Genomic DNA, 57,671 nt, shown 5'->3' with positions numbered 1-57,671 from the left:
AGGCTCTCGAAACCGAAGGCGTCGGCGGCGAGGCCCAGCCACAACAGGTGCGAATGCACACGGGACAGCTCATGCAGAATCGCGCGCAGGTACTGCGCGCGCCTGGGAACTTCCACGCCCATGAGCGATTCGACGGTCTCGGCATAACCGAGCGAGTGGCCGAAGCTGCAAATGCCGCAAATGCGTTCTGCAACATAGATGAACTGGTGGATGTCGCGCGTCTCGACGAGCTTCTCCAATCCGCGATGCACGAAGCCGATCTGCGGAATAGCCTCAATAACGTGCTCGTCTTCAACCACGAGATCCAAATGCAAAGGCTCGGGCAACACAGGGTGCTGCGGGCCGAAAGGAATCACGGTCGCCTTGCCCATGCTACTCACCGCCTTTCGCAGACGCGTCGCCTTGAGCGGCGCACACCTTCGCTTCAAATGCTGCCATCACTTTCGCAGCTTTGTCTTCGGTCAGATTCGCGCACTTGGCCTCGACCTTCGCGCGCTCGGCCTCCCAATCAATAGCAGGTGCGGCCTGGACGCCCTCGCCCGCCGCAGCTTTGGCTTTTGAGGCGGCCTCTTGAGCGGCCTTTGCAGCCTTGGCGGCCTTTGCAGCGGCCAATTTCGCAGCCTTTTCACGCGCCGCCTTCTGAGCGGGAGAAATTACCGTCATGGGCTTATCCATGGCGACCTTGTAGAAGCCGCCCTTGAAGTCGATGGCGATATCGTCCACCTGCACGCCGAACAGGTCGTGCGCCTCATTTTCAAAGGGAAACGCGACAAGGTAGAACTTCGTAACCGAGGGAATATGCGTTTCGGGCTTCACGCCATGCACGCGATAGTTATGCATCGCATAGCCCTGATCGGCCGTTTTTTGATAGGAATACACCAGATCGATGCCTTCTTCGCCATTAATGCAAAGCACCTGCACGAAACGAGAATGCGCTTCATGCTCGCGCTCTGCGACGCTGAGGATATCGTCAATCGAAATATCTTCGAAATGCTGAGCCATTTGCATTGCCCTTAAGCCCCCTTTCGAGCTTCCGCAAGCTTCGCGCGCTTCTCTTCCAGCACGCCAATGCCCTCTACCACCGCGTCGATGATGGTCTCGGGGCGAATCGCGCACCCGGGAGCGTACACATCGACGGGAATCGCCTGGTCCACGCCGCCAATGACGTTGTAGCAATCGCGGAAAATGCCGCCCGAGCAGGCGCAAATGCCACATGCCACAACGACTTTCGGCTCAATCATCTGGTCGTAAATCTCGCGCAGCACTTCAGTATTCTGCGCATTCACAGCACCCGTGACCAAAAGAATGTCGGCGTGCTTCGGGTTGCCGGTGTTCACAACGCCAAAACGTTCGGCGTCGTAGAGCGGCGAGAGCGCGGCAAGCACCTCAATGTCGCAGCCGTTGCAGCTTGAGCCGTCGTAATGGATGACCCAGGGAGATTTCGAAACGTTACTCAAAGCGAGCCTCCTTTACGCGATAAGGGCGAACACGAGCCAGGCAGTGTTGGCAAGACCGCACACCAGCGCCACGATCCATGCCCACTTCAGGCACTTCTGCCACTTCACACGCGCGAAATTGTTGTCGATGAAGATCTCGAGGAAGAACGCGAGCGCAGCCACGGCGACAGCGAGCACGATAGATACCGGGTTGTCCCAGATGAAGAACATCGCGACCCAACCCAGGAACAACGTGGTCTCGCACCAGTGCATGACCTCGACTTTCGCCAACGTGCGACCGCTCATTTCGGTCGTGACGCCCTTCACAAGCTCTTGGTGCGCGTGGTGGCTGTATGACAGGTCGAACGGCGACTTACGCAGCTTAATGGTAAGCACGAACATGAGCGCCAGGAATGCGGGAATGCACACGACAATCATCGGAAGGCCGATGTTCGCGACGCCCGCCACATCGAAGGTGCCCAGAGCCAAGAACATGCACACGGCAACGAAGAGCACCGTGGGTTCATACGCCATGACCTGCAGCGTTTCGCGGTCGGCGCCAACCTCGGAATACGGGGAGCGCGAAGAATACGCAGCCACGATGAAGAACAGCGCCGAAAGCGTGATGAGGAAGACGCACATCAAGAAGTTGCCGCCCGCGACGAACACGCCGCCACCGATAACCGTGAGCACGAGCGCGAAGGTGATGTAGGTGCCTTCGACAGTGTTCACGCTCACGTCGTCTTTCTCGATGAGCTTGCGCACGTCGTAATAGGGCTGCAGCAACGGAGGTCCAACACGGCCCTGCATGCGAGCGGTGATTTTGCGGTCGAGGCCCGCGAGCAGGCAGCCAACCACGGGGCCGGCGATGGCGAACAGCACAATGCCGAGCAGCGTTTGCAGCAAGCCCTCGTTCATCGTGGCAAGCGGCATGTACATGGCAAGCGACGTGCCAACGAAGTTCTCGGCGCCCACCTGCGAACCCGCAAGGCTTGCAACCAGGCCCACGACCATGATCACGGCAGTCACGATAGTGGCAGGCTTATCGAGCACCTTCTCGCCGAAGAGCTCATTCATGTACCAGTTGCGCGAGGTGGCCTTCACTTCGCCGCCCAACGAACCGCGGAAGAGGCGTTCGTCGGAATCAACGGTAATACCGGCCATGTACACGGGCACGGTCTTCTTCTTCGACTTCGACATATCAAGCGTGCCGAAGAGCATAACCACGACCGCGAGCGCGATGATGGACATGATGTACATGTTGTCGACGCTGATGTTCGCGCCGAGCGCACCGTAGGTCACGACGAGGTACGGCTGGACAAACAGGTTGGACAGCGTGGGCATGCAGATGCAGGCGCCCGCCGTGAGCACTGCCATAAGCGCGAGGGCGAACCATTCGCTCTTATGGACCGAAAGCTCAACGTTCTGCTCGTGGGCAGCGATGCCTGCGAGCTTGCCGAACCATTTGCCCCAGAACATGAACGTCGCGGCACTGCCGAATGCAAGCAGCACGAGCAGTAGCACTTCGCCCGAAGACGCGAAGCTCGCGAGCGTCGCCCACTTCGAAACGAGCATACCGAACGGAGCCACGAACATAGCCATAATGCCGAGCATCATGAAGCGAGCCAGACGCGGCATGCGCTCGAACAAGCCGTCCATATCTTCGATGTCGCGGCTGCCGATATGATGTTCGGCGGTGCCGACGCAAAGGAACAGCAGCGACTTCGCCACAGCGTGGAAAATGACCAGGAAAATGGCCGCCCACACCGCTTCAGGCGTGCCGACACCAGCGCAGGCGACAATCAGGCCCAAGTTAGCGATGGTCGAGTACGCGAGCACGCGCTTAGCGTTGCTCTGCGAGATGGCCATGAAGGAAGCCAAGCAGAACGTGAGGCCGCCAATGAGCACGACCATGGCCGACGCCACGGGGAAAACCAGGAACAGCGGCGAGAGCTTGATAAGCAGGAAGCAGCCAGCTTTCACCATGGTGGAAGAATGCAGAAGCGCGCTGGTGGGCGTAGGCGCGACCATAGCGCCCAGAAGCCACGTGTGGAACGGCATCTGCGCCGCCTTCGTCATGCCGGCGAACGCGAGCAGGGCCACGGGCAAAACGAACACGCCGGCCGCAGCGGGGTCGGCGACGGCCACGTTCGCAGCAGTTTTCAAAAACTCGCTGAACAGGCGCGACTCGCCCTGAAGACCAAGCCAGAGAATCGCCGCTTGGAACGCGAGGCCGCCCAACATGTTCATGACGATCTGACGGAATGCGTTGTTGATGGCTTCTTCGGTCTTCGTGAAGCCGATGAGCAAGAACGAGCACAACGTGGTGACTTCCCAAGCCGTGTAAATCCAACACAGGTTGTCGGAAAGCACTACGTTGTACATGGCGGAAAGGAACGCGAACATGAGCGCGAAGAACCACGGACGACGGTCTTTCTGCTCGGGGTGATGCGCCTGGAAATCTTTCATGTAGCCAAGCGCGTACACGCAAATGCCCGTGCCAACGATGCCCAGGATGAGCACCATAATGATGCCGAGCGAATCGACATGCATTTGGCTTTCGAACTGCACCTCGCGCTGAATATTGTATTCAAACCACAGCGTGGTAAGAATTTGACCAATTGCCAGCACGAGCGGCAGCACGCGGCGATACTTCACCGAGTAGCACACGATGTACAGGCCAACCGTGATATCGATGACGATATTGACTACGGCAAGGAAGTGGCTGTACTCCATGGGGAGGTCGAAATACAGCGAACCCGCGCCCAAATTTTGGACGGCGAACGCGATGGAGAGCAGCGCGATAACGGCAGCGGACGCCACGCACAGCACGTCGCGAGCTTTATCGACACGCACGACGAGCATGAGCAGCGCCGCCACGCACGGCACCATGATCAACGAGACTATCAGTTCCATAAGCACTCCTGCCTAGCGATAAAACAAGCGGGAATTGCTACCCGCCGCATATCACTATAGTGAAATGGAGCGAAATGTAACTAGTGGGGTTCTATTTGTGCATAAGCTACACGGCGAGCGGTTGGGGCAAGAGCCGACTTGAGGCCTCGACGCGACGCGGCGTCCGAACCTGCTAAATGCTCGTAGCGTTTAACAGGTTCGATACGCTTCGAGATGAAATCGCTCAGAAACACCAACGCGAGCCATAAGCACATGCATGAACGAGTCCAATCGCACGCGATATGCCCCGCCGACTCGTCAGCACCATGCCGAAAGTTACTTAACCTTCTTCATATACATCGTCATTTGAGACGTGTTGAACATTTGGCCGTCCGACATGCGGAATTGCTCGACCTTCCATACGCGCACGCGACCGCCGTCGCGCACCGGCGTGGCCACAGTTTCGACGGTGTCGCCTTCATATACGGGCAACAGATGCGTGGTAGTGAGCTCCAGGCCCAATGCATGCGAAACCGCAGGGTCAGTATGCGCCGAAATGCATTCACTTGCAGCGTGCTCGGCCAAATAGGCGCTGATGCCGCCGTGAATCACGCCATGGCGCTGCAGCATATCTGCCGTCACAGGTGTATGCATGACGTACCGCTCAGGGGTATCTTCGACGATTTCAATATGCAGAATATCGGCCAAGCTCATGAAGCGCCCCTTTCAGGCAACAAACGAATCGCAATGCCGTCATACTACCGCAGCAGCAAACAAGGTGCGCCCCACAACTCGTCGTTTCCGACCAGATACGCCCTTCGCCGACCTCGCCCGCATTCGCTCGCTTTGCGAATTGAGCAAATCAACGAAGAAAATCGTCATCGACGGTCAAGGGTGCATTGGCGATACGACCGGGCCACAATACAGCCGAGCTTCAAAGCCCAAACCGCAACCCCGCGCGGCATCGTGGCAATTCCCGAACGCTCGTTATTCTTATTCGAGATTCTTATTGGCCTCTTGGGCGCGCACAGCATCGCCACGATTCATGGCGAGCGTAACGAACATACCTGTCACAATGGGAAAATAGAATGTAAGGAAACGCCAAATGAACGTTGAGAGCGCGACAAACGACGCGCTTGGGTAAATCGTGCTGAAGAAAAGCGCGTAGCTCGTTTCGGCAGCACCCATGGCACCTGGGGTGGGAACGAACGACGAAATCATGTACACGAACGCCTGGCACGAAATCACGGTAAGGAAATCGCCGTCGCAGCCCAAACCGCGCATAATCACGTAGCTAATGGCAAAGAACTCAAGCAGCTGGACGAACGTAACCGCGATGCTTCTCGCAAACAGACGCGGCTTTTTCATCATGTAGCGCATCTCGTTGTACGCGTCGTCGATAGTCTTGGTGGTATCGACAATCCGCTTTTCGGGGTCTTTCACGATATGCATCTTACCCGCAAGCTTAAACGCCCAGGTCATGAGTTTCACGATGCCATTACGCCAAAATGCGATGGCTAGCAGCATCAAAAGCAGTCCCAAGCCGCCAATAAAGCCGATAACGACAAGCGTGGTGAGCGCAGAGTTCTCTTCGACGAAATAATGCAGGCGGAACAACAGCACCAATGCACAAAAAGCGCTCGTCGCAACTTGATAGGTCACAAAGCGGCTCACGAGCATCGGCATGCTCTTGGAAAGCGGCATGCCGAAACGGTTGTAGTAATACGCCTGAAACGGCTGACCTCCGCTCGATAGCGGTGTGATGCAATTGAAATACTGGCCGATAATCGTGCACAAAAACGTATCGCGGAAACGGAATTTCGGAAACATGTCACGCGAAAAAATTTGCATGCAAACCGATTCGAAAAACCAGTAGCCCACAACCATGAGCACCGCAAGCACGAGCCACGGCCAGCGCATGCTCGAAAGGGCATTGGCCATGTCTTCGCCCTCGCCCGCAAAAAACAGGTAACCAACGAGCATACCGAACGCGAAAATGCACAGCACGACATTGAGCAAACGCCCCTTGATATGGGGTCGCTCCATAGCTGTTTCGGGGGCGATTTCGTTGAGCAAATTCGGCTCGAGAATCGCCTCTTCAAATGGCTCTTTTTTCTGATTGTCGTTTGCCATGGCCTCTTCTCACGTTGCGCTATGCGAATTTGAACAGGTTCGCCGCTATACCGTAGCCGCATTTCGCAGCCCAGCGACCGAGTGCCGTTTTACGATTAACCAGACCCGCCAACGTGAAGCGAAGCTTGCGGCACAACACAGGATCACTCTGGCGAAGGTAGCGCCAGAGCTTCTTATTATCCTCGATGGATTCGGGCGTATTGATCTGGAACAGATGGATAGACGAAACGGTGAGCATCGCGGAAAGATACCGCATCGAGCAACTCGCCAAACGAGGGCTAATCGCCTGCAGCTTTTCATAATCAAAACCGTCAATCGCCAGATGCGTCGCATGAATCTGGTCGGCGATGTGGCGCTTGAGCACCGAAGGGTCAATTGACTGGCCCTCGCGGCCAATGGTGTACCAATACAAGTCGCAATCGTGGTAATAGAGCTTCTTCACGAAACGCAGGGGCTTGAGCATGAGCAGGCTGTCCATATACGACATGCCTTCGGGCAACACCAAGCCGCTCTCGCGCACCACGCTCGTGCGATAAATCGCGCTGTGGATCATGATGTACTGATCGAGGCTCGGATTGCTCATCGCGTCCCAGCCAACGACCTTATCGCTCGGAAGGAGCTTCTCGTACGAAATAGTATGTCGGTCGCCGTTTTCTACGCGGTTGTACACGTAATTCACCATGTACAAATCAACGCCCGCCTGTTGTTCCTCCAACATGCGAAGGCGAGAAACGACCTCGGTGAGCTTCGCGGAATCGAGCCAATCATCGGAGTCGACGATATAGAAAAACGTCCCCGACGCCAGTTCGAGAGCATGGTTCACCGCACCGCCCCAGTTGCGATTCTCCTGGTCAACAGCCACAACAATGCCCGGATACCGCTCGGCGTAATCGCGTGCCACCTGAAGCGTGCCATCCTTCGAACCGTCGTTGACAACGAGCACTTCAACCTCGTCGCCCGACCGAACGAGCGAATCAAGGCACGTGTGCAAATAAGACGCAGCATTATATGCGGGAACGGCAATTGTCAGCAGTTTCGAATTCGGCATACCAATCATTTCAATATCGACTCGAAGCGGCCAAGCAGAAGCGTAGCCGTTTTTCGTAACTGCCAGAGTATAGCCTTTTAGAAAGAAGAAGCATCGACCGTGCCGTCAATAAGCAGAAAACCGTTGCGCGAACGTAAACCAAGCGTAAGGACGAAGAAGGCGAAATCGCGTCAACCCTCCCACTTGGCACGCAGATCGCACCAAGCAGGTCGTCCCAACTCACCATCGCGGCAACACGGCCTCGCCCGACTAGGCACGACCGAGTCGTATGAGCAACTTTGTCCAAAGACGCTCCCCCATGAAGCAATCGCAGTAGCCATCGATCCTCAAATGAAACACCGCGCGGCAAAGGCAACGTCACCCAGCAATATGCCCGCATAGCGCTCGAGGCATCGCACCATTCAACAACCGTGTAAGGACTCTTCGTGCCAATTCGTCCCATGGAAGGATAATTCGCCTTGAATGAGGTGCCTGGTTGGTTTATCTTAATCCCGTTACATAGGTTGGTTTAATAGGCTTGCACGCGTGGGCGCCTCAATCAAAAGACGAAGGCACCATGCAGCGTCGCCTGCCAACAACTCTTGTATTCAAAAGGGGTATATATAAGAGAAAGGCAATTGCCATGGCATTAGAAACCTCAACGGGAGAGCTGCTGCGCGTCAGCGGCCTCACCGCGTCGGTCGACGAAAAGGAGATTCTGCACGGCATCGACCTGAGCGTCGCTCAAGGCGAAACCCACGTGCTCATGGGCCCTAACGGCGCCGGCAAATCCACCCTTGGCCATGTCGTAATGGGCGATCCCACGTACAACGTGACCGCTGGCTCCATCGTGTTCAACGGCCAGGACGTTACTACGCTTTCGCCCGACAAGCGCAGCCATGCAGGCATGTTCTTGAGCTTCCAGGCGCCCGTCGAAATTCCCGGCGTTCCGCTGTCGAGCTTCCTGCGCGCAGCGGCCGCTGGCCGCGAGGGCCTGAACCTTAAGGGCAAGCAGTTCCGCAAGCACACCCAAGAACTGTGCGAAGAACTCGACTTCGACCCCGCCTACCTCGACCGCGAGCTGGGCGTTGGCTTCTCGGGCGGCGAAAAGAAGAAGCTCGAAATGCTGCAGCTGCTGCTGCTCAAGCCGAAGCTGGCCATTCTCGACGAAACCGACTCGGGCCTCGACGTCGACGCCCTTTCCGTCGTTTCGCGCGGCATCGATGCATACCGCCATACCTGTGACGGCACGCTCATCATCATCACGCACAACACGCGCATTCTTGAGCGCGTCGATGTCGACCGCGTGCATGTCATGGTGAAGGGCCGCATGGTGCACGAAGGCCCGGCCTCGCTCATAGAGAAAATCGACACGGAAGGCTTCGAGCAGTTCGAGCAAGCCGCCCAGGCCGCGCAAGCGTAAAGGCGGAGGCTCACTATGGCAAAGCAACATTCCGAAGTTGCGGACATCGACCGCAGCCTCTACGACTTCCGCTACGGCGAAGAGGGCTTCGAGCGCCTCGATGCAGGTCTCACGCCCGAAATCGTACGCGAGATTTCCGCGAAGAAAGACGAGCCCGAATGGATGCTCGAGTTTCGCCTGAAGTCGCTCGAAATTTACAAGAGCATGTCTGCCCCCGATTGGGGTCCGTCTATCGCGGGCTTGGACATGGACAACATCGTCACTTACGTCAAGCCCAATACCGACCAGAAAAGCGACTGGGAAAGCCTGCCCGACGACGTGAAGAACACGTTCGACCGTCTGGGCATTCCGCAAGCCGAGCGCGCGTATCTCGCAGGCGTCGGCGCCCAGTACGACTCCGAGCTCGTGTATCACAACATGCAAGACACCGCCTCGAAGATGGGCATCGTGTATTCGGGCATCGAAGAAGCGCTGCACGACCCCAAGTGGGAGCCGCTCATTCGCGAGAAATTCATGACGCTCATTCCGCCCACCGACCATAAATTCGCAGCGCTCCACGGCGCCGTGTGGTCGGGCGGCAGCTTCGTGTACGTGCCGAAAGACACCAAACTCGACTTCCCGCTGCAGAGTTACTTCCGCCTGAATGCGAAGGGCGCAGGCCAGTTCGAGCACACGCTCATCATTGTAGAAGATGGTGCCGATCTGCACTTCATCGAAGGCTGCTCGGCCCCGAAATACAACGTGGCGAACCTGCACGCAGGCGCCGTTGAGCTGTTCGTTGGCAAAAACGCGCACCTGCGCTATTCGACCATCGAGAACTGGTCGAAGAACATGTACAACCTGAACACGAAACGCTCGGTATGCGACGAGGGCGGATCGATCGAATGGGTTTCGGGCAGCTTCGGCAGCCATGTAGGCTACCTCTATCCCATGTCTATTCTTTCCGGACGCAAGTCGACCTGCACTTTCACGGGCATTACGTTCGCCGGCCAGGGCCAAAACCTCGATACCGGCTGCAAAGTCGTGCTCGCTGCACCCGACACGAGCGCTGCGATTGAAACAAAGTCGATTTCGAAGGGCGGCGGCGTGTCCACGTTCCGCTCGAGCGTCGTGGCAACCGAGAAGGCCGAGAACTCCGCCGCATCGGTAAGCTGCCAATCGCTCATGCTCGACGCCGACAGCCGCTCCGACACCATTCCTGCAATGGACATTCGCTGCAAGAACGTCGACGTGGGCCACGAGGCCACCATCGGCCGCATCTCCGACGACACCGTGTTCTATCTTATGAGCCGCGGTATTTCCGAAGAAGAAGCGCGCACCATGGTCGTCAACGGCTTTGCCGACCCCGTGAGCAAAGAACTGCCGCTCGAATACGCAGTCGAAATGAACAACCTCATCAAACTCGAAATGGAAGGGGCGATTGGATAATGGTCGAAACCACCACGACGACCCTGCGCGCCAACGCGCTCATCTCCCCCACCTGGCATCGCTTAGATATGAACGAAGCGGAAGTCGACGTTGTCGACTCCATTGCCGACGGTATCGAGATTCACGTGCCCGAAGGCGCGCAAGAAGCCGAGTTCGGCGCATTTGCCACCGCTGCGCTTGCCGCATGGGCTACGCGCCCCGATCAGGCGAAAACCCAGAATAACACCCAGCCCGACGACGAGATTCTCAACGGCAGCGAAGTGAACCTCGATTTGGCCGCAACGTCGCCCGTCACGCGCGACATGCCTCAGGCCTTCGAGCACGGCATGGGCCGCACCGCAGGCGAGTGGCTCGCCGCGCACGCAGCCAAAACGCGTGCCGTGCGTGTTCCCGCTGGTACCGCACTTGCCGAGCCCATCGTCGTGCATGCGCATGGCAAAAACGCCGCCGCAAGCGTCGCTTCCCTCGACGTTGTCGTCGAAGAAGGCGCGAGCGCCCAGGTGCTCGTGTGCTTCGACGCCCCCGAGGCGGGCGAAGGCGTCATCGGCTCCACGCTCGGCGTATTTGCCGATGCCGACGCGCACGTAGACATTCAAACCGTGCATGCCGCCAGCGACGGCTTTACCACCATGGACGACACTGCGCTGTTCCTCGACGACGACGCACGCATCACCGTGCGCCACACCGTACTCGGCGCAGGCAAATCGTTTGTGGGCCTGGCCGGCAACCTGTCGGGCAAGCGCTCCGACGTGCACGTGACCACGCGCTATGTGGGCCATGGCGAAGAAGCGCTCGACTTCAACTACCTGCTGCGCCACCGCGGTGAGAAAACCACGTGCCTCATGGACGCGCAAGGCGTGCTCACCGACGAGTGCACGAAAATTCTTCGCGGCACCATTGATTTGGCATGCGGTTGCGCAGGCGCGGAAGGCACCGAAACCGAATCGGTCATCCTCGCCGACGAGCGCGTGAAGAACAATTCGATTCCCATTATCCTGTGCAGCGAAGACGACGTCGCGGGCAACCACGGCGCTACTATTGGCCACATGCGCCCCGAACAACTCAACTACCTCATGAGCCGCGGCATTTCGCAAGAAGCCGCCGAGCGCCTGTTCGCCACCGCAACGTTTGAAGATGCCGCGATTACCACGCCCGACGCCTACACGCGCCAGGCAATTGCGAAACTCGCAGCCGAAATTGGCGTTCCCGCCCAATTCGACGAAGCCGAATAGATTCGAGGCTCACGCTTATGACTGAAACCACCAACACCGCCGCGAGCGCCTGCGCCATCGCCGATGCCGCCCATGCCGCGGCGACTTCGGCCACCGCTCCCGATATCGTGTGCGCGGCCAACATCGCCGAAAACCCCTACAAGCGCGACTTCCCGCTGCTCGCCAACCATCCCGACCTCGCGTTCCTCGACAGCGCCGCAACCGCGCAGCGCCCGAAAACCGTGCTCGACGCTCAGCGCCGCTTCTACGAGGAAATGAACGCGAACGCACTGCGCGGCCTTTACCGCCTATCCGTCGAAGCAACCGAGGCAATCGATGTGGCACGCAACCGCGTTGCGAGGTTCATCGGCGCTCCCAAGGCCCAAGATGTCGTAATGTGCCGCAACGCGAGCGAGGCGCTCAACATCGTCGCCAAAGCGTTCGCTCCGACGGTTCTCGAGCCGGGCGATGAAGTGTGCATCACCATCATGGAGCACCACTCGAACCTCATCCCGTGGCAGCAAGCCTGTCGCGCGGCGGGCGCGAAGCTCGTGTACCTCTACCCCGACGAGAACGGCATTATCACGCCCGAAGAAATGGATGCGAAAATCGGCCCGAAGACGAAGATTCTCTCGTGCGTGCACGTGTCCAATGTTTTGGGTATCGAAAACCCCGTCAAGGAACTCGGTCGCCGCGTGCATGAGCAGGGCGGCTACTTCGTGGTCGACGGCGCCCAGTCGGTGCCGCACGTGAAGGTCGACGTAACCGAAATCGGCTGCGACTTCCTGGCGTTCTCGGCGCACAAGCTCTTTGGCCCCTTCGGCATGGGCGTGCTGTGGGGCAAAGACGAACTGCTCAACGCCATGCCGCCCTTCCTTACCGGCGGCGAAATGATCGACAACGTGACCGAGCAAGACGCCACCTGGGCGCCTGTCCCCGAGAAGTTCGAGGCGGGCACGCAAGACGCGGCAGGCATCTACGCCACCGCCGCAGCCGTCGCCTACGTCGAATCGGTGGGCATCGATGTTATCGAAGCCCGCGAGAAAGCCCTTGTAGCCTATTGCATGGAAGAGCTCGGCAAGCTCGATTTCGTCACTATCATCGGCCACCCCGATGCAAACATGCATCATGGCGTCGTGAGCTTTAATGTGAACGGCATTCACCCGCACGACGTGGCGAGTATCCTCGACATGGACCAGGTCGCCATTCGCGCTGGCCATCATTGCGCCCAGCCGCTTCTCACCTGGCTTGGCGTTGAAAACCTCGCCTGCTGCCGCGCGTCGCTCGCCTTCTACAACGACAAGGGCGACGTCGACAAGCTGGTGGCTGGCCTGAATCGAGTTTGGAGCATGTTCCATGGCGAATAGCGGAATTTACACCACGGCGTTGATGGACCACAACGCACACCCCGATTACAAATACGAGATGGATGGCGCCACGCATACGCACGAAGGCATCAACCCGAGCTGCGGCGACGAACTCACGCTGTCGTTGCGCGTCGAGGACGGAGTGATTGAGGAAGCGGCCTTCACCGGTCACGGTTGCGCTGTGAGCCAGGCTTCTGCCGACATGATGGCCGACGTGATTACCGGCGAGACCGTCGAAGAGGCACTGCGTCTCTCGCAATTGTTCATTGACATGATTAAGGGCAAGGAACTCACCGAGCAAGACAAAATCGACCTCGATGAAGCTGCCCAGCTGCAAGACATTTCCCACATGCCTGCACGCGTGAAGTGCGCCGAACTCGCTTGGCGCACCCTCGACGGCATGCTGCGCGAAAATGCCGACGCAGCTCCTGCGACCACCGAATAGCTGCTTTTTTCGAAGTTCGTTCGACCTACCGAGGAGGTCTAATTCCCGTTCCTTCACAACGTTCCAGGCGTTCAGGAATGAGAATTAGGCCTCCTCTTGGTTTTTATCTTTTCGAACATCAATTCAAGCTATACCTCGCCTTCTACCCTGTCTACGCCGCAACGCCCGTCGCGAGCACGATTGCCGTTGCGACTACGATAGCCTCCACAATCGTGATGCCGTTTGAAAGTCCGGCAAGCTTTTCGTCGCCGCCGCACCATAACGTGAAGGTAGGCCCCATAGCACTTGCCGGCGCCCACAAAAGAATGCACACGACCAGCTTTGTCATGAAATCAAACGGCAAGAACGCGAAGGTCAACATGCAGAATGCGATTGAAAACAGCGCACGCGCCCCAAGAATAATTGCAACCTTCTTAAGCTTCGCGCCCGCCGACGTAAAGCCAATCATAAGACCGAGCATAAGCATGGCACAAAACGCATTCGCATTCGCAATGGGCTCGGTAAACGCGACAACCTGCTGCGGAATTTGGATATCGAAAACTGCAAGTACGATCAAAATGAGGTACGCATCGAATGGCAATGAGCTAAACAGCCGTTTCATGACGAATTTCAGGGGTTGTTCGATTGGCCCCTTGCCCGTTCCCGCAACAAGGCCGGTCAACGCATAGGCGCCACCTGTCATCATCATGGCATTTCCCGCATCGAACATGCATACCGCGACGGCCATTTCCGGTGAAAAAAGCGCTTGAACATACGGCAGCGCAAAACATCCAATGTTGAAACCGCATATGTTAAGCATGTAGAAGACTCGGTCGTCTCGCTCGCAGCGCCTGCTCACAATCGCGGCTACGACGTACGGAACGAACGCGCACGCAAGCCCAACGGGCACGAGCACAAGAAGCTGCGGCGTGAACTGGGCACTTCCGAACGCATGCACCACCGAGCACGGCAGCGTGAACATGAACACGATTTTCGATACAACCTCGCCGGGGCGCTTTCCGAACGAACCCGATCGCCCAGCGAAGTATCCAGCGAAGATTATCGCCACAAACGCCGCAACCTTTATGAGAACGCCTTCCACGGCGTCGCCTCCTCAATACAAAAGGAATGAATCGGTTTCCAAGACAAAGCGGATGAGGTCGTGCGCGCTCGCCGGCTGCCGCCGCGCCGTTCTTCGACCCACAGCCGCGTCCGCTCGCCGGCTGCCGCCGCGCCGTTCTTCGACCCACAGCCGCGTCCGCTCGCCGGCATGCCGACACGCCCGCCCGAACCCCAGACAACCAAAAAAGGCGCCGGCCGAAGCCAGCGCCTGATTTCATGCTCTGAAACGAGCCTTATTCCTGGGGCTCCTTCTTGCCGAAGCACTTCCAGCGAAGGAACTGAACAAACACCACGACCATGAAGACGATGCCAACATAACCCACGAATGGGTAGATGATGTTAATGAGCACCGAGAACTTGAACTGGCCACCAATGAGGAAGATCACAGCAAGCGCAATGAGCATCGCGCGGTACTTCACGGGATCCTTCTCGTCTTTTACAAACAGGTTCGCAACCGAAATCATCATAGGGACAATGGTGTTGTAAATCATGATGATGAGAATAGCCGCGTAAATTGCACCCATGACAGGGTTGAGCATCTTGGCGAACTCAAGGCCAGGAACCTCAAGCATGTAAACCTGATCGTAGGTGGTAAGCATGCCGAAGTTCAGCGCAAGCGCGCACAGGCCCAGCAGAATGCCGCCGAGCAGGCCACCCCACAGGGCCTCCTTGCCGTTTTTGGCCTGCGTGCCAACCTTGGAAATGAATGGAACGCCAGCGACGATGTTGTGGGCAACATAGTTCAAGGCAGTCACGATAATGACGATCCACAGGGGAGCCGCGAAATCAACAGCGCGCAGCACATTGCCCGAAGCGTCGGCAGCAGCGACCATCGCGTCGGCATTAGCGAGGTTGCCCCAGTTCATTGCGGCAGTCACAAGAGACACGCCAACAAGGAACACGATGCAGATAGGAGCCGTGGAGCCCAGAACCTTGGTCAGCTTTTCCAGGCCAAGCCATGCGCTACCCAAGGCAATAAGCGCCATAACCGTAGAACCGGCAACCGCAGGAATACCGAAGTACTGCTCGAACATCGCACCCGAGCCAGAGGTCATAACAATGCCGACAAGGAAGCAGAACAGCACCGAGAAAATATCCATGAACGCGCCGAAATACTTGCCGCAGTAATGGCGGAATGCGGAGAAGTGCTCCGATTTCGCGAACTTCCAGCCGTAATACGTAACGGCGGCGCACATAAGTGCGAACAGCACCATGGTAAGCACAGCGCCCCACACGCCCGGAATGCCGTATGCCGTAAAGTACTGCATGACCTCCTGGCCCGATGCAAAGCCAGAACCGACAAGCGTGCCAACGACGGCGCCGCCGATTTGCAGCACGCGTCCAACGCTGGACTTTTCTTTGGTTGACTCTTTGACTTCTTCAGCCATGGCCAAACCTCCTTGACTCGAGCGCGAAGTCCCTTCACCAGGCAGTGTGGCGACCTTTGACATTCGCTCGCGCATCCCAAACGAAACGCCCGCGAATGCCTCCTGGCATTCTTCACGTGCAGAGTGCTTCGCGCTATCGCCCTTGCACGCATTCTTAGGACAAACCGATATCATCCGTCCCAAGTTAAGTAGCTTTTATATCAAATGAAGATTTCCGATTTGTTACGGAGTTGTCACTGGCACGAATCTAGGAGGCTAGTTCCCTTTTGCCTACGCGTGCAATTGCCAGCTTGGATGTGGATGCGCCTATGAAATGGGCTCACTTATTTACTTGGTAATTGGGAGAGCTTCATCGCCTCATAATTGGACGCACCCATTGCACATACTCGATTAATCGAACATTTGTGCCTTTTTCGAAAGCACGCTTTCCCTTGCTGCCGAGGTGTTAGAATCAGACGCTGTTTCCAGAAGAAGAGGTTCACCCATGAAAATGCACAGCGGCGTACAACTGAGCGACGTTGAATACGAAGAACTGCTTACGCTCGCAGAAGCCGCCGACAACGGCGAAGATGTTATGCTCACAGCCTTTATGAGACTGTGCCCCACCGGTCAAGAAGGAGCGTTCGACGAATCAGTCGTGGCAGCGTATGCCGCGCTCGCCGATTTGGGCTTTATCGAAGGCGTGCAAGAAGGCGGCGAGTTCTTCTTCGAGGACATCACGCCGGCCGGCCGTTCGCTCACCAATCCCAGCTTCGCTAGAAATCGAGACGACAAATCCGCTTTGTTCGGCGAAGCCGCCTCTTTCGATGAATCTGCGGCATTCGACGAACCAATCGACGTTGCGGCGGAAGATGCGCAAAGCGATCACGAACGCGACGTTTTCTCGAAACACGACGAACATGCCGAGCCGCAGCCGCATTTCGAAACCGAAACGTCCGAAGCGTATGGCGAAGGCGAAAGTGACAACGAAGCGTTCGAAGAAGCTGGCGATCCAACCGAAGCTTCGGCCGATGAAGCATCTGGCAGCGAGGTCGCAGCGCTTTTCGAAAGCCCCGCAACCAAACAGGCCGTTATCGCGGGTGCCGTGGCAGGCTTTGTCGCAGGCGCCATCGCCGCGGCCATCGTGTGCTTCGTGCTGTAAATAAGCATTATGAAACCGACGATGCGCTAGAGCCAAAGCGTTCAGCGCATCGAACAATCATCCCGGAACAGAGAGGCACGGGAGACTGCCACATGTCCCCCGTGCCTCCTGGGCCGCCTAGTCCTTCTGCAGGAGGTTCAGTAGCTCCTGAACCTCCTGCGCCTTTAGACTTTCTGGGCTTCCTGAGCTTACCTCGCATCAGAGCGTTCGAACACAGCTATCCGACAATCCTCACTGCGTTATCGAGCATTCTTATGCACCCCTCGGCATCTTTGCCGCGCAATCGGACACTCGTGCCGTGCCACCTCGCCACCACGCATCAATGTCGCGCACTCGAGCGCCCATGCGCGCTACCTCGCACCCTCCTCGTGCTATCGAGCATCCTTGTCACACACGAGACGTCCCTGCGCATAGACCTTGCGCACGTTATCGGGCGTCGACAAATACAGGATGCGCGCCAAACGGTCAATGGGGGCGTCGAACACGCCAAAGCCCGTAAGATCGCAATCGGGCCGCTTGGTATCGACCACCTGCATATCGAACGCGCGACCCGGCTCGAACGTGCCCGTTGGCAAACCGAGCGCCTCGGCGCCACCCGTCGTGGCAAGCCAGAACGACTCAACAATCGACACGCGCGTGCCCTCGCCCAATCCACCGCGTTCATCAGGCGGCAGCATCGCATTCACGCCCGTTTCAAGAAGGCGCGAAACGAGTACCGCCTGGCGAATATTCTCATACATGCTCGGGCTATAGCCGCCCGAGATATCGGTACCAAGACCCACATGAATACCCTGCTTACGGAAGCGTTGGACCGGCGCCACCGCGCTCGAGAAATACGAATTCGCCATAGGGCAATGGGCAATCGCCACACCCAGCTCGGCGAACATCTCGCCCTCTTTCTCCGTGACGTAAGGGCAATGCGCCATAATCGTGCGCTCGTTCACCAAACCGAAATCGCGAAGCGCATATGGGTCGGTTTTTCCAAAACGCTCCAGCACCACATCGTGCTCCCATTGGCCCTCGTTGCAGTGGGTTTGCACGTAGGCGCCCGTCGAAGCCGCAAGGTCGCCAAGGCCGCGCAACACTTCATCGGTGCAACTTGGAATGAAGCGCGGCGTGATAACTGGCCAAATGCCCTGCTTGCTCGCGCGGCCAATGGCTTCGACTTCCTTAATAAGCGTCGCCGTGTCACCCACAGCCTGCGCAGGCGAGGCGTCGCGATAATATTCAGGGTTCGCGGCGGGGTCGTCCATGACCGTTTTGCCGACAAGTGCGCGCTGGCCCTTTTCGGCGCAAATCGCCGCAAGCTCGATGCTTGATTCCAAATGCGCGCTTCCCAAATACACCGTGGTCGTCGAGCCGCGCGCGAGCAAAGCATCCACAAGGTCGCCGTACACGCGGCGCGCGAATTCCATATCAGAGAACTTCGATTCCAAGGGGAACGTGCGCTGCTCGAGCCACAAATATAAAGGCTCATCGAGCGCAAGCGCGGCCTGGGGCCATTGCGGCGCGTGCACATGGATATCCACGAAGCCGGGCAGGCCAAAACGCCCCTCCCCCAGCTCTACGAGCATGCCGCGATTGCGATACGCTTCAAGAAGGTCAGACTTGCACGGGTCGTCGCCCGTCACAACGCGCACGATGACGCCATCGCCGTCAACTTCGATAAGCGCGTCTTCCAAATACTCGAATTCGCCATACACGGGAGCATGGAAAAACGAGCCGTAGTACGCGCTTTTCACTTCCTTCGACATGAAACCCCCTCGCGTTATTCCACGACGCCCTTGATGGGGTCTTCGATTTGCAGCGTCAGCACGTTGATGAACCCGTGGTCGGTAATGGCGCACGCGGGCAACGCCGCCAGGCAAATGAACGACAGGAACATAAACGGGATGGAAATGATGCAACCGCGCTCGGCGCATGCCGCATTCAACGCGCCCTTCTTCGCCGCAAGCTCCTCGCACGAAAGGTCGGAAAGCAAGCCGCACAAGGGATATTCGACGCATTGAATGATCTCGCCGCCGTCGACGAGGCACTGTCCGCCGCCAATTTCGACAAGATGGTTCACGGCAATCGACATGTCCTCGAAGTTCGTGCCCATAACAATGATGTTGTGGTTGTCGTGCCCCACCGACGAAGCAATGGCGCCGCTCGTCATATGGAAACCGCCCATGAACGCCTTGCCCACGTTACCGTTCTTGCCATAGCGCTCGACCTGCGCGATATAGAGCACGTCCTGATCGACATCGCATGCCACGTAGCCGTCGACGCAGGCTAGCTCCACCTCGCGCGGCTGGGTGATGGGAATCCACGGCAGCGTGTCCATACAGGTGGCCTTCACACGCGTGGCGCCTTCGGGAGCCGCGATCTTGAAGCTATCGGGCGTGATGGGATTCAAAAGTGTCATCGTGTTCAACAGGCACGGGTCATGCTGGGCGGTTTCGTAATGCACGAGCATTTTGCCATGGTCGACAATCTGCTTGCCACGCGACCATACGCTCACCACGCCGAAATCGTCTGCCGTATCGCCCGACACGATATTGATGTCGGCGCGCTTGCCCGGCGCCAGCGCGCCGATATCGGTCAGCTCGAACGCGCGCGCCGCATTGATGGTCACCATTTGGATGGCCTTCACGAACGGCAGGCCACAGCTAAGAGCGAGCTTCAAATGATGATCAAGGTGTCCCGTCTCATTCAAATCGCAACAGTGCAAGTCGTCGGTCACGATGCTCATCATAGAAGTGTCGATGTCTTTGCCCACGATACATTCGAGCTGCTGCGCGAGTGTGCGCGCAGCCGACGATTCGCGCAGCATCGCATGGACTCCCACGCGAGCGCGATCCATGATTTCGTCGGCGGAAAGCGCTTCGTGGCACGTTGAGATGCCCGCAGCCGCGCACTTGTTCAAATCGGCACCCTTCATGTCAACCAAATGGCCTTGGGCGGTCATGCCCTTCATGCCCGCAACGTCGTCAAGCGATTCCAGAAGATCGGGCAAATCAGCCAAGACGTAAGGGCCAACGCATTCAGAAATGCCCACAGCGTCGGGGCGTTTGAGCGCTTCGCGAATAATCGAGGGATTGAAGGAGCCGCCGCTCGTTTCAAGCGCGGGTGAGAAAGGAACATGGGAAGGCACGACGAAATACAAGTTCAAATCGGTCGCCTGGTTTTCTTCGATTACGGCCTCGATGCCCTCAAGGCCGCTTACCACGCCCACCTCGTGGAGGTCGGTCATAATCGATGTCGTGCCATGTTTGAGCACCGCTTCCGCGAAAGGCCGAATTGCCAAGTCGGAGCTTTCGGGATGAATATGGCCATCGATGAAGCCCGGCGTAATGAAGGCGCCCTCGGCATCGATGATTTTCGTGCCCTCGCCGACGCAGTAGTCCACATCGCCTACTGCGGCAATCGTTTGACCGCTTATAGCCACGCCGCCATCATAGATTTCGCCCGTATACACGTTCACAATGCGACCGTTCGAAATCACGACGTCCGCTGGCTTGCTGCCGCCTGCTACCGCAAGAAGTTCCTTGTCCATGTGCCATTCCTTTCAAAAAACCGCTCTTGCAACTGCATTGAGCAATGTAACACCCAGCGAGCGAGTTTTTTGTTCAAAAGAAAGAAATGCTTTCCCACTTGAAGCCTTGTTTTTTACAGATTGTTTCGAGCATATACAATGCCGAGAGGAAAACGCCCCGGAGAAAAGGGCGAGACAACGATGATGAATAAAAACGAAACAAAAAAGCAGGCCAGAAGTTTTACCTTCTGACCTGCTCTAATTAGCTGGTCGGGTTGACAGGATTTGAACCTGCGACCCCTTGACCCCCAGTCAAGTGCGCTACCAAACTGCGCCACAACCCGTTGCGATTTCGAGCTCTTCGCTCAAACGCAAGACGTTAGTATACGCATCTCTTCCATGCCGTGCAAGCGTTATTTTCAACTTTTCTGAAAAACTTTCGCTTGAACCAAAAAGGCACGCCAACGATTACCAACCCGCTTGGTTTACGAGCACGTCATCCGAAATCTCGCCCGCTTCATATTCCGAAATCGCCTGATTGGCAATCGCGAAGCCGCGGCGCAATTCTTCCTCGGTGATATTAAGCGGCGGCTGAATGCGCAAAATATTGTCGGCGACCGAAATCATGAGCAAACCCAACTCGTAAGAGCGATACACGATTTTAAACGTGCCCGTGGTGTCGGCCTCCATGGAGCCGTCTTCGCTCTTCTTCACCACAGCCAAGCCGCGAGACATGCCCACGCCGCGAATGAAGCCGATCGTGTTGGGATGGTCGGCCATCGTCTGCTCGAGCAGCTCGAGCATCACGCGTTCGTTTCGCTTCAAAATACCCTGGAATTCATCGGTTTGGTAATAGTCGAACGCCGCACAACCGGCCGCACACGCGATGGCGTTGCCGCCAAGCGTGAACAGGTGCGCCGGCGCAGGCAGGCTCTCCATAATGTCTTTGCGGGCCATAAACGCGCCCAAAGTAAGGCTCGCGCCCACCGATTTGCCCATGATGACGCCATCGGGCACGATGCCATCGAAGTATTCGATGCCAAACCAATGGCCGTCACGCCAAAACGCCTGCTGTACTTCTTCGGAAATAAACAGAATACCGTGCTTTTTGCATAGAGCATAGAGCGCATGCATGAACTTGTCGTTCGCCAAATTCAAGCCGCCGTCGCCCTGCACGGGCTCAATGATGACCGCAGCCACCTCTTCGGCGGGCAAATACGTGTCGAACGCCTCTTGAATTTCTTTCACATACCACTCGGCGGGCATGTCGGGCGCTTCGGAGCCGTAGAACGGGAAATGGTAGATATCGCCCATGAACGGGCCCATTTTCGACGCCATGCGAGTGGTAACGCACGAAAGCGCAATGGAGCCGTACGTAGAGCCATGATACGCGTTGATGAACGTGATAATCTTCCGGCGGCCGGTATAGGCGCGAGCAAATTTCACCGCAGCGTCGTTGCAGTCGGAACCGCAGTTGCCAAACGCGATGCGCACGTCTTCGGCGGGGCGACCGGGAAACACCGAGCACAGGCGCTCGGCATACTCAATCGTCGCAGGGCTGTACGTGTATGCCGCGGTGTACTGCGTACACTTCGCCAGCTGCTCCTGAATGCCCGCGGTAATGTGCTCGTTGCAGCTACCCAAGTTCAGCGAGGAAGCGCTCGTGAGAAAGTCGATGAACTCGTTGCCGTCGGTGTCGACTACTGTGGAATCTTTCGCACGGTCAACCGCCAGTGGAAAATATGACAGGTGCTGGCATGGTGCAATCACCTTCTTGTCACGCTCAACCCATTGCTTACACACGTCTTGTTTGATGAAATCGCCCATACTATCGCCTTCCGTCACAAACCGCCCCGCAGCAAAAAACCGCGCAGACGATGGCCTTTTGCGGCCCTTACGCTAAACGCTGCCGATTATAGAACCAAATCGGGTATCATGGCGAATAGTTTATAGCCCAGCCGTTGGGGCCGGGCGCGAATCGAAGGAGTTCAGCGGAATGGAAGATTACAAACGCGAATTCATCGAGTTCATGGTTGAAAGCGATGTGCTCAAATTCGGCGAGTTCACTCTAAAAAGCGGCCGCAAGTCACCGTTCTTCATGAATGCGGGCGCCTACGTAACGGGCGAGCAGCTCAAGCGCCTGGGCGAGTACTACGCCAAGGCCATTCATGACAACTTCGGCCTCGATTTCGACGTCGTGTTCGGCCCTGCCTACAAGGGCATTCCGCTGGCCGTCGTGACCGCCATCGCGCTGCAAGAACTCTATGGCAAAGAGGTGCGCTACTGCTGCAACCGCAAAGAGGCCAAAGACCACGGCGCTGACGCGGGCAACCTGTTGGGCGCGACCCTCAACGACGGCGACCGCGTGATCATGGTCGAAGACGTGACCACGTCGGGCAAGTCGATCGACGAGACCTACCCCATTGTGACGGGCGCTGCAAACGTCGAGGTCAAAGGCCTTATCGTGTCTCTTAATCGCATGGAAGTCGGCAAGGGCGGCGTAACCACCGCGCAGAAGGAAATCCAGACGAAGTACGGCTTCCCCGTAGCCAGCATCGTGAGCATGGCGGAAGTGACCGAAACTCTGTACAACCACGAAATCGACGGCAAGGTCGTCATCAACGACGATATCAAGGCCGCCATCGACAAGTACTACGAGCAGTACGGCGCAAAAGAATAGCACTCGGCGCAAAAACACAAAGGCGCAGCTTTGGCTGCGCCTTTTCTTTTGCTTCAATTCAATCGGGCGGCACGATTATGCTTCAACTCGTCCCGATAAAACGATGCGGGCAGCGCCCGAGGCGATCTAAATTTGCCCTAGGAATCATCCGTCTCATTCATTCCGCCATACGCACGCTGAATGTACCGAGGGGCTCATTCTTGCATCTTTTGGAACCGCCCCTCTTTCGCCGTCTTGCCTTAAACCGGCTTAATAGAACTCTGGCTTCAATTCGCGACCGAACAACTGCGCAGCAGCCAGCTCCAAATTAGAGCCTTCCCACACCACACGACGCACGGTTTCGGCAATAGGCAGCTCAACCCCCACCGATTCGGCGAGCGACATGAGCGTGCGACACGCAAGTGCGCCTTCGACCACCATATGGGTTTCGGCTTTATACCGCTCAAGCGTTGTGCCCTGGGCCAGACGATAGCCGAACGTGCGATTACGTGAATGCTCGCTCGTGCACGTAGCAATGAGGTCGCCCACACCCGCCAGGCCCAAGCACGTCATGGGCATACCGCCGCACGCGGCGACCAAGCGGCTCATTTCCGCCAGACCACGCGTCATCAAAAGCGACGCTGTATTGTCGCCATATCCCATGCCATACGACAGGCCGCATGCAATGGCGATCACATTTTTTGCCGCCGCGCACACCTCAACGCCAATCACGTCTTCGCTGATGTAGGTGCGAAATGCTTCAGTGGCGAAAAGCCCTTGGAAAAAGCGGGCAGTCTGCTCACTTTGTGAGGCAATCACCGTGCCGGCAGGAATGCCCAGAATCACTTCTTCGGCATGGTTGGGGCCAGCGAGCGCCGCCAGGCGGCTCGCATTGCCCAACTCGGCTTCGAGTACCTCGACCGGAACGAGGCCGCTCCCCTCTTCCACGCCCTTGCAGCACACCACGATAGGGGTGTCACCGTCGACGAACGGCGCAATGTTCGCGCACGTTTGGCGAATCACAGCCGAAGGGGTCACAATAACCACGGCGGATGCGCCGGAAAGCACTTCCTCGAAACTCGTCGATGCCTTCACGCGGGAATCAATCTTACAGCCAATGAGATAACGCGGATTTTCGTGACGTTCGTTTACGCCGTCACACACTTCCTGCTTGCGCGCCCACAGCGCAACGTCGTTGCCGCCAAGCCCCAGAACATGCGCAAGCGCCGTGCCCCACGAACCAGCGCCAATAACTGAAACCTTCATATCGACTCCCAACAAAAGAAAACTGCACAGCCGACCAAAAGTCGGTGATAGTGAACGAGCTGCTGCAGAATGGCCTGAAATCGAGAAGCCGCATAGCAGCGCTACGCGAGACGAAGATCGAAAGGCCAAGACGCAGTGCATCGCCCGCTTGCAGCGTCGGCAAAATTCGCCGTTCGTTAGAACGGCGAACCATTATTTTTTCGAACCCACGCGACGCTCATTGCCCGCGCGCAAACGCTCAATGTTGCCACGATGGGCCCACACAACAGTCATGCCCGTGACGAAATAGCACGCAATAGCGCCCCAATCGCCCCAGAACAGAAAGCATGCGATAACCGGACACAGCGCCGCGGATGCGATGGAACCCACCGAAACATAGCGCGTAAGCGCGACGAGCACGGCAAAAATGCCGAACAGCTCGATGCATGCCGCCGCAGGCCCCCAGCACACGAACAATGCGCCAATGGCCACAGCGATGCCCTTGCCGCCGTGAAAGCCCAGCCATGGGCTGAAAATATGGCCCAAGGTGCAACCCATCGTCGCTATGCCAAGCAGGGTTTCATAACTCACGAAGCTGCCCGTCAAAAACGACGTCGCACCCATGCCAATGAAGCCCGACGCGATGCCCTTGCCGAAATCGAGCAAGAATACCGCGGCGCCTCCCTTTTTGCCCATCGTGCGCATGGCGTTCGTGGTGCCAATGTTGCCGCTGCCATGCTCGCGAATATCGGTGTGGTAAAACACCTTGGAAATAATGAGACCCCAAGGAATTGAGCCGAGCAAAAACGCCGCGACAAACACGCCAAGCGCGACCAATGCATCTATCATGTTCCGCTAGTCCTTCTTCTTGAACTTCCAACGAATGGGCGTTCCCTCGAAATCGAACGTATCGCGGAAGCGGTTCTCGAGGAAGCGCTGGTAGTTATCATTTTCGCGCACCAGGTCGGGCTGGTTGCAGAACAGCGTGAACTCGGGCGGGCAAATATGCGTTTGCGTCATGTACTTCAGCTTCAGAACGGCCTTGCCCTTGCGCACGGTATGGCCGAATTCGCGCACGCCCTCGAGCCACGCATTGAGTTTGCTTGTGGATACCTGACGGCTGAAGGCATCGTATGCCTTGTCAATGGCATCCCAAATGCGCAGCACGCCTTTGCCGGTAAGCGCAGAAATGCTGATAACAGGAGCATATCCCACGTACATCATGCGGTCATGAATGCGGTCACGCAGATCTTCGAGCTGTTCGCCCGACTCAACGATGTCGCGCTTATTGAGCAGAATCACCATGGCGCAGCCGCGTTCCTGCGCGTAGCCGGCAACTTTTTGGTCCTGGTCGGTCAGTCCGAGCGTGGCATCGATCACGAGCAGGCACACGTCAGCGCGGTCGATGGCGCGCATCGCACGAACGAAGCTGTAGTATTCGACATCTTGGTCGATCTTGCTTTTGGCGCGCAAGCCTGCCGTGTCGACAATCTTGTACTTCTTGCCGTCGTGCTCAACCATGGTATCAATCGCGTCACGCGTCGTGCCAGCGACATCGCTCACGATAGAACGGTCAACGCCGATAAGGCGGTTCGTAAGAGAGCTTTTGCCCGCATTCGGACGGCCGATAATAGCGACGTTGATGATTTCTTCTTCCTCAACTTCCTCATGCGCGGGAAGTTTGGCGAGCTCTTCGACGACCTCGTCGAGCAAGTCGCCCGTGCCGTGGCCATGCGAAGCCGAAATAGGACGCGGGTCGCCCAGGCCCAGGCTATAGAATTCCCACAGGGCCTCGTCTTCCTTATCGGGGTTGTCGAGCTTGTTCACCGTGAGCAGCACGGGTTTACCGCTTTTGCGCAGCACGCGAGCCACTTCAATGTCGTCGGGCGTGGCGCCCGTACGACCGTCGACGAGGAAAATCACGACGTCAGCCTCGTTCGCGCCGGCAAACGCCTGTTCGCGAATGGATTTCTGGAACGCGTCCTCGTCACCCATCTCGATACCGCCGGTGTCGATGAGCATGAAGTGCACGCCATTCCAATCGGCCTCATGATAAGAGCGGTCGCGCGTGACGCCGCGCATCTCGTGAACGATAGCCTCGTTCTTACGGGCAATGCGGTTGACAAGCGTGGACTTGCCCACGTTGGGGCGACCCACAATAGCAACAACAGGTAAAGCCATGGTTGATCCTCAATCTATAGTTGGTTGCGACATAAGCGCCAACCGAGCGCCGGGCACGGACTGGCGCATGGCGCTTCGCGGCATGGCCGCATCGCGCCCAGCGCAACACACTTGCAATTTCGCCTAATAGCCAACGACCAGTTCTTCGATTTCGGCAAGGTATTCAGGCACGCTGCATGATACCACGGTCACAGGCACGCCCGACGTGTCGCGAATATCGTCCACGGTCATATCATCAAGCGTATAGCCGTTGGAGTTGAACATGATTTTCGGAAGCACCACGTAGTCGTGGGCGGAAATGCCGCGAATCGCCATGGCCACGTCAAAGCCGCACAGAAGGCCGGTGACGTCGACGTTGCCGCCGAAGTGGTTATTCTTCACTACGAGCGGTACCAGGCGACCCTTCGTAGGAGCCTCTTCCATCAAACGAGCCATGCAGGGTCGCTGCGCCTCGCCGAAGATGTAGTACACGCGAGCGTCTTCCTCTTCGAGCACTTCGGCCAAATGTTCGAGTTGTTCGGCGCACGATTCCCATTCATCAACCGACGTACGTACAATGCCAATGCCGTCTTCAAACATCTCAAAGTTGCCATAATGCTCGGTGGGCGGAAGATGCTCAAGCAGGCTGTCGGGATATGCATTGCAGTAAAACTCATCAGCCAAATACACCCACGGAAAGCCGCGCTCGGCCAAGGCATGCTTTTGCATAGGCTCCACGGTATCGATCACATCAAGTGCGGCATCGACGTCGTTGTAGCTCTTCTCGAACGAGCGCTGGTGCTTGGTATACCCAAGCGGCACAATACCGATATTCAGAATCCCAGGATGCATATAAGCCCAAGTGAGCGTTTTCTGCAGTTCGAGGCCATCGTTATAACCCGGAGTAAGCACGATTTGAGCATCGAATTCGATGCCTGCATCGAGCAGCCTCTCGAGCATCTCAATGCCATGCGGCGCATGCTTTCCGATCATTTTGCGGCGCACCTCGGGCGTGATGCAGTGCAGCGAAAGGCGCAAAGGCGAGATATGGCGCTCGACGATTTCCTCAAAATCGCCTTCGGTCAAATTCGTGAGCGTGACAAAATTGCCCTGCAGAAAGCTCAAGCGCCAATCGTCATCGCGCAGCACGAGCGAAGCGCGCGCGTCTTCGGGGAGCTGGCGCATGAAGCAGAACACGCAGGCATTGCGGCACGTTTTGATTTTATCGAATACGGCGCCGTCGAATTCGATGCCCCAATCTTCGCCCTCATCGCGGAAGAGGTCGACCTCGCCCGCCTCGCCTTCGGTGTCGACATACGCAACGGTGATTTCCTCGCCATCGGCATACCACCGCCAATCAAGCACATCACGCAGGGAGTTTCCGTCGACGGAAAGAATACGACAGCCCGGCGTGAAGCCCGCGTCGTCGAACGGCGAGCCTTCGGCAACGCTGATGATTTCACCGCCGCCTTCGGGAGCGCCCGGATATTCGTGCACATAGCGACTCTCTGCCATGCACACTCCTTTCCTCAATACGAAAGCGGGCGGCCGCACGCCGCCCGCAAAATGACACATTCGAGAGTTTCTACCAGCCGAAATAGGCCGCCGGGTTCACGGCCGTGCCCGTTACACCATTGCTGCACCCCGTATTGATTTGGAAGTGCAGGTGGGGACCCGTCGAAAAGCCCGTACTGCCGGAAACCGAGATTTGCTGGCCAGCGGAAACGTGCTGACCAACCGATACGAGCACCTGGGAGTTATGCAGGTACCACGTTACCAAACCGCCGCCATGGTCGACCGTAACAGCGATGCCGCCCGTGCCAAACCAGCCAGCCGTGGTAACGGTACCGTCGGCCATGCAGTAGACGGGCTCGTAAGAATTCGAGAGGTCGACACCTTGGTGGAAATCGCCAATGGAGGGTCGCCAGCCAAAACCACTCGTGACGTATTTGCCAGGAGCCGGGTTCACCCAGCCCGAAACGCTGCCGGAATAGCTCGCGGAAGAGCCGTTCAACGAGCTGGAGCTTGACGAGCTCTGCTGAATGGCCCTTTGGGCGGCCGCCGCAGCTTCCTCTTCCTTCTTTTTGGCCTCCTCGGCGCTCATGCGCGTTTGCTCGGCCTCGGCAAGAATGGCGGAAATGTCGCTGTTCATGTCGTCATACTGCTTCTGCAGGGCAGCCTGAGCGGTTTCCAGCTCTTCTTTGGCGGCCTTGGCGTTGGCGAGCTCTTCCGCCGCGACCTTCTCCTGCTTGGAGTATTCGGCATGGGCCGCCTCGGCTTCAGCCTTGGCGTCTTTGTTCTGCTGAACCAATGCGGCATCTTGCTGGCTGATGCGCTCAACAGAATCCCAGTTGGTAACGAAGTCGTCGAACGACTGGGAGCCGAAGATGACGTCGATCATGCTCATGCTGCCTTCGCGATAAATCGAATTCGCACGTTTGGCCAGCTGATTGCGCGTGCTTTCGATGAGCGATTGGGCCTCGTCGATGCGCTGCTGCGCAGCATCCATGGCGGCAACGGCAGCCTCATGGGCATCGTTTGCGGTGTTATAGCGCTCGAGCGCTTCGTTGTATTGCGTTTGAAGAGAATCGAGCTTGGCCTTCATTTCGTCGGCTTCGGCCTGCTTCGAGGCGGCAGAGGCGGCGAGTTCGTCGGCTTTCGCGTTCAACTCATCAGATTCGGCGGCGTATGCCAGCCAGGGGAAAAGCATCGCGCATCCCGCGATGCCGGCAGCTTTCAAGAAATTGCGGCGCGTCCAGCCGCGAAGTTCAGAGCCAGTTTCGTTCATAGCGTGGTTGCTCCTTAATCTGTCGTTGCGCACCCCGCAATGCGAGAATGCGCAGACCAACAGACTAATTCTAGCAGGAAATACACGCGACGAGAAGCATTACATCGCTTCCAAACATTCCACCACTTCTTGGATTTGATCGGCAGGGGTCGAAGCGCCAGCGGTCACACCCACAGTTTTGCAGCCCTCGAACCACGAAGCTTGCAGTTCATCGGAACCTTCCACGAAATGGGACTTCGGGCAATGCGCCTTGCAAATCTCGTAGAGATGCGTGGTGTTCGACGAATTCTTGCCGCCCACGATAACGATTGCGTCGACTTCCCCGGCAAGGCGCGCGGCCGATTCCTGACGCTGACGCGTCGCAAAGCAGATGGTGTTTTTCACAGTAGGCTCAATGCCGCGCGCGCGAATCGCCTCGACCACCGATTCGAGCTTTTCGGTGCTTTGGGTCGTTTGCACCACAACACCTACGGGCTCAATAAGCTCGTCAGGCAACTCGTTGGCATTGGCAACCACGACGGCACGCTCGCCCGCATGGCCGCACAACCCGAGCACCTCGGGATGGTCGGCGCGGCCCACAACCACCACGGTACCGCCCATATCACGAAGCTGCGCAGCGGAGCGCTGGGCCTTGGCCACGTGGGGGCACGTCGCGTCAATGACGGTAAGCCCTCGTTCACGCAACGTCGCGAGCACGTCAGGCTCCACGCCATGGCTGCGAATAATCACGATGCCTTCCTGCACGTCGTCGGGCGATGCGGCAACATGCACGCCGTTGGCGTCGAGCTCTTCGACGACCTTGGGGTTGTGAATCAAAGGTCCAAGCGTATAGGTGTCTTCATCGTCGAGCATGGCGGCGTTTGCCATATCGAGTGCACGCTCGACTCCATAGCAAACGCCAGCATGTTTGGCGCGAATCACTTCCACGGGCACATCCTCCTTGGTTGGCAGGGCAAAATGCCCCAGCATTGTCATTGGGCCATAGAGCGAAACAGGCAGCTCTCCGTTTGGCAGCATGCCATGTTCGCAATTCAGCGCATTATCGTCCAGGCGAACGAATGCTAAGCAATCGGGCGCGAGAGCATTTTCCCCGCAAGCTCGGTGGAAAAATCGCGCGCCTCAGGGAACAGGGATTTCATGTCCACCTCTTCGCGGTTCACATTGTCACGAAGCGCATAGCACTCGCGCATGGCGTACCACGAAACAGCATCGAGACGGTCTTCCTTGGGAAGGAAGTCGAAGTCTTCCAGATAAATGGGGGCACCAAACACTACCGTGACCTTCGGGAAATGCATGCGCTCGCCCTTACGCTTAATGGCATCCACGTTGCGAATAGACGACGGAACGATGGGCGCTTTGCCCATGCGGGCGATAAACGCCGCGCCACCGTGCAATTCCGGCGCGGCCGTGCCACGGTCGCGACGCGTGCCTTCGGGAAAAATGCCCACGCTTTCACCGCGCTTCAACATGGCAGATGCGCGCTTGATTGCCGTGCGATCAGCTGATCCGCGTTTAATGGGAAACGCCCCGACGCGCGAAATCACCTGGCCCGCAAGGCCGCCGGCGTTGGCGAACATGTTGTCGCGCGCCATGAACCGAACCCACTGCTTCGGACGCGCGGCGATCCACAGGAAAGCCGGATCGAGGTAGGAAGCATGATTGCCAATAACCACCGCGCCACGCTTGCCATCGAACTGGCGCAGGTTTTCGATGCCCTCGACCTTGTAGCGGAAGGCGATTTTGAACGCGATGAAAATGATCGCGTACACGATATTGCCAACGAAGTGCCCAACGCGCTTCGGAGCGCTCTCGCCTTCTTTTACCTTTTCGAGGCCATCAACAGGGTCAATGGGCATATCCCACATGTCTTTGTATGCGAGAAACACGCGTTCCTCCTATGCGTTCGCGCCGGCGGCGCGCGCCATAGCGCAGATTTGTTCGATGATTTCGTCAATCGTAAAACCGGTGGAATCGATGCATTTCGCATCGACGGCGGCAACGAGCGGAGAGGTCTCGCGGGCGGAATCGAGCTCATCGCGCCTCACGATGTCGGCGAGCACCTCATCGAAATCAACGGACCCAACGCCACGGGTTTCGTTTTGCGCCACACGACGGCGCGCGCGTTCTTCGTTGCTTGCGGTGAGGAACACCTTCACTTCGGCCTGAGGGAATACGACCGTGCCAATATCGCGACCCTCGACCACGTAATCGCCCTGCGAGCCAATGCGGCGCTGCTGTTCGACGAGCGCCTCGCGCACCTCGGGGTGCTTGGAGGCGGAACTCACCGACCTGTCGATGCGCGCCGTGCGAATGTCGCCCGTCACATCAACGCCGTCGATGAATACCTGCTTAGGCGCCGGATTGCCCGGCTCATGAGAAAACGAAATCGCACGCTCGCGCGCGATTTCGCCCAAAGCGGCAGAATCCTCGAGCGAGACACCATGCTCGAGCGCATACCACGCAATGCTTCGGTACATCGCGCCCGTGTCGAGGCAGTTGAAGCCAAGCGCCTTCGCGACCGATTTGGACACGGTCGACTTGCCAGCTCCAGAAGGGCCGTCAATAGCAATAATCATGAATAGTTTGCCTTTCTAGCGCTCACGAACAAGCGAGCGAATATCGGAAAGAAACGCGGGGTAGCTTACCGCACACGACTCGAAATCAGCAACCTGAACGGGACAATTGCCCGAAAGACCCGCAAGTGCCCATGTCATGGCGAGACGATGGTCTTTGCCGGTTTCGAACTTCACGCCTTCAGGAATCACCAAATCGGGATTGCCCTCAATGAACAGGTCGCTGCCATCGGCCCAGGCGTCGACGCCGATCTTCGCAAGGCCGTCGATAACGGCGGCCACACGGTCGGTTTCCTTCACGCGCAGTTCATCGACGCCACGGAATACCGTGATGCCCTTCGCATGAGCCGCGACGAGCGCGAGCACGGGAACTTCGTCGACGAGTGACGGAATTTTATCGGCGGGAACCTCGCAACCATGGAGCTTGTCGCAGTATTGCACCGAAATGATGCCCGAGAGTTCTTTACCCGAAGACGACACGCTGCGGCGCGATGCATCGACGCCCATTTGTTCGAGCGTGCGCAAAAAGCCGATGCGAGCAGGATTGAGCGACACGCCTTCGATTTGAATGGCGCTGCCCGGAATAAGAGCGGCAGCGCACGCGATGAATGCCGCCGAAGACGGGTCGCCAGGAACCACGACCTCGGACGCCTTAAGCGTCGTGGGGCCGACAACTTCGGCGACACCCGATGCAGCCGTGGTGTGGGCGCCAAATTCAGGCAACATGAGCTCGGTATGGTTGCGGCTCGGAGAGGGCTCCGTGACGCGCGTAGTGCCATCAGCGGAAAGGCCAGCGAGCAGGATTGCGGTTTTCACCTGAGCCGATGCAACAGGCGCATCGTAATCGAGCGCTTTGAGGTTGCGCGTGCCATGAATCGTAAGCGGCAGCGTGTCTTGGTCTTCGGGCAAAAACTTCGCGCCCATCCTCGAAAGCGGGCCCGAAACGCGGCGCATGGGGCGGCGGCGGAGCGAATCGTCGCCGGTGAGCTCCACCTCAATATCCCACGGGGCCAAAATTCCCATGAGCAAGCGCGTCGTGGTGCCGGAATTGCCGCAATCGATTGGCTCGCTCGGCGCGCTGGGACCCTTCACGCCCCAACCCGTAATGCCGCCATACAGGCTTCCATCAGGAGCTTTTTCCAGGTTCACCTTGGCGCCGAGCTTGCTTACCGCGCCAAGAGAGCTGCGCACATCTTCGGAATCAAGCACGCCCGAAAGGCGCGAGGTGCCTTCGGCCATCGCCGCGAAAAGCACCGCGCGATGCGAAATGGATTTGTCGCCCGGCACCGAGATGCTGCCGACAAGCGGGCCGTTAACCGGCTCGATAGTCGTAAGGTTTTCCTGGGCAGTCATATCGCCCCTCCTCATTCTTGCGAATCCACCAATCCTGTCGTTTGCGCTCGCTCCCCTTGATCCGCTTCGGTCAAGTCCTGCTCGCGACGAACAGCACATGAGGTGCTGTTCTGCTCGTGCGGAATCTATCGGCCCAAGGGAAGCGAACGCAAACAAGTGATTCTGCGCCTTGCCGTTAGCCTCGAACCTCGCGATACGCAAGATTCCGCACGAGCCGGAAGCCACGTAATGTGGCTTTCGAGCGAGCCAGGACCTGCCCGAAGCAGAGCGTGAGGTCCGAGGCGAACGGCAACGGCTGGTTGCCTATCGAAATTCTAGCACGCCTTGTACTACATGCCAGCGGCTTGGCGAAGGGCTTTCACCTCGGCATCGCTGAGCTCGCGCCATTGCCCTTCCGTCAAGCCATCCAAGGCAAGCGGTCCGAAGTTGGAGCGGTGCAGTTGCAGCACCTCGTGGCCGACTGCCGAACACATACGTTTCACCTGGCGTTTCCTGCCTTCATGAATGGTGATTTCCACATCGGTTTTACCTTTGGCTATGCGTTCGATGCACACCTGAGCAGGCAACGTGGGACCGTCCTCGAGCTCGATTCCGCGCTCGAGGACTTGCGCCTGCTCTTGCGACATAATGCCCGCGACGCGCGCATGGTACGTTTTATCGACATGGTGGCGCGGGTGCAGCAAGCTGTTGCCAAGTTCGCCATCGGTCGAGAAGAGCAGAAGGCCGGTGGTGTCCATATCGAGGCGCCCTACAGGGAAAAGCCCAGGGAAGCGATCGGTAGGCACAAGGCTTGCCACGCAAGGACGCCCGTGGGGGTCGGACATGGTGGTCAAATATCCAGCAGGCTTATTGAGCATGATGGTGACCGACGAATCGAACAGGCGCACGACTACGCCGTCGACCTCGACCACATCGCGCAGCGGGTCCACTTTGCTGCCGAGCTCGGTTACCACTTCCCCGTTCACGCGCACGCGACCCGCGGTCATGAGGTTTTCGCTTCCACGACGGCTCGCAGCACCCGCTCGCGCGAGAAACTTCTGCAGGCGCATGGGAACAATGGCCTCGCCATTCGGGCCAAACTGGGTGGGCTTAGGATCGCTCATCGGCTAGGCCTCACTTTCGTCGTTGGTTGCGGCGCCTTCGGCGCTATAAGCGTCATCCTCAGTACCAATCAAATTGCTTTCGCGGCGACGCGCGTCGCCCTCGACGTCGCGAGCGTCGGCTTCCGCGCCGCGAGCATCGCTTTCAACACCTCGCGTGTCTTCTTCGCCGTCTTCATCGACCGACCACACCGTTTCGGGCATGCCGAAAGCCTGAGCGATTGCATCGCCCATGCCCGATGTCGCGGCGAGCTCGTCGCCTTCTCCGCCTTCAATCGCGGGCGCGAAATCGCCTACGATGCGCTCACTTTCGTCAAGGCCCAAATCGAGCGTCAAGTCGTCATCGAAAAGCGTCGCCACCTGCTCTTCGTGAGCTTTGCGCGTCGCGCCCAAACGCTCGCGAACCAGCTCGCGGCTCTGCTCATCGGGCGCGAAATCTTCCAAATTCGGCAAGTCGCGCGTTGACGCAAGGCCGAATTTCTCCAAGAACGTACGCGATGTGGCATAGAGAATCGGCTGGCCAGGCGCATTTTTATCGCGTCCCGCCTCGCGCACGAGGCCCTTTTCGACAAGGGAATTAATCGGGCTGTCGGAATTCACGCCGCGCACCGATGTCACGCCCGCGCGCGTAATAGGCTGGTTGTAGGCGATGACGGCAAGCGTTTCTAGGGCCGCCTGCGTAAGCTTGCGCGTGTCCCACGACAGCACGTATTTCTCAATAAGCCCATGGTGGCGCGGGTGCGTATAAAAACGCCAACCGCCCGCAACCTCGCGCAGCTGGATGCCGCGATCTTCCGCCTCAAGGCGCGCGCGAATCGCATCGAGAGCCGCTTCGACGGACTTCAAATCGACTTCTAGCATCTCGGCTATCGTAAGCGCGCCCACAGGCTCATCACTCACGAACAGCAACGCCTCAATAGCCCCAGAGATATCGGGCGATTGCATTTCCCCGTGCTCTTCCATTACGTCCACTGCTCCTCATCAGATTCTGTGAAGACAAGCTCGCCGCTGCCTTCGATATAGTCGATGCGAATGTCGGCGAACGAGCCCGATTGCTCAAGCGAAACCATACCGCGCTTGTACAGCTCGAGTATCGCCAGGAAATTGACCACGCGCAGCTGCAAGGTGGGCGCCGCTTCCAAAAGCTCGCTGAACATCATGCGCTTGCGCGTTCTGATACGCCTATGAATCGCACGCACATGCGTTTCCACGGGAATGGGTTTCGCTGCGATATGCTCGCTTTCAAGCAGGAATACCTCGCGCCGAGCCATGGCCTCGGCGCACAAAAACGCAAGCGAATCGAGCGTGGTCGACTCCAGGTAATCGGGCATAATTCCCAAAAATTCCTGGTCGGGGCCACAAAGACGCGGATGCATGCGCCCTTCGAGCTCGAAGCGTTTTTTCAGGGCCCAAGCCGCATTCTTGTATTGCTTATAGGCGATGAGCTTTTCGATGAGAATTTCTCGCGCCTCGTTCGGAGAAAGTTCCTCAAGCTCATCTTCGACCTCAGTTTTCTCGCTGGGAATAAGCGATGCGGCTTTAATGTCAAGCAATGTCGATGCCACAAGCAGAAAGTCGCTCGCGACTTCCAAATCGAGCTTTTGCATGCGGTCGATATAGGCCACGTATTGGTCGACGATTTCGGTGATTGAGATGGACCCGATATCGACCTTTTGACGGCTCACCAAGTAAAGCAGCAGGTCAAAAGGTCCTTCGAAGCTCTCTATGCGTACGCGATACGACACGCTGCACCGCTAGTAGATTTTGAACGGGAAGCAGAAATTCGCCAAATTGCCCGCCGTGGCATCGAGATACATGCCAATGGGATTCACGTTGAAAAGGTATGGCACCAAAATAATCACGATCATGAACACGGGCAACGCGTACTGCTGAATGCGGTAATACGAATGCAGTTGCTTATCGTTAAGGAACAGCGCAATGATGCTCGAACCATCGAGCGGCGGAATCGGAATGAGGTTGAAGAACATCAAATACAGGTTGATGAGCGTGAACATGGGCAAAAACATGAGATAGAAGTACTGAAACACCTCATTTGAACCCACGAGGCCCGGCGCATACGGGTAAAGAATCCAGGCGATAAACGCCGAGGCAAGCGCCATAAGCAGATTCGCCGCAGGGCCGGCCAAGCCGACAATGGCTTCGCCTTTGCGCAGGTTCTTGAAATACATGGGATTGTAAGGCACGGGCTTCGCGTAGCCGAACACCGGACCGCCCATGGCCATGAGCAGCAGCGGCATGAGCACCGTGCCGAACGGGTCGACGTGCTTGAGCGGGTTCAAGCTTAAACGGCCCTGGCTTTTCGCAGTTGGGTCGCCGAGTTTGTGCGCGGCAAAACCGTGCGCGACTTCATGCAACACAATGGCGGGCACGAAGCACAGAACGCTAATGATGATGTAGATGATGTATGACTGGCTAAACATAGTAATTTGATAGTGTATATCAGAACTCTCGCTTTAGCCAGACTGCCACACTATTGTAAATAAGGGTAACCGTTTTGCCGCAAAGCCTCGAACGCCGCGATGGCCACAGCGTTGCTCAAATTCAAGCTGCGCATGCCATCGCGCATGGGAATGCGCACACAGGCCGACGCGAAACGCTCCATCCAGCGTTCGTCGAGCCCACGACTCTCACGACCGAACACCAAATAGCAATCGTCGGAATACGCCACTTCGCCAAACGTCGTGTTCACATGGCCCGTGAAAAGATGCAGCTCGTCGGCGGCGTGTGCCTCGAAGAATTCCTCGGCGCAAGCCCAGCGCACGATCTCGACGTCGTTCCAGTAATCGCAGCCCGCACGGCGCAGGTTGCGCTCGGTGATGCGAAAGCCCGCCGGCTCCACCACATGCAACCGCGCCCCGATGCATGCGCACGTGCGCGCGATATTACCCGTATTTTGGGGAATTTCGGGTTCAACGAGAACGATATTCAGCATAGTTACGCCTGCTCCTGCTGCTTGCGCATTTCTTCCTCGAGCTCTTCGTTGAGCAAGAACCACTCCTCTTCCGCGGCGGCGATACGCGCCTTGAGTTTGCCGTGCTCGGCGATGGCATCGGAGCTTTCGGCTTCATTGATATAGAAATCGGGGTCGGCCATAAGCTCAAGCAGCTCTTTCATGCGTGCGTTGTCGCGCTCGAGCTGGCGGTCGAGCTCGGCGATGCGCTTGCGATGATTCTTGAGCGCCGCATATGCGCGATTGCGGGCTTCGGCCTCGCGACGCTTCTGTTCTTTCGTTTTCGGGGCGCTCGCACGCGGAGCCGTAAGCGGCTCACCAGGCTTTGCGGTCGCGCCCTTCCGGCGATTGTTCACCGAAACGGTGGTTTTCGCCTTTTTCGATTTCGCCTTGGAGCGCGACGCGGAATCGTGCACCTCGCCTTCGGGCTGATTCAAGAAATCGTCGAGCGAGCTTGCCGAAAGGTCGCTTCCGCCTTCGAGCTGGCCCGATTTGAACAGGTAATAGTCGTAATCGCCGTCATACACGGTCACCTTGCCCGGCACGACCTCAATAATGCGGTTCGCGACGTTGCGAATGAGGTGGCGATCGTGCGTAATGAGCAGCACGGTGCCCTCGAAACGATTGAGCGCCTGCTCGAGAATGTCGGCACTCGCGATATCGAGATGGTTCGTGGGCTCGTCGAGACACAGAAGCGGAGCGGGCGCCACGAGCATTTTCGCAAGCGCCAAACGACACTTCTCGCCACCGGAAAGCACGCTTACGCGCTTGTCGACGGCGTCATCGGTAAACAAGAACGCACCGAGAAGGCTCCGAACCTGGCTCATAGTCCAACCAGGAGCAGCACGATCAAGCTCCTCGAATACGGTGTTGCCCGGGTAGAGCTCTTCGAGCTGGTGTTGGGCAAAGTAGGTCTTCGACACGTGCACGCCATATTCGATAGTGCCCGCATCGGGCGCGAGCACGCCCGCGATCATTTTCAGAAGCGTCGATTTGCCGGCGCCGTTCGGGCCGACGAGCGCAACCTTCTCGCCGCGATACAGCGACAAATCGAGGCCATCGTAGACATGTTTCTCGCCGAAGTGCTTGACCACACCGCTGCAGCGCACCACCATATCGCCCGTGCGCGGCGGCTGCACGAAGTTGAAATGCACAGTCTTCTTTTCCTGCGGTACCACGATGCGCTCGATTTTCTCGAGCTTCTTCACGCGATCTTGCACCTGCTTGGCCTTCGTGGGCTTGTAGCGGAACTTCTCGATGAACGCTTCCATATGCGCGATTTCTTCAGCCTGGCGTTCGGCCTGCTGGCGAAGGCGTTCGATACGCTCATCGCGCTGCTTCAGGTATGCGGAATAGTTGCCCTTGTACAGCTCAAGGCGGCCGGCATCAATCTCGGCGACGCGATCGACCATGTTGTCCATAAAAGCACGGTCGTGGCTTACCACGACAACCGCGCCGTCGTAGCCGCGCAAAAAGCCCTCGAGCCACTTCACGCTTTCAAGGTCGAGGTGGTTGGTGGGCTCGTCGAGCAGGAGCAAGTCGGGTTTACGAATAAGCAGCTTGGCGAGCGCGATGCGCATTTGCCAGCCTCCCGAGAAATCGCCGGTATGGCGGGCCATGTCATCTTCCTTGAAGCCCAAGCCGAACAACACGCTGCGCACCTGTGATTCAAGGCGGTACCCGCCGAGCGCCTCATAGCGCTCGCGCGCACGGCCGCACGCGGCAAGCTTCTCGGGAGTGGAATTTTCGTTCAAGCTTGCCTCGAGCTCATGGAGGCGCTGTTCGGCCTCGAGAATTTCTTGCTGGCTCGAGATAACCTCATCGAAAATGGAGCGGTCTTCCATCTCGATGGCTTCCTGCTCCAAATAGCCCACAACGGCACCCTTGGCGAACACCACATTGCCCGAATCGGCGTCTTCATGCCCAGTAATGACCTTCAACATGGTAGTTTTGCCCGCGCCATTCGGACCTACCAGCGCCAATCGATCATGGGCCTCAAGGCGAAAGCACGCGTCGGAGAACAGCGTTCTGCCGCCAAAGCTTTTCGTGAGATGCTCTACCTGCATAATCATGTGCGTTGCCTCTTCCTCTATCGCGCCTTGCGTCTTGGCGCAAGCAAGCCGCCCCGAAAGGCGGCCTGCGATAATTGCATTACATAGTGGCGCTTACCAGTGCACGATAACCGGATCGCCGTTTTGAATGATGCCGTAAATCTCGGCCGCCTTATCGGTGGGCAGGTTCACGCAGCCATGGCTGCCGTACGTCTTGTAAGCATCGGGATTGCTGAATACCGAAGAAGGCTGCCAGCTGGCATCGTGAAGGCCGACCAGATTGCCTACAAACGGCATCCAGTATTGCACCTCGGATTCCCATTCGTACTTGCCGTCCTCTTTCTTCGGACCGCGCAGCATCGAGGGACTCTGGTGGGTTTTGAGATAATAGGTGCCCGTAGGGGTCGCATCCTCGCCGCCAGGTTTGCCTGAAACAATGCCCGACTCCCAAAGCAGGTTACCCTTCGCGTCGTAATAGCGCGCGTACTGCTCAGTAAGGTCAACATCACAATAGGCGCCCCAATCCATGCCTGGCGCCGTAAACCCGTTGCCCGTTTGCGAACACGGTACAGAGATTTCGCCTTGGCTTGCATTGGTAACGGCGTCTTCAATGGTCGACACGAGCGACGAAGTATCGACGGCCCAACCGTAATCGCCGCCGCTCACGCTCACCTGCTTGCCATCGCCACGCGTGTAGGTACGCGTGGAACCCACCGTATTCAGCGAGGCAACAAGGGCGCTCGCCCACTCGCTCATAACGGCCTCGTTGAAGGTAGGAGCGTAATTTTCGTCGAAGGTCACCCATTGGGAAATCACGTCGCCATTAATCTGCGTGATGTCTTCCGTCGTATTGGCAAGCTGGGCCACGAGCGTTACGTCGCATGCGACAAGCTTGTTCGCGGCTTCGGTTCCCTGAATCAGACGAGAATCGGTCGAGAGCACCTGGGGTTCGATAACCACATCATCGTCGAGCTTGAGCGTATCTTGCATGCTGAGCATGGCGGTAATCGCCTGCTGCACGACTTCTTCCGCATCGAGCTGAGTGCCGTTGACCTCGGGCTTGATCTTGTAGCTGTGCGATTCAGCATCGTAGACGATTGCGGCATCTTCGGAAGCGGTTTGACCCGCGTTGAATTCTTCGATTTCCTCGGTAAGCAAATTGCGGAGCGCCGTCGAATCGGCCGAGGCGGTTAGATTCTCGGTGGCATCATGCGCATCCCACATGTTCACGAACCACAGCGCGGGATTCATGCCGCCCTTCGCAGCGGCAATCACCTTGTCGGAATCGAGCTGAATGCCACCCTCCTTTGCGGTGATGTTCATGGAAAAGCCCTCGCCCGAAATCGAAAGCGCATAGGATTTCTCGGCCGATTCGAGTTCGTCGACAGCTTGATCGAACGGCTTCATGGACAAATCGAAATTGCCCAGCGTGGTATTCGGGTAGAAGCGGCCCATGAATATAACGGCGCCCGCGACATATACGACAAGTAGAAGCGTCACAAAGACCAGCGCAGCAATTGCAACAGGGTTGCGCCTGCGCCCATCAGCGAACTTCCGGGAACCAGCAGTTCCACCCGGAACCTTGCCGCCCGGATAAGCCGCATTGGGAGCCGCGCTAAAACGATGAGGACCGCGGCCGTTCATCTGAACCGGATTAACGCTGCCCCCCGTTGAGCCCAAATCGAAATCGGACGGCATAGAAGGCTTCGTCGCATGCGCGACGGTTTCTGCCTTATCAAGCTGAGGGAATGCTTCCGAGCGATGCGGTTTTTGTTGCTTATTTTGAGATGCGTGCTTGCCTTCCACGGCAGTCACCCTTCTTTGAATCGAACACAGTACGACTGTTATGAAGTCGTGAATCAAAAGTATAGCAGCGAAAATGTTCCAAGCGATTCTTTGCGGGAGGCTTCGACGAATGCGCCATATGTTGCACACGATAGACTAGGCGAAAATGTTGCAAAACTGAGTAAGATATAAAAAGAGCTCGCATGTGCGAGCCCGAAGTTCTGGATGGCTCCCCGGGTAGGATTCGAACCTACAACCTATCGGTTAACAGCCGAGTGCTCTGCCGTTGAGCTACCGAGGAATATGTGAAATCAAAAGCCGCCCTAAGGCGGCTCTAAATTTTGAATGGCTCCCCGGGTAGGATTCGAACCTACAACCTATCGGTTAACAGCCGAGTGCTCTGCCGTTGAGCTACCGAGGAATGAAATGGTGGGCGTTATAAGATTTGAACTTATGACCTCTTCCGTGTGAAGGAAGCGCTCTCCCCCTGAGCCAAACGCCCATTTCTTTCGTGCGCCGCAGCGCGAGAATGTATATTACGCACTTTCCCCCTTCGGCGCAAGCGTTATTTTCAACTTTTTTCGATGATGCATGGCAAATGCGCCTTCTTTTCCCTATGACCTGGAAAAACGGGAGAGAGATATTTTGTACCAGAAAAACGTGCGACAATGCATGTGATGCATTCGTTACCGAAGCCAAGGGGGAATCATGGCCGAACCTCGCAAAGACACCTTTGCCACCACGTCGAAAACGATTATCAAAAATCTTGAGCGAGCTGGAATGGAGGGCTACTTCTGTGAAACGTCCGCCGACGCGCGCGAACTAGTAAAGTCCCTTGTGCCTGAGGGCTCGAGCATCGCGTGGGGCGGCACCGAGACTTTCAAGGAAACCGGCGTAAAGGAAATGCTCGAAGCGGGCTCCTACACCATGCTCGACCGCGCGAAAGCGACCACGCCCGAAGAGCAGCGAGCCGTCTATCTGCAGCACTTCGATTCCGATTTCTTCTTCATGAGTGCCAATGCGCTTACGCTCAAAGGCGAGCTCGTGAACATCGACGGCAACTCCAACCGCGTGGCATGCCTCTCGTTTGGCCCGAAGCACGTTATTGTGCTCGTTGGCATGAATAAGATCGTCAAAGACGTTGATGAGGGCCTCAAACGCGTACGCACCATGGCGTGCCCGCCCAATGCCGCCCGCCTGCACACAGGCACGCCCTGCGAAACGGTGGGAATATGCGGCATGTGCCACGAGCCGGGCTGCATGTGCTGCAACACCGTCATCACGCGCCATAACCGCCACGCCGGCCGCATTAAAGTCATTCTCATCGCAGAAAACTTGGGCTTCTAAACGAAAAAGCCGGGGGCATACGCTCCCGGCAATTGTCAACAAATCTGGAGCAGATTCACGCCGAGAAACATGAACGCAGCGGAATCGACCTCAACCCCCTTCGTCGACAGCCCCTTGAGCACCTCGGCCAGCCCTTCGGCCATCTGGTGCGCATAGCCGGCGTCGTTCCGCGCCGCGACCACGGCTTCCCTCGCCTCGTGCGATATCTTCTTAGCAGGTCCTCTCAACTCGCGCAGGCCACCCCTATGGCCGCCCGCATGTCCCCGTGAATTAGCGAGCATCGTCTTGAACGGGCAGTAGAGCGCAAACCTCAAATACTATCAGCTATGTTACCGCTGACGACATATCCCCTCCTTACGCGACCAGTTCCAACAACGCTTGGGTTAGCTGCAACAGAGGTGCGTAAAAACCGTTGGGGGATTCACGTTCTACCGCTTCGCGCAAGGCTGGCATCCAGGAAAGCGGGCGGGTGCGCACGAAGTCGACAGCATGCTGCGCCGCGCTCAGGGCGTTTTGCGTATTCGCATCCGCGCCTTCGCTCGCAGCAGAGGGAACGCACCCTGCATCTGCGCCCCAATCCTCGCCTTCACCTGCTCGGCGGCATAATTCGCTTGCCAGCAGAAGCTCGATGCCCATATGGTCCTCGTACTGCCTACCCGCCTGCGCCAACTCCAAACCGTTGTCGCGCAAGGCCGTGCGCATCTGATGAGTCGCCTCGCCGAACCCGACGGCACAACCCTGCTGGCGGTAAAACGTCTCCCACGGGGCAACAGCCGGTTTCGGCGGCCCCACGAACAGATGCGCGAACTCCACCGATGCGCGTTGCACTCGATCATCAAGATTACTCGCGCCATCCCTGGCGTCTAAAATACAAACACCGGTTTGCGCTTCCCGCGATGCGGCCTGCGCCTCTTCGCGCCCGTCAAGATACTTCACCAGCTTATCTACCGCATTCGCCACCTCGGCGTCTTCGCACGCCGCAAGCTCTTCCCATAGGCGAGCGTCAAATATAGCCGCACTCTGCGCACCTGCCTGCAAGGGCGGCGTTAAAAGCGCGTTGCCGGCAATCGCCAGCCAGGGCGCCACCTGCGCGAACGTTTCCCTATCCACCATCAGCAATCCGCTACCTCTCACGAAAAAGGGAGCCGGTCACCGATCGCAACCGACTCCTACACGCCATAGCTATTGTTCACCACCGCATTTTGGCAGCACGCACTTCGATAGGATCATGTACGCCAGCGCACCCGCGCACACCACGCCCGCAAACACTACGACCTCCGGCAGCGTAGGCGCATACACGCCCAGCGTAGTCCACACGTCGCCGGCATCGCCTACCTGAGCGGCAGCCGTACCCAACGTAATGCCGTTGCCGCCATAGACGTTCGGCACGGTGAAGCTGGTGAGCAACAGCCACGCACGCTTGCAGAACACACCAAGCACTATCAGCGCACTCGCCAGCACCACACACGCCGGTTTTTCGCGATTCCGAGCGAACACGAGTACCAAAAACGGCACAGCCAAGCCACCGATAATCTCAAACCAGAAGAACGGCGCCGTCTTGCCGGTGGCCATGATAGCCAGCGCCTCGGCCTCGCCCGCACCCGGGTAGCCCATGGTCAAACACTCGCAGGCGATGAAGAACGCGTCCACCGCCACGAACACCGCAAGCAGCCCCGCCAGCGACTTCATCAAATCGCGGTCGAACTTGAACAACTTCGCACGGTCAAGCGCCAAAAGGCAGATAAGCAGCAATGCCAGACCCGAATCGCAGGCCGATGCCACAAAAATCGGAGCCATAATCGCCGAGTACCACGCCTTGGCAATCTGCAGGCCGAAAATCCATGCCGTCACGCTGTGCACCAGGATAGCAACCGGCAGCGCCACACGAGAGAGCACTGCCACCTTGCGCTCGTCGCCGCGCACCAACCACACCAGGTCAAGCACGTTGATGACCAGGTAGCACGTGATAACGATCATGTCCCACGCAAGCGGACTGATGAAGTTCAACCCCACGAACATGCGCCACACACGCGCCACGCCGCCAAGGTCGATGAGCACGAACGCGCCAGCACAGCAGATGCATACGATGGACGTGATGACCGCCGGCACCGACACGCGCTTAAACGACTCTATGCCGAACACGTGCGCCGAGCTTGCCACAATCAGACCGCCAGCCGACAGGCCGACGAAGAACATGAACGCCATGATGTACAGGCCCCATGAGTTGGAGTTGTTCATGCCCGTGATACCCAGGCCGTACATCTGCTGGGCAACCCAGCAGCCCACCGCGGCTAAAACCACCGCCGCCAACACGACAACAACCACCATAGTTCGCCCGCTGAACAGGGCTTTTCGCTTATCCATCAATCAACCCCCTAGTTCACGTAAAACACTTGCGGACGCGTGCCCTTTTCCTCGAGCAGCACATGACCGCCACGACGCCAAAGCCTCGACACTGCCGAATCCGGATCATCCAGGTCGCCGAACACGCGAGCATCACCCGGGCAGCAATGCACGCACATAGGCTCGTCGCCGCGATCGGTACGCTCCTTGCACAGGCTGCATTTCTCGGCCACGCCGCGTGGGCGAACCGGCACGCCGGCATCGCCATAGTGGAAACCTGTCGCGCGCACAGGCTCGTTCCAGTTGAACACGCGGGCGTTATACGGACAGGCGCCCATGCACATACGACAGCCGATGCAGCGGTCGTAATCAATCTCCACGCGACCCTGCTCATCTTTGTATGTGGCGCCGGTCGGGCACACCTTCATGCATGCAGGATTCTCACAGTGCTGGCAAGCAACCGGCAGATACGTACGCGAAAGGTTGGGGTACACGCCAACAGCGTCGTCGAACATCTCCACGCCCTCGGTAAGCACGCGGTTCCACAGCATGCCGTCAGGGACGTTGTTCTGCATCTTGCAAGCGATCGAGCACGTGTTGCACCCGATACAGCGGTGCAGGTCTATTCCGATAGCCAGTTTCGTCATGGGCTATTCACCTGCCTTTTTAATCTCAATGAGCGTGTCGTTGTACGGAATCATGGGACCGAACATCATGTCGTAACCGCGCGGGTTCATCGTATCGTTGGATACGCTTTGCATCAGCGTCCCCTCAAGATACTGACGGTACGTGCTTTCGGCCATAAACGCGCTTTCAGGCTGCACGGCGTTGTTCAGGCGCAGCTTCGTGCGGAACGAACCGCGATCGTTGTACACCTCAACCTCGTCGCCATCGACAAGGCCACGCGCAGCGGCATCGGACGGGTTCAGCTCGATATGCGGCTCGAACAGCTGCTGGATCCACTTCGCACCCGAATAGGCAGAATGCACGCGGAAGCGCGAACGAGCTTGGCTGAACTGCAGCGGGTATTTTTCGCGCAGCGGGTTTTCCGGGTACGCCTCGTTAGGACGCTCCCACTGCGGGAACGCCTGGCCCCACGCCAGCATGTTCTCGTAGTACGGCTCCTGCTTGGTCGAAGGCGTTGCGTAGGTCATGCCCACTTCCTCGCCGACGGTATCGTCCCAATCCAGCACCAGCTTACAGGCACCGTTTTCCCTGTTCAGCGCTTCAAGTGTGATACCTTCACACGACGGGTCGTCCGTGGTCAAGATAGCACGAGCATATTCTTCACCATTCTCCGGATATAAATCGCCCAGCCCCATGGCTTCGGCAATGCCCTTCTCAATGTAGAAGTCGGATTTGGAATCGAACAACGGGTCAAGCACCTTCTGGTTCTCCAGAATGTAGCCGTTGGCGTTCTTCACGCCGCCCACGCTGTCGGCGCACTCGAACTTGCTGCACACGGGAAGCACCAGGTCAACGTAGTCAACAACCGAGCTGTGATAAATGTCTGCCACGCACACGAAGTCAAGCGAATCCAACCAACGCTGCGTGTTTGCCCAGTTCGCCGCCTTCTGCGTGGGAATATCGCCGAAGAACATGGCCGCGTGCACGTCGTCGGTGTTCACAATGTCGTAGAAGCCTTTTTTGCTAGGCGTGGGCTTGCTGTTCTCAGGCAGCTTCCAGGCGCCCAACTTGGCCCCGGACAGGACAGTATGGTAGTGGTAGATACCACAACCGGTACCGCGCTTGCCATAGTTGCCGGTTAGCGAGGCGATAAGCGCATAGCAGTGGCCGGCGATGTCGTTGTTGGAGAATTTATCGATACCGCCCACGCCATTGCAGATGATAGACGGACCCTTTGCATACTCGCGCGCCACCTGGGCGATAGTATCGGCCGGCACACCGGTAACGCCCTCGGCCCAGTCGAGCGTGTAGTCGGCCATCTGCTGCTTGAGCAAGTCATACTCGGTGATATATTGCACACCGTCCACCGTGAAGGTGCCTTCGAGCGCAGGCTGCGCGCCCGGCGTATCATGCAGCACAGCCGCACCCGTTGCGCTGTCCCACACATACGGGGCTTTCACCTGCTTCGGCTCGCCAGTTTCCTTATCCACTGTATCGTGCATCTCGCCGAGCACCTCACCGGTGTTCGCGTTCACAAGGAAGGGGAACGACGTGTGCGCCAGCATGTGCTCGCGATCGCACAAGTCGTTGTCCAGCAGGTACTTCACCATTCCCAGGAAAAACGCCGGGTCGGTACCCGCGCGCAGCCCAACCCACTGGTCTGCCTTGCTTGCCGTTGCCGTGAAACGCGGGTCGAGTACGATGATCTTCGTGCCAGCAGCCTGAGCATCAAGGAAAGCGCGCGACCACATCATGCCCGTTTCCAGCATGTTGCAGTTGGTCATAAGCACCACGTTAGCCTGCTTCCACTCCCATATGGTGTTGAGCGCGAACATGCCCGACCAGCCGAACGCTTGACCCTGACCGTTACCCTGGCCCATGTCGTAGCCGTTCAAACCGCCAGCTTGCGCGCCCAAAATGGAAGCTAGTAGCGGACTGAAACGCTGCGAAGCCTCCGTGGAGTATTGAATCCACAACGCCTGCGAACCGTACTTGTCGATGGTGGCCTGGAATTTCTCGGCGATGATTTTAAACGCCTCGTCCCAGCTGATTACCTCGAACTGACCGCTGCCGCGTTCTCCCACGCGACGCATAGGCGATTGAATGCGCGCTTCCCCATAGATGTGCTCGATCTCGGAAATGCCCTTAAGACACACGTTTTGGAAACGCTTGTCACTATTCGGGCGCGGTTGTACCATGACCAGGCGTCCGTCACGCACCGTGCACTGCAACATGCAGTTACACAGGCAATGCTCGTTGTGGTACGTGAACGCCGTGCGCTCTTCAGGCGCCGCTGTTGCCTGCGCAGGTGTCAGCCAGCCCTGCGTGGTGGCCATACCGCCCACAGCAGCAAGTGCGCCGCTGGCAGCACCTAGCCTGAGGAAGCTACGACGATCAAGCACCGCACGCATCCTTTTGCTACCTTCCATATCCTCTCCTTCGTTCCGTATATCCCGTTTTCCCAAGTAAAGGGGATATAATTACGATGACCGATTTATACCGGACCCGTTTCGCACCTGCATTATGGAGGGTATGGAAACCTCGTTCACTGCCCAGCTTCGCGATATGGTGCTTAGGCAACGAACGCAAGAAATCGGGGTATAATCGACACATTTCGAACGAAGGGGATTTCGCCACACGTGCATTTTTCCGTGGCGAAACGCATAGGCGCAGCCAAGGTACGGGGGGGATCATGGCCGAAAGCAAAACAGATTTGCGCGTCATGCGCACGCGCAAACTCATACGCGATGCGTTCATGGATATGGTGGGCGAAGTGGGCGTGGCGAGAATCACGGTGAAGGATTTAACCGAGCGCGCCGGCATCAACCGCAAGACGTTCTATCTGCATTTCGAATCTATCGAAACGCTGTACGACAGCGTGATGAATGAAGTCATGAACGACTTTTTCGATAATTACGAAACCACTGCCGACCAGCCAAAAGACCTTGACGGCCATGCGCAGCGTTTCTTTTTGTTCCTTGTCGAGCAAACTCCTACCATTGAGAAGCTTATCTGTTCGCCCGGACCCTACGACTTTGGCAACCATATCTATCGTGAGCAGATGATGCGCTATAAGTCCGCTGGGCAGGACCCTTTTGCATGGATGGACGCCGACGCTGAGGAGCTGGTGTTGAACTTTATCCGCACCACGGCGCTGGACTTTTACCGCGAATGGGTGCGTCGCGGCAAACGCGTCGACCCGCAAGAAGCGGCGGCGCTGCTCGGCGCCATCACCTGCCATGGCGCCGCCCCGCTCATGCGCTAGCGTGGGGCCTCGGGTCTAGGCCCTACACCATAGCCCGATTCTTGGGTCTGAAAACAAAAAAGTCGGAAGCAAAATGGCTTCCGACCAGATGTTTTGTGGTGGGCCCGCCCGGATTCGAACCGAGAACCAAAGGATTATGAGTCCCCTGCTCCACCGTTGAGCTACAGGCCCTTCTGTATATGCCGCACATGCAGCCCGCTTATTGTAGCGTAAAACACTCTTGAGCGGCGTAGCATTCTAACGGCACATTGAAAGCATCACACCCAATGACGAAAAGGCATTGGGCGCGACGCAATATGCAACGACTAATCTTCCAGATAATCCTTCAACTTGGAAGAGCGGCTCGGATGGCGCAGCTTTGCAAGCGTTTTGCTCTCGATTTGGCGAATACGCTCACGGGTAACGCCAAATTCGCGGCCCACTTCCTCGAGCGTATGCGGGTGGCCATCTTCCAAGCCGAAGCGCAGGCTAATAACCTTGCGCTCACGTTCGGCCAAACCGTCAAGCACCTTGGAAAGCTGCTCTTGGAGCATCGAGAAGCTCGCAGCGTCAGGAGGCACGATAGCCGCGTCGTCTTCAATGAAGTCGCCCAGCTGAGAGTCTTCCTCTTCGCCGATAGGCGTCTCGAGAGAAACCGGCTCCTGGCTGATTTTCTGGATTTCGCGCACGCGTTCGGCGGTCAGTCCCATTTTCTCGCCAATTTCTTCCGGCGAAGGGTCGCGCCCGAGCTCTTGGAGCAGCTGGCGCTGAATGCGCACGAGCTTGTTGATGGTTTCGACCATGTGCACGGGAATACGAATGGTACGCGCCTGGTCGGCGATAGCGCGCGTAATAGCCTGGCGAATCCACCACGTGGCATACGTGGAGAACTTGAAGCCCTTCGTGTAGTCAAACTTCTCGACGGCGCGAATAAGGCCCAGGTTGCCTTCCTGGATAAGATCGAGGAACAGCATGCCGCGGCCCACGTAACGCTTCGCAATAGAAACGACGAGACGCAGGTTAGCTTCAATAAGCTGCTGCTTGGCATTGAGGCCTACCTGCTCAACGCGGGACAGGCGGCGCTTCTCGCGACGCTCAAGCTCAATGCCCTCTTCTTCAGCCTTCTCGAGCTCGGCAGTGGCGGCAACGCCGGCCTCGATTTTCATGGCGAGGTCGATTTCTTCCGCGGCAGTCAGCAGCGGAACCTTGCCGATTTCTTTAAGGTACATACGCACCGGGTCGCCCGTGAGCATGGTAACCGAGGCATCGGTGGAACGACGGCGAGCGCGTGCACGAGCGCGGGTGGAGTTCACCTTGGGCAGAGCGGCAACAGCGCTCGACTCAACGGCTTTCAGCTCTTCCTCGGGGATGCCTTCAAGCAAATCTTCGTCTTCGAGCGATTCGTCTTTTTCATCTTCGATGACATCGTCAGCGGGAAGCGCGACGTCGTCGACGGGTTTCTTGGTTTTATTCTTCTCTACGGTCGCATTAGTTTTGGCAGCAGACACAGATGCTATCCTTTCGCCGTGAAAAGGGCATAGGAGCCCTAAAGATACAGCTCATTAGCTTATCACTTTTCCCTATGTTTGTGCGGGATTCACCGCATGATTTCCGCAAAATGAGACTCTTCGGGTCGCTATTCGATTCCGAACGGCTTATGCGCGAGCTTCGCCGCAGCAAGCTCCTTCTGCATAGCCACCACGCTCTCGAACACGAGATTGTAGTCGTCAGCCGACATATCTTGCGGGCGCTTGAGTTGCGCGTTCATCTCGCGAATGAGGTCTTCCATATCGCGAATCGTGAGCTCTTCGGAGAAAAAGCGCGCGAGCTCGCCCGGCTCGCGATCGTCGTGCGTGCTTGAACCGGAAATAACCGATGCCGCCCCAGGAATAGACTCCTCGAGTCGACGCACGATTTCCGCCGCAGGCGCCGCAGCGTCTTCAGCAAGCACGTCGAGCAGTTGCGTAGCGATTTGACCGTGAATGTCGCGATGCCACACCGTTTGCGCCAACGCGCCCGCATATGCCAAACCGATCGAAGGCTCGCTTGCGCACAGCGACAGAAAATCGCGCTCGATGCGCAGGCGCTCCTTCTCGCGCGGAGGCAATGCGACTTTGGGCGTGCGAGGCGCGGGCGCCGCTGCACCAGCCGATGCCTGCGAAGGCTCGAATTGGCGGGTCTCGCGCGTCGCGGCAAGCTTTTCGACCACCGCATTCACATCGAGCTGCAAGCAATCGGCGATATAGCCCGCGTACTCCTGCGCGAGCACCGAATGTTTGATGGGCGCCAAAAGTTCGAGCACTTCGGTGAGTGCCCTGCCTTTTTCGCCGAAATCAACGAGATTACGGCCGCGAAGCTTGCGATCGATCGCGTAACGAAGAAGCGGCACCGCGTTATCGATGAGCTCCTGAATGGCTTCGCCCCCACGTTGCACCACGAAATCGGCCGGGTCGAGGTTATCGGGAAGCGTGACGGCGCACAAGTCAACCTGCTTGCGGCCCGCTTCGGGGAGCATGCTTTCATCAATGAATCGCGCCGCGCGATCGGCTGCGCGCTGGCCAGCCTCGTCGCCGTCAAACAAATACACGATCTTGTGCTTGGCATGCCGCGACAGCACACGAATATGCTGCACGGTAAGCGCGGTACCCAACGTAGCGACCACGTTGGTCACGCCGGCCTCATGCATCATGATGACATCGGTATAGCCTTCGCAGATAATAGCAACGCCGGTCGACGCCATAGCCGCCTTAGCCTTATCGAGGCCAAAAAGCACTTCCGATTTGTGGAAGATGGGAGTTTCCTGCGAATTGAGATACTTCGGCTCGCCCTTGCCCACCACACGTCCGCCGAACGCGATCACATCGCCATCGACATCGCGAATGGGAAACATGATGCGTTCATAGAAGCGATCGCGAGCGCCGCCTCCTCGTCCCTCGACGGCCACGTTGGCCTCGATCATTTCCTTCGCCTTGAAGCCCTTCGAGTTGAGGTATGCGACGAGAGAGCCCGACCCTGGAGCAAAACCGAGCTGCCACTTCTTCGGCACCTCTCCGCCCAAATCACGCCCCGCCAAATAGGAGCGGGCCTCGTCGACCTTCGGGCCGCGCCCGCGCATAAGCTGGGTGTGGAAGAATTCAGCAGAGGCGTTGCACACCTCTTTTAAGCGTGCTTTCTTGCCGCGGTTCATAGCGGCGCCAGGCGCTTCGGTAATTTGAATGCCCGCACGGCGCGCAAGCTCGCGCACGGCATCGACAAAGCCGATATCGTCGAGCTTCATCACGAAGCTGAAGACGTCTCCGCCTTCGCCGCAGCCGAAGCAATGCCACAACTGCGTCGACGGATCGATTTTGAACGAGGGGGATTTCTCGTTATGGAACGGGCAGCAACCCCAGAAATCGCGGCCACGCTGACGCAGAACGACCCGCTCCCCCGCAATGGAGACCAGATCGCTCGCCTCGCGCACGCGGCGAATATCATCTTCCGGAATTCCTGCCAAAACGTTCCCTTTCCATCCCGCCGCTTGCCCTTCAACAAGAAGCACTGTTCGCGGCGCGAATTCCTTGATCCGATAGATTCCGCACAAACCGAACAGCCTGGGCTGGCCCGACGGAAGTGCTCGGTTTCTCAAATCTTTCAAAACGGGAAACCGGAGCGAGGCGCAAAGCGAGCCGAAAGCGAGCGGTAGCCTCGCGGGCACTTCGGTCGGGCCAGCGCCAGGCTCCCGCCCAGCAGCCGCGAAAACAGGTCCAAAGGCAATCGTCCATGACGCGCATGCGCCTAGAGGTTTTCCCTCACCCATTCAATATTGCCCTTGACGGTTGCAATGAGCTCATCAACCGAGTCGAACTTGATCATCGGACGAAGGAATTCAACTGGCTCAACTTTGATCGTATCGCCGTAGATTTTTCCGTCGAAATCGAGGATATGTGCTTCGCACGTCGCGGTCGCGTCGGCAAACGTAGGCGCAACCCCCACGCTCATCGCCGATTTATACCGCACGCCGTCGACGGTGACATAAGCAGCGTATACGGCCTCGCCGAGCACCTGCATCATCGCGGGCAGCTGCAAATTCGCCGTAGCAAAGCCCATATCGTTGCCTTGGCCGCGGCCCTGCTGCACCACACCTTCGAACGTATACGGGTGGCCCAAAAGCTCAATCGCCGCCGCAACCTTGCAATCGCCCAAAAGAAGGCGGATGCGCGTAGCGGTAATGGGACGTCCATCGAAGCTTTCCAGATCATGCGAGCAAATACGCGTTCCACGCGAATCGCCCCACTCATGCAACTCGGAAACAGTACCTGCCGCTTTCGCGCCAAAACGAAAATCGGTGCCCACATGCATCGCATACGGTGCGCATCCACCGAACGTCGCATCCATGAAAGCCATAGGCGACTGGGCAGAAAATGCCGGGGTGAACGGTAAAACCACGACACAGTCGACTCCTGTATCGGCAAGTGCTTTCACACGCTGCTCGTTGGTCATGAGTTTCTTCAGGCGATCAGCATGAAAACGCTCATCGGGATCGATGTCGAAAGTGAGGGCGATCGACTTGCCGCCGCTTTCTGCAGCGGTACGCTTCGCCTGGTCGATAAGGAACCTATGGCCCCTGTGCACGCCATCGAACACGCCGAACGCGCACGAAGCGCCAATAAACAATGTGTGGTCGAATGTTTCGTCGACCTTATAGACTTTTGCCACGCGTAACTCCTTGCGAGAACACACACTTAGGCGAAACCTTACCAGTTTTCGCGTCGAAGGCGTAGAGTGCCTTCAAATCGTTGCCATACACCAAGCACACGAGCTCGCCATCGTGAAGCGGACTCGTCGCAGGCACGGCGCATCGCCGCGGACCGCAATCGTCGGCATCAAAACGGTGCGGCGCTTCATATACGGAAAGCTCCGACGCGCGAAGCGGCTTGCCATTGCACACATCGGCATACGCCTCATCGTCCAGAAACGCCATACGGCTTTCGAGAAGGAAGACTGGATCGATCGCAGCCTCGATGCCGTAGCGTTCCAAGGCGTCGAGCGACAGGCAGTCTTCCACATCAAGCACGCCAACTCGCGTGCGGCGCAGTGTTTCGACATGAGCGCACGTTTCGCATGCCGCGCCCACGTCACGAGCGAGCGTGCGAATATATGTGCCCTTCGACACCGAGAAACGCACATCCCACCAAATGCTATCGGCGCGCGGATCGCGCTCCAAATCAAGCAATTCAGCCGAATAGACCTCAATATCGCGCGGCTCAAGCGCAATCACATTGCCTTTTCGCGCCGCGTCGCACGCCTTCACGCCGCCTTTTTTGATTGCGGAATATGCAGGGGGCATTTGCTTCTGCTTGCCCACAAACCCGCTCAATATCACCTGCGCGAACTCGGGATCGCACACCTGCGCGGGAACGTCGAGCGTGCGAATCACTTCGCCGAGCTTGTCGTCGGTATCGGTGGCAGCGCCGAACGAAATGCGCACGTCATACGTTTTGTCGTGCCCAACCATATAGGCATCAAGCCTGGTCGCAGGCCCAACGCACACCACAAGCGCACCCGTCGCCAAAGGATCGAGCGTACCCGTGTGGCCCACGCGGCGTTCGCCGAAAATGCGGCGGCAGGCATTCACCACGTCGTGCGAGCTTTTGCCCTCAGGCTTGTCGACGCCCACGACGAGGCACATGCCGGAATCTCCACGCTTCATTCCTTGCCTTCACCGCCCACAAACAGCCCATCGAGCAAAGCAGGTATTTCGGCCAAGGCGTCATCGATGCTGCCTTTATAGGTGAATCCAGCAGCCGCCTTATGGCCGCCGCCCCCTATTTCGCGCGCAAGCGCGGCCACATCGATGCCGTCGCCCTTGGCACGAAGGCTTCCACGCACCACGTCTTCCTGCTCGCGCAGCATGCAGGCGACCCGAATGCCGTCGAGCGAGCGAAGCACGTCGATAAGGGGCTCAGCATCGGCCTTTACCGCGCCCAGGCGCTCGAAATCGTCGAGGCGCGCATACGAAAGCGCCCACTCGCCCGACGGAGCAACCTGCATGTTCGAAAGCATGACGCCTTCAAGGCCAAGCGAGGCGGCGCTGCGGCGCTGATAAATCTCTTGCGAGCACTCTTCGGGCCGCGCGCCAGCCGACACCATTTCGCCCGCAAGCGCAAACGCTTCAGGAGTGGTGTTCTGGAACTGAAAGCGCCCCGTATCGGTCATCAGGGCCAAATAGCAGCACTGAGCCATCTCGAACGTGCGCTCAACTCCCATTTCGCCAATAAGGCGCCACGCAAGCATGCCCGTTGCCGGCGCATCGGGGTCAACATAATTGTATTCTGCCATGCAGCTTTCAACCGCATGGTGATCAAGCGTGAAATGCGCGCCCGCGCTTTCATGAACGCGAGCCGCATCGCCCAAACGCTCAAGATTGGGCACGTCAACTGCGATGAAGGCGTCGACGTCGCTCTCGAATTCGCACGCGGGAATCAACTCGTTCGCCCCGGGAAGGAAGAGGAAGCTCTTATCCACGGCATCGTCGTGCGCAAGCAGGCACACCGCACGCTTGCCCTTGGCGCGCAAGGCATGCGCGAGCGCAAGTTGCGAGCCCAAGCAGTCGCCATCGGGGCTCACATGCCCGCACAAGGCAAAACTCTCGAAGCGATCAAGGGCTTCGGCGAATTCCGCAAGCGTCACATTGGTTTGCGGAGTAGTTGCCATGCCGCTACTCCTCGTCTTCGAAATCGTCGTCTTCGCCGTCGCGATGGTATACCGAATCGTCGAAGTCGGCATTTTTGCGCGCGCTTTCTTCGTTGCGCCCAGCATCGCCCGCAAGAGCCTCGGCGATACGCTGCGCCTCGTCAACGCTCGCGTCGAGCATAAAACGCAGCTCAGGAGTCACTCGCCAATGCAAGGCGCGTCCCATGAGCGAACGAATGCGGCCATAAGCGGCAGCGAAGCCTGCGGCGGCGTCTTCATAACGGCTCGGATCAACGGTGTAGTACACGTTGCACATGCTGCGGTCGAAGCTCACTTCGCAGCCCGTGATAGTAACCATGTCGAGGCGCGGGTCGCTTACCTCGAACAACAGAATATGCGCGAGCACTTCGCGCGCTTGTTCGTTGAGCTTTCGGCTCGAAGAGTTCTGTTTCATGTGGAATCACCCTTTCTCGCAGCGCTTTTCAAGGCCGCGTAAGGAAGGTTCAAACGTAGGAAACGCAATGCCGAAAACCGGCATTGCGTTAACCGCATCGCATTAAATTCAATATAGACAAAACGCCAACTCGCTTCAAAGTACAGACAGGCGAGCGGCGCCGAGACAAGCGCAATTCAGGCTAAGCCGAGGCGACGCGAGCTTGCGCCCACGTACCGAAGATCGAGCCCAAAATGCGCAGTCTCTTTGCCGTGCAGCGTCGACCATGAGCGTTGGCTGTCAGGCCGAAGCCTTGAAGTTACTCGGTACGCTCGACCTCTTCGGTGCGATAGCCTTCGATAACGTCGCCGACCTTGATGTCTTGGTAACCGTCGACGCCAATGCCGCACTCGTAGCCCTGCTTGACCGACTTGACATCGTCTTTGAAGCGTCGCAGCGAGGAAATCTTACCCTCGTAGATGACCTTGGAGTCACGAACAACGCGCACCTTGTCATCGCGGGAGATTTCGCCCTCGGTGATGTAGCAGCCGGCAATATTGCCAACCTTCGGAACGCGGAACACGTCGCGGACCTCGGCAGAACCGGTGTCTTTGTCGACGAATTCAGGCGCCAGCATACCGATACGAGCTGCGTTGATGTCTTCAATCGCCTGGTAGATAACGCGATACAGACGAATGTCGACCTTCTCATGCTCGGCAGCCTTACGCGCACCTGCGGTCGGGCGCACGTTGAAGCCGATGATAATTGCGTCGGACGCGGCGGCCAGCGTTACGTCGGTCTCGGTCACGCCACCCACGGCAGAGTGAATGATTTGAATCTTGACCTCGGACTGGTCCATTTTCTCAAACGCGTCGCGCAGCGCTTCGATGGAGCCCTGAACGTCGGCCTTGACGACCAGGTTGAGCTCGGTCGTGCCCTCTTCGATGCGATTGAAGAGGTCGTCGAGGCTCATATGGCTCTTGGTCTGCTGCTCCTTCAGGCGAGCACGCATCGCACGCTCTTCAGCGAGCTTGCGAGCATCGCGCTCATCTTCGAATACGCGGAACTCGTCGCCCGCGGTAGGAACGCTCGACAGGCCCAAGATCTCGACAGGATCGGAAGGCGTGGCCTGCTTGGCATGATTGCCGCGCGGGTCGATAAGCGCGCGAACACGACCGTAGCTCTCGCCAGCGACAACAGAATCGCCAGGCTTGAGCGTACCGCGCTGCACGAGCACGGTAGCAACCGGGCCGCGACCCTTGTCGAGGTTCGCTTCGATAACGAAGCCGGAAGCCAAAGCGTCGGGGTTAGCCTTAAGCTCAAGCACATCTGCCTGAAGGATGATGGTCTCGAGCAGGTCGTCGATGCCGAGCTTCTGCTTCGCGGAAACGTTCACGAACATGTTGGAACCGCCCCACTCTTCGGGGATGACTCCATGCTCGACGAGCTCTTGGCGCACGCGGTCGGGCTGCGCGCCAGGTTTGTCGATTTTATTCACGGCAACCACGATAGGCACATTTGCAGCCTTAGCGTGGTTGATGGCCTCAATGGTCTGGGGCATAACGCCGTCGTCGGCAGCAACCACCAAAACGATAACGTCGGTTACCTGGGCGCCGCGAGCACGCATGGCGGTAAATGCCTCGTGGCCCGGGGTGTCGATGAAGGTAATCTGGCGGCCATTGATGTCAACGACCGAAGCACCGATGTGCTGCGTAATGCCACCAGCCTCACCCGACGCGACGCCGGTGTGGCGAATGGCGTCGAGCAACGACGTTTTGCCGTGGTCGACGTGACCCATAACGGTA

At 57.7% G+C, this 57,671-nt stretch carries 49 protein-coding genes and 5 tRNA genes (2 of these 54 cut by a window edge); 9 read left to right on the top strand and 45 right to left on the bottom strand.

Translation table 11 applies throughout. The features are described 5' to 3' along the window. The 7 genes from DMP05_RS04720 to DMP05_RS04690 form a co-directional block, all read right to left on the bottom strand. On the bottom strand, window positions 1-371 hold the beginning of the coding sequence (locus DMP05_RS04720) for a hydrogenase large subunit (protein WP_123219393.1). 718 nt of this gene lie to the left of the window's left edge; 371 of the gene's 1,089 nt are visible here — the first part of the coding sequence; its start codon is at window positions 369-371; its stop codon lies off the left edge, out of view. 1 nt (window position 372) lies between these two features. Further along, the gene (locus DMP05_RS04715; RefSeq protein WP_123219435.1) at window positions 373-1,002 is read right to left on the bottom strand and encodes an NADH-quinone oxidoreductase subunit C; all 630 of its coding nucleotides are present in this window, start codon (window positions 1,000-1,002) and stop codon (window positions 373-375) included. Between the two features lie 11 nt (window positions 1,003-1,013). Beyond that, window positions 1,014-1,457: an NADH-quinone oxidoreductase subunit B family protein gene (locus tag DMP05_RS04710; protein WP_123219392.1), complete on the bottom strand. Its 444-nt coding sequence runs from the start codon at window positions 1,455-1,457 to the stop codon at window positions 1,014-1,016. A 12-nt stretch (window positions 1,458-1,469) separates the two neighbouring features. Continuing rightward, on the bottom strand, window positions 1,470-4,352 hold the full coding sequence (locus DMP05_RS04705) for a proton-conducting transporter transmembrane domain-containing protein (RefSeq protein ID WP_123219391.1): 2,883 nt from the start codon (window positions 4,350-4,352) through the stop codon (window positions 1,470-1,472). 315 nt (window positions 4,353-4,667) lie between these two features. Then, window positions 4,668-5,045 (bottom strand): PaaI family thioesterase, encoded by a 378-nt coding sequence (locus DMP05_RS04700; RefSeq protein ID WP_123219390.1) that lies wholly within the window; start codon window positions 5,043-5,045, stop codon window positions 4,668-4,670. Between the two features lie 279 nt (window positions 5,046-5,324). Next, entirely contained in the window at window positions 5,325-6,464 is a 1,140-nt protein-coding gene (locus DMP05_RS04695; RefSeq protein ID WP_123219389.1) for a lysylphosphatidylglycerol synthase transmembrane domain-containing protein, read from the bottom strand. A 19-nt stretch (window positions 6,465-6,483) separates the two neighbouring features. Further along, window positions 6,484-7,512, bottom strand: coding sequence for a glycosyltransferase family 2 protein (locus tag DMP05_RS04690; RefSeq protein ID WP_161957469.1), 1,029 nt, complete (start codon window positions 7,510-7,512; stop codon window positions 6,484-6,486). A gap of 622 nt (window positions 7,513-8,134) precedes the next feature. On the opposite strand from DMP05_RS04690, the gene sufC reads away from it, so the two are divergent. The 5 genes from sufC to sufU are packed head-to-tail and all read left to right on the top strand — an operon-like array spanning window position 8,135 to window position 13,365. Next, the gene (gene sufC / locus DMP05_RS04685; RefSeq protein WP_123219387.1) at window positions 8,135-8,914 is read left to right on the top strand and encodes a Fe-S cluster assembly ATPase SufC; all 780 of its coding nucleotides are present in this window, start codon (window positions 8,135-8,137) and stop codon (window positions 8,912-8,914) included. Between the two features lie 15 nt (window positions 8,915-8,929). Continuing rightward, on the top strand, window positions 8,930-10,342 hold the full coding sequence (gene sufB / locus DMP05_RS04680; protein ID WP_114615034.1) for a Fe-S cluster assembly protein SufB: 1,413 nt from the start codon (window positions 8,930-8,932) through the stop codon (window positions 10,340-10,342). Continuing rightward, window positions 10,342-11,574: a SufB/SufD family protein gene (locus DMP05_RS04675; protein WP_123219386.1), complete on the top strand. Its 1,233-nt coding sequence runs from the start codon at window positions 10,342-10,344 to the stop codon at window positions 11,572-11,574. Before sufB ends, DMP05_RS04675 begins: the two co-directional genes overlap by 1 nt. A gap of 17 nt (window positions 11,575-11,591) precedes the next feature. Next, a complete protein-coding gene (locus tag DMP05_RS04670; protein ID WP_123219385.1) occupies window positions 11,592-12,920 on the top strand; it encodes an aminotransferase class V-fold PLP-dependent enzyme in 1,329 nt (442 codons plus the stop codon). Continuing rightward, window positions 12,910-13,365, top strand: a complete 456-nt coding sequence (gene sufU, locus DMP05_RS04665; RefSeq protein ID WP_123219384.1) for a Fe-S cluster assembly sulfur transfer protein SufU — start codon at window positions 12,910-12,912, stop codon at window positions 13,363-13,365. The genes DMP05_RS04670 and sufU overlap by 11 nt, the downstream gene beginning before the upstream one ends. A gap of 151 nt (window positions 13,366-13,516) precedes the next feature. On the opposite strand, the gene DMP05_RS04660 is transcribed toward sufU, so the two are convergent. After that, entirely contained in the window at window positions 13,517-14,446 is a 930-nt protein-coding gene (locus tag DMP05_RS04660) for an AEC family transporter (RefSeq protein WP_123219383.1), read from the bottom strand. A 253-nt stretch (window positions 14,447-14,699) separates the two neighbouring features. Beyond that, the gene (locus DMP05_RS04655) at window positions 14,700-15,854 is read right to left on the bottom strand and encodes a YkvI family membrane protein (RefSeq protein ID WP_123219382.1); all 1,155 of its coding nucleotides are present in this window, start codon (window positions 15,852-15,854) and stop codon (window positions 14,700-14,702) included. Window positions 15,855-16,338: 484 nt separating this feature from the next. On the opposite strand from DMP05_RS04655, the gene DMP05_RS04650 reads away from it, so the two are divergent. Beyond that, window positions 16,339-16,995 carry a hypothetical protein gene (locus tag DMP05_RS04650; protein ID WP_123219381.1) on the top strand — a complete coding sequence of 219 codons (657 nt, stop codon included), beginning with the start codon at window positions 16,339-16,341 and terminating at the stop codon, window positions 16,993-16,995. 371 nt (window positions 16,996-17,366) lie between these two features. On the opposite strand, the gene guaD is transcribed toward DMP05_RS04650, so the two are convergent. From guaD to DMP05_RS04630, 4 genes are all read right to left on the bottom strand, one after another. Beyond that, window positions 17,367-18,749 (bottom strand): guanine deaminase, encoded by a 1,383-nt coding sequence (gene guaD, locus DMP05_RS04645; RefSeq protein ID WP_123219380.1) that lies wholly within the window; start codon window positions 18,747-18,749, stop codon window positions 17,367-17,369. Window positions 18,750-18,763: 14 nt separating this feature from the next. Beyond that, on the bottom strand, window positions 18,764-20,533 hold the full coding sequence (locus DMP05_RS04640) for an adenine deaminase (RefSeq protein WP_123219379.1): 1,770 nt from the start codon (window positions 20,531-20,533) through the stop codon (window positions 18,764-18,766). A gap of 246 nt (window positions 20,534-20,779) precedes the next feature. Continuing rightward, window positions 20,780-20,856: transfer RNA gene (locus DMP05_RS04635), tRNA-Pro, on the bottom strand. 124 nt (window positions 20,857-20,980) lie between these two features. Next, on the bottom strand, window positions 20,981-22,339 hold the full coding sequence (locus DMP05_RS04630; RefSeq protein ID WP_123219378.1) for an aminotransferase class III-fold pyridoxal phosphate-dependent enzyme: 1,359 nt from the start codon (window positions 22,337-22,339) through the stop codon (window positions 20,981-20,983). A 169-nt stretch (window positions 22,340-22,508) separates the two neighbouring features. On the opposite strand from DMP05_RS04630, the gene pyrE reads away from it, so the two are divergent. Then, window positions 22,509-23,192, top strand: coding sequence for an orotate phosphoribosyltransferase (pyrE, locus tag DMP05_RS04625; protein ID WP_123219377.1), 684 nt, complete (start codon window positions 22,509-22,511; stop codon window positions 23,190-23,192). Between the two features lie 249 nt (window positions 23,193-23,441). Here pyrE and DMP05_RS04620 read toward each other — a convergent pair whose 3' ends face one another. From DMP05_RS04620 to DMP05_RS04530, 19 genes are all read right to left on the bottom strand, one after another. Further along, window positions 23,442-24,437, bottom strand: a complete 996-nt coding sequence (locus DMP05_RS04620) for an NAD(P)H-dependent glycerol-3-phosphate dehydrogenase (RefSeq protein WP_123219376.1) — start codon at window positions 24,435-24,437, stop codon at window positions 23,442-23,444. Between the two features lie 192 nt (window positions 24,438-24,629). Beyond that, a complete protein-coding gene (gene plsY, locus DMP05_RS04615) occupies window positions 24,630-25,265 on the bottom strand; it encodes a glycerol-3-phosphate 1-O-acyltransferase PlsY (protein ID WP_123219375.1) in 636 nt (211 codons plus the stop codon). A gap of 6 nt (window positions 25,266-25,271) precedes the next feature. Beyond that, on the bottom strand, window positions 25,272-26,597 hold the full coding sequence (der, locus tag DMP05_RS04610) for a ribosome biogenesis GTPase Der (RefSeq protein WP_114615019.1): 1,326 nt from the start codon (window positions 26,595-26,597) through the stop codon (window positions 25,272-25,274). A 123-nt stretch (window positions 26,598-26,720) separates the two neighbouring features. Continuing rightward, entirely contained in the window at window positions 26,721-28,091 is a 1,371-nt protein-coding gene (locus DMP05_RS04605; protein ID WP_123219374.1) for a DUF512 domain-containing protein, read from the bottom strand. Window positions 28,092-28,161: 70 nt separating this feature from the next. Continuing rightward, window positions 28,162-29,364, bottom strand: a complete 1,203-nt coding sequence (locus DMP05_RS04600; RefSeq protein ID WP_123219373.1) for a murein hydrolase activator EnvC family protein — start codon at window positions 29,362-29,364, stop codon at window positions 28,162-28,164. Between the two features lie 99 nt (window positions 29,365-29,463). After that, window positions 29,464-30,291, bottom strand: a complete 828-nt coding sequence (gene ispH, locus DMP05_RS04595) for a 4-hydroxy-3-methylbut-2-enyl diphosphate reductase (protein WP_123219372.1) — start codon at window positions 30,289-30,291, stop codon at window positions 29,464-29,466. A 134-nt stretch (window positions 30,292-30,425) separates the two neighbouring features. Beyond that, window positions 30,426-31,250 carry a lysophospholipid acyltransferase family protein gene (locus DMP05_RS04590; protein ID WP_244595042.1) on the bottom strand — a complete coding sequence of 275 codons (825 nt, stop codon included), beginning with the start codon at window positions 31,248-31,250 and terminating at the stop codon, window positions 30,426-30,428. A gap of 9 nt (window positions 31,251-31,259) precedes the next feature. After that, entirely contained in the window at window positions 31,260-31,940 is a 681-nt protein-coding gene (gene cmk, locus DMP05_RS04585; protein ID WP_123219371.1) for a (d)CMP kinase, read from the bottom strand. A 15-nt stretch (window positions 31,941-31,955) separates the two neighbouring features. After that, a complete protein-coding gene (gene aroA / locus DMP05_RS04580) occupies window positions 31,956-33,290 on the bottom strand; it encodes a 3-phosphoshikimate 1-carboxyvinyltransferase (protein ID WP_123219370.1) in 1,335 nt (444 codons plus the stop codon). A gap of 329 nt (window positions 33,291-33,619) precedes the next feature. Beyond that, the gene (locus DMP05_RS04575) at window positions 33,620-34,393 is read right to left on the bottom strand and encodes a pseudouridine synthase (RefSeq protein ID WP_123219369.1); all 774 of its coding nucleotides are present in this window, start codon (window positions 34,391-34,393) and stop codon (window positions 33,620-33,622) included. Between the two features lie 3 nt (window positions 34,394-34,396). Then, window positions 34,397-35,335: an SMC-Scp complex subunit ScpB gene (scpB, locus tag DMP05_RS04570; protein WP_244595041.1), complete on the bottom strand. Its 939-nt coding sequence runs from the start codon at window positions 35,333-35,335 to the stop codon at window positions 34,397-34,399. A 17-nt stretch (window positions 35,336-35,352) separates the two neighbouring features. Next, on the bottom strand, window positions 35,353-36,135 hold the full coding sequence (locus tag DMP05_RS04565) for a segregation and condensation protein A (RefSeq protein ID WP_123219367.1): 783 nt from the start codon (window positions 36,133-36,135) through the stop codon (window positions 35,353-35,355). Window positions 36,136-36,144: 9 nt separating this feature from the next. Then, on the bottom strand, window positions 36,145-36,831 hold the full coding sequence (locus tag DMP05_RS04560) for a site-2 protease family protein (protein WP_114615011.1): 687 nt from the start codon (window positions 36,829-36,831) through the stop codon (window positions 36,145-36,147). Window positions 36,832-36,881: 50 nt separating this feature from the next. Beyond that, window positions 36,882-37,343, bottom strand: coding sequence for a tRNA (cytidine(34)-2'-O)-methyltransferase (locus DMP05_RS04555; RefSeq protein WP_123219366.1), 462 nt, complete (start codon window positions 37,341-37,343; stop codon window positions 36,882-36,884). 2 nt (window positions 37,344-37,345) lie between these two features. Then, window positions 37,346-39,433 (bottom strand): ribosomal protection-like ABC-F family protein, encoded by a 2,088-nt coding sequence (abc-f, locus tag DMP05_RS04550; RefSeq protein ID WP_123219365.1) that lies wholly within the window; start codon window positions 39,431-39,433, stop codon window positions 37,346-37,348. A gap of 93 nt (window positions 39,434-39,526) precedes the next feature. After that, on the bottom strand, window positions 39,527-41,218 hold the full coding sequence (locus DMP05_RS04545; protein WP_123219364.1) for a L,D-transpeptidase family protein: 1,692 nt from the start codon (window positions 41,216-41,218) through the stop codon (window positions 39,527-39,529). A gap of 205 nt (window positions 41,219-41,423) precedes the next feature. Beyond that, window positions 41,424-41,498 (bottom strand) — tRNA-Asn (locus DMP05_RS04540). 45 nt (window positions 41,499-41,543) lie between these two features. Next, window positions 41,544-41,618 (bottom strand) — tRNA-Asn (locus tag DMP05_RS04535). A gap of 6 nt (window positions 41,619-41,624) precedes the next feature. Continuing rightward, window positions 41,625-41,699: transfer RNA gene (locus tag DMP05_RS04530), tRNA-Val, on the bottom strand. 206 nt (window positions 41,700-41,905) lie between these two features. Here DMP05_RS04530 and DMP05_RS04525 point away from each other — a divergent pair. Further along, window positions 41,906-42,544: a lactate utilization protein gene (locus tag DMP05_RS04525; RefSeq protein WP_123219363.1), complete on the top strand. Its 639-nt coding sequence runs from the start codon at window positions 41,906-41,908 to the stop codon at window positions 42,542-42,544. A gap of 35 nt (window positions 42,545-42,579) precedes the next feature. Here DMP05_RS04525 and DMP05_RS04520 read toward each other — a convergent pair whose 3' ends face one another. The 5 genes from DMP05_RS04520 to DMP05_RS04500 form a co-directional block, all read right to left on the bottom strand. Beyond that, the gene (locus DMP05_RS04520) at window positions 42,580-42,771 is read right to left on the bottom strand and encodes a hypothetical protein (protein WP_148039691.1); all 192 of its coding nucleotides are present in this window, start codon (window positions 42,769-42,771) and stop codon (window positions 42,580-42,582) included. Window positions 42,772-42,898: 127 nt separating this feature from the next. Next, window positions 42,899-43,657 (bottom strand): TorD/DmsD family molecular chaperone, encoded by a 759-nt coding sequence (locus DMP05_RS04515; RefSeq protein WP_244595050.1) that lies wholly within the window; start codon window positions 43,655-43,657, stop codon window positions 42,899-42,901. Between the two features lie 69 nt (window positions 43,658-43,726). After that, window positions 43,727-44,908: an NrfD/PsrC family molybdoenzyme membrane anchor subunit gene (nrfD, locus tag DMP05_RS04510; protein WP_244595040.1), complete on the bottom strand. Its 1,182-nt coding sequence runs from the start codon at window positions 44,906-44,908 to the stop codon at window positions 43,727-43,729. An 11-nt stretch (window positions 44,909-44,919) separates the two neighbouring features. Further along, window positions 44,920-45,534 carry a 4Fe-4S dicluster domain-containing protein gene (locus DMP05_RS04505; protein WP_123219359.1) on the bottom strand — a complete coding sequence of 205 codons (615 nt, stop codon included), beginning with the start codon at window positions 45,532-45,534 and terminating at the stop codon, window positions 44,920-44,922. A 3-nt stretch (window positions 45,535-45,537) separates the two neighbouring features. Continuing rightward, on the bottom strand, window positions 45,538-47,943 hold the full coding sequence (locus tag DMP05_RS04500; protein ID WP_123219358.1) for a molybdopterin-dependent oxidoreductase: 2,406 nt from the start codon (window positions 47,941-47,943) through the stop codon (window positions 45,538-45,540). A gap of 263 nt (window positions 47,944-48,206) precedes the next feature. On the opposite strand from DMP05_RS04500, the gene DMP05_RS04495 reads away from it, so the two are divergent. Then, window positions 48,207-48,779, top strand: coding sequence for a TetR/AcrR family transcriptional regulator (locus DMP05_RS04495; RefSeq protein ID WP_211326859.1), 573 nt, complete (start codon window positions 48,207-48,209; stop codon window positions 48,777-48,779). 96 nt (window positions 48,780-48,875) lie between these two features. On the opposite strand, the gene DMP05_RS04490 is transcribed toward DMP05_RS04495, so the two are convergent. From DMP05_RS04490 to infB, 8 genes are all read right to left on the bottom strand, one after another. Beyond that, window positions 48,876-48,950: transfer RNA gene (locus DMP05_RS04490), tRNA-Ile, on the bottom strand. Window positions 48,951-49,084: 134 nt separating this feature from the next. Then, a complete protein-coding gene (gene rpoD / locus DMP05_RS04485) occupies window positions 49,085-50,266 on the bottom strand; it encodes an RNA polymerase sigma factor RpoD (RefSeq protein ID WP_123219356.1) in 1,182 nt (393 codons plus the stop codon). A 128-nt stretch (window positions 50,267-50,394) separates the two neighbouring features. Then, window positions 50,395-52,254: a DNA primase gene (gene dnaG, locus DMP05_RS04480; RefSeq protein ID WP_123219355.1), complete on the bottom strand. Its 1,860-nt coding sequence runs from the start codon at window positions 52,252-52,254 to the stop codon at window positions 50,395-50,397. A gap of 281 nt (window positions 52,255-52,535) precedes the next feature. Further along, a complete protein-coding gene (ribF, locus tag DMP05_RS04475; RefSeq protein WP_123219354.1) occupies window positions 52,536-53,456 on the bottom strand; it encodes a riboflavin biosynthesis protein RibF in 921 nt (306 codons plus the stop codon). Then, entirely contained in the window at window positions 53,440-54,450 is a 1,011-nt protein-coding gene (gene truB, locus DMP05_RS04470) for a tRNA pseudouridine(55) synthase TruB (RefSeq protein WP_123219353.1), read from the bottom strand. The genes ribF and truB overlap by 17 nt, the downstream gene beginning before the upstream one ends. Next, window positions 54,447-55,454, bottom strand: a complete 1,008-nt coding sequence (locus tag DMP05_RS04465; protein WP_123219352.1) for a DHH family phosphoesterase — start codon at window positions 55,452-55,454, stop codon at window positions 54,447-54,449. The genes truB and DMP05_RS04465 overlap by 4 nt, the downstream gene beginning before the upstream one ends. A gap of 4 nt (window positions 55,455-55,458) precedes the next feature. Further along, on the bottom strand, window positions 55,459-55,887 hold the full coding sequence (gene rbfA / locus DMP05_RS04460) for a 30S ribosome-binding factor RbfA (RefSeq protein WP_114615001.1): 429 nt from the start codon (window positions 55,885-55,887) through the stop codon (window positions 55,459-55,461). A gap of 298 nt (window positions 55,888-56,185) precedes the next feature. Then, a protein-coding gene (gene infB, locus DMP05_RS04455) for a translation initiation factor IF-2 (RefSeq protein WP_123219351.1) crosses the window boundary here: on the bottom strand, window positions 56,186-57,671 show its 3' portion. The gene runs 1,280 nt beyond the window's last position; only the last 1,486 of its 2,766 coding nucleotides appear in the window; its start codon lies beyond the right edge, outside the window — the gene reads right to left on this strand; the stop codon is at window positions 56,186-56,188.

This window comes from Slackia isoflavoniconvertens (assembly GCF_003725955.1).
Lineage (GTDB): Bacteria > Actinomycetota > Coriobacteriia > Coriobacteriales > Eggerthellaceae > Slackia > Slackia isoflavoniconvertens.
This window is presented reverse-complemented; position numbering and strand designations above follow the sequence as displayed.

What these genes read in the sequence shown, in the direction of transcription:
- DMP05_RS04715 (WP_123219435.1), bottom strand. Translation starts at nt 1,002, where the DNA reads ATGGCTCAGCATTTCGAAGATATTTCGATTGACGATATCCTCAGCGTC.
- DMP05_RS04705 (WP_123219391.1), bottom strand. Translation starts at nt 4,352, where the DNA reads ATGGAACTGATAGTCTCGTTGATCATGGTGCCGTGCGTGGCGGCGCTG.
- DMP05_RS04700 (WP_123219390.1), bottom strand. Translation starts at nt 5,045, where the DNA reads ATGAGCTTGGCCGATATTCTGCATATTGAAATCGTCGAAGATACCCCT.
- DMP05_RS04695 (WP_123219389.1), bottom strand. Translation starts at nt 6,464, where the DNA reads ATGGCAAACGACAATCAGAAAAAAGAGCCATTTGAAGAGGCGATTCTC.
- DMP05_RS04690 (WP_161957469.1), bottom strand. Translation starts at nt 7,512, where the DNA reads ATGCCGAATTCGAAACTGCTGACAATTGCCGTTCCCGCATATAATGCT.
- sufC (WP_123219387.1), top strand. Translation starts at nt 8,135, where the DNA reads ATGGCATTAGAAACCTCAACGGGAGAGCTGCTGCGCGTCAGCGGCCTC.
- sufB (WP_114615034.1), top strand. Translation starts at nt 8,930, where the DNA reads ATGGCAAAGCAACATTCCGAAGTTGCGGACATCGACCGCAGCCTCTAC.
- DMP05_RS04675 (WP_123219386.1), top strand. Translation starts at nt 10,342, where the DNA reads ATGGTCGAAACCACCACGACGACCCTGCGCGCCAACGCGCTCATCTCC.
- DMP05_RS04670 (WP_123219385.1), top strand. Translation starts at nt 11,592, where the DNA reads ATGACTGAAACCACCAACACCGCCGCGAGCGCCTGCGCCATCGCCGAT.
- sufU (WP_123219384.1), top strand. Translation starts at nt 12,910, where the DNA reads ATGGCGAATAGCGGAATTTACACCACGGCGTTGATGGACCACAACGCA.
- DMP05_RS04655 (WP_123219382.1), bottom strand. Translation starts at nt 15,854, where the DNA reads ATGGCTGAAGAAGTCAAAGAGTCAACCAAAGAAAAGTCCAGCGTTGGA.
- DMP05_RS04650 (WP_123219381.1), top strand. Translation starts at nt 16,339, where the DNA reads ATGAAAATGCACAGCGGCGTACAACTGAGCGACGTTGAATACGAAGAA.
- guaD (WP_123219380.1), bottom strand. Translation starts at nt 18,749, where the DNA reads ATGTCGAAGGAAGTGAAAAGCGCGTACTACGGCTCGTTTTTCCATGCT.
- DMP05_RS04640 (WP_123219379.1), bottom strand. Translation starts at nt 20,533, where the DNA reads ATGGACAAGGAACTTCTTGCGGTAGCAGGCGGCAGCAAGCCAGCGGAC.
- DMP05_RS04630 (WP_123219378.1), bottom strand. Translation starts at nt 22,339, where the DNA reads ATGGGCGATTTCATCAAACAAGACGTGTGTAAGCAATGGGTTGAGCGT.
- pyrE (WP_123219377.1), top strand. Translation starts at nt 22,509, where the DNA reads ATGGAAGATTACAAACGCGAATTCATCGAGTTCATGGTTGAAAGCGAT.
- DMP05_RS04620 (WP_123219376.1), bottom strand. Translation starts at nt 24,437, where the DNA reads ATGAAGGTTTCAGTTATTGGCGCTGGTTCGTGGGGCACGGCGCTTGCG.
- plsY (WP_123219375.1), bottom strand. Translation starts at nt 25,265, where the DNA reads ATGATAGATGCATTGGTCGCGCTTGGCGTGTTTGTCGCGGCGTTTTTG.
- der (WP_114615019.1), bottom strand. Translation starts at nt 26,597, where the DNA reads ATGGCTTTACCTGTTGTTGCTATTGTGGGTCGCCCCAACGTGGGCAAG.
- DMP05_RS04605 (WP_123219374.1), bottom strand. Translation starts at nt 28,091, where the DNA reads ATGGCAGAGAGTCGCTATGTGCACGAATATCCGGGCGCTCCCGAAGGC.
- DMP05_RS04600 (WP_123219373.1), bottom strand. Translation starts at nt 29,364, where the DNA reads ATGAACGAAACTGGCTCTGAACTTCGCGGCTGGACGCGCCGCAATTTC.
- cmk (WP_123219371.1), bottom strand. Translation starts at nt 31,940, where the DNA reads ATGATTATTGCTATTGACGGCCCTTCTGGAGCTGGCAAGTCGACCGTG.
- aroA (WP_123219370.1), bottom strand. Translation starts at nt 33,290, where the DNA reads ATGACTGCCCAGGAAAACCTTACGACTATCGAGCCGGTTAACGGCCCG.
- DMP05_RS04575 (WP_123219369.1), bottom strand. Translation starts at nt 34,393, where the DNA reads ATGAGCGATCCTAAGCCCACCCAGTTTGGCCCGAATGGCGAGGCCATT.
- scpB (WP_244595041.1), bottom strand. Translation starts at nt 35,335, where the DNA reads ATGCAATCGCCCGATATCTCTGGGGCTATTGAGGCGTTGCTGTTCGTG.
- DMP05_RS04560 (WP_114615011.1), bottom strand. Translation starts at nt 36,831, where the DNA reads ATGTTTAGCCAGTCATACATCATCTACATCATCATTAGCGTTCTGTGC.
- DMP05_RS04555 (WP_123219366.1), bottom strand. Translation starts at nt 37,343, where the DNA reads ATGCTGAATATCGTTCTCGTTGAACCCGAAATTCCCCAAAATACGGGT.
- abc-f (WP_123219365.1), bottom strand. Translation starts at nt 39,433, where the DNA reads ATGATTATGCAGGTAGAGCATCTCACGAAAAGCTTTGGCGGCAGAACG.
- DMP05_RS04525 (WP_123219363.1), top strand. Translation starts at nt 41,906, where the DNA reads ATGGCCGAACCTCGCAAAGACACCTTTGCCACCACGTCGAAAACGATT.
- DMP05_RS04515 (WP_244595050.1), bottom strand. Translation starts at nt 43,657, where the DNA reads ATGGTGGATAGGGAAACGTTCGCGCAGGTGGCGCCCTGGCTGGCGATT.
- nrfD (WP_244595040.1), bottom strand. Translation starts at nt 44,908, where the DNA reads ATGGATAAGCGAAAAGCCCTGTTCAGCGGGCGAACTATGGTGGTTGTT.
- DMP05_RS04505 (WP_123219359.1), bottom strand. Translation starts at nt 45,534, where the DNA reads ATGACGAAACTGGCTATCGGAATAGACCTGCACCGCTGTATCGGGTGC.
- DMP05_RS04500 (WP_123219358.1), bottom strand. Translation starts at nt 47,943, where the DNA reads ATGGAAGGTAGCAAAAGGATGCGTGCGGTGCTTGATCGTCGTAGCTTC.
- DMP05_RS04495 (WP_211326859.1), top strand. Translation starts at nt 48,207, where the DNA reads ATGGCCGAAAGCAAAACAGATTTGCGCGTCATGCGCACGCGCAAACTC.
- truB (WP_123219353.1), bottom strand. Translation starts at nt 54,450, where the DNA reads ATGAAGCGTGGAGATTCCGGCATGTGCCTCGTCGTGGGCGTCGACAAG.
- DMP05_RS04465 (WP_123219352.1), bottom strand. Translation starts at nt 55,454, where the DNA reads ATGGCAACTACTCCGCAAACCAATGTGACGCTTGCGGAATTCGCCGAA.
- rbfA (WP_114615001.1), bottom strand. Translation starts at nt 55,887, where the DNA reads ATGAAACAGAACTCTTCGAGCCGAAAGCTCAACGAACAAGCGCGCGAA.